This window comes from Oceanobacillus caeni (genome assembly GCF_019037185.1).
Lineage (GTDB): Bacteria > Bacillota > Bacilli > Bacillales > Amphibacillaceae > Oceanobacillus > Oceanobacillus caeni.
Genome location: NZ_JAHHXM010000004.1, coordinates 115,343 through 173,013 on the forward strand (window position 1 = coordinate 115,343; position 57,671 = coordinate 173,013).

Consider the following 57,671-nt stretch of genomic DNA (forward strand, 5'->3'; position numbering starts at 1 on the left):
CATCGTGATAGAACCAACCGCAATCGGGATAGAAACTTTTAAAATTTTTTTCCCAACATGTGAGAAGGTTGCAAAGGAATAAGACGAATTCGATACCGGCTTCAAAGGTGATCGTGCGAATTTTACTCTTAAAAAGAGGAAAGATGCCAATGCCCCAGCGACCGAACCAATCATAATATACCCGGCAATTTTTTCATTGGAAAGTCCTCGCGAAACAAGAACATAGGCAAGAACAAGAATGAGTCCAACACGTATAAATTGTTCAATCACTTGCGAAATGGCGGTAGGCCCCATATCCCCAAAGCCTTGGAAAAATCCGCGGTAAACCGCCATGTATGGTGCGATTAGTAAGGTTGTAGCTACAAGAATGAGTGAAAGTCGTGATGTAGGTCCTCCCAATGCATAAGCGATAGGGGAGGAGAAAACGTAGATGAAGGTAAAGCTGACAACGCCAAAAGAAAGGGCTAAAATACTTGCCGTCACATAAATCGGACGAATATTAGCGTTTGGATCGAGTGCTCTTTCTTCGGCAATCAACTTCGAGATGGCGGTCGGGATTCCCGCAACGGATAAAATCAGTGCTACCATATAAACGGGATAAACTAAGCTGAAAATACCAAGCACTTCATCTCCAGCAATATTTTGTAAAGGGATGCGAAAGATGCTTCCTAATATTTTGGAAAGGAGGGAAGCAACGGTTAACATAATCGTCCCTTTGATGAGTGTGGAGCGGCTCATAGTGATTTTCCTTTATTTTTCCAAATTTGAAAGGCAAATCGTGGCAGTGCGAGCATACGTCTCCAGCGGCTTGGTTGTTTGATTAAACGGTACAGCCATTCGATATTCAGTTTTTGCCAAATCATCGGAGCACGTTTCACCGTTCCTGCAATTACATCAAAGGATCCACCAACACCAATGAATACGCCTCGGTCAAACTGTGCGATATTCTCGGATATCCATTTTTCCTGACGAGGGACTCCTAATGCGACAAATGTAATATCTGGTTTCGCAGTGGAGATTCGCTCCGCAATATCATTACGATCCCAATCAAAATAGCCATCATTCGATCCAACAATATGGATATTGGGATAATCTTTTTCTATCGTTTTGATCGTTTTATGTAATGTATCTGGATGCGCACCTAGTAAGAAAATTTTATAACCCTTTTCATTTGCAACATCAAGTAACTGCATCATCGTGTCATAGCCGGTAACTCGTTCCGGTAAGGGATTCCCTAACATTTTCGCAGCTTTCACAATGCCGATTCCATCTGCCGTAACATAAGTCGCTTGCTGAATGTAGTTCATAAAGTCCGGCTCTTCATTCGCCTTCATCACAATTTCCGGATTTGCTGTAATCACAAATGTTTTTTCATGTTGAATTATTCGTTCTTCCAAAAGGGAAACAAAATCCCTCTGATTTATATCTATAAACGGAACTCCCATAATAGTTATGTGTTTCATCATTTGTAACGCTTCTCCTTTATAAGCTTAAGGATAAGTATGGAGAGGGAGGGGGAACATGTTTCTGTTGTTAAATACACAGTATCTCCAGTTCCCTCGCCAATTAATCTCCCTTTATTATATCGGATTCAGCTGGGTCTTGCTCTTTTGTATGGTAACTTTTTTAGCGTTTGCTTGTTGGCACTGAATCACTCCTTGTTCAACCAAGTGACAAAAGCGTCACATCCTACTGCTTTTTGTTAGGTGATTCGATTTCGCAAACTTATTTCACTTGCTACGATTAAAATAAATAATAATCAGAAAGGAATGGACTCATGGAAGAAATGTTATTCATTGTAGCAATGGGAGCATTAGGCTTATGTTTTTGCGTTTTTATCTTGGGCATTTTCAATAATGGATTAAATAATCTGTTTAAATCTAAATACGCAAAAGTATCCATCCTATTGTTTATTGTTTATATCCTTACCTTCGTGCCGTATATCATTGTTTCCAATTAAGTCCCGGGGGGGGGAACTACCCACAGGGTCCCCCCTCAACAACTATCCTCTGCTCGTACCTGTGAATTCGTTAATTAAAGTGAATAATTCGATACTCATGTTCACGAATCCGTTAATCTTTGGGATTAATCCGATACTCGTGTCCGTGAATTCGTTAATCAAAGCGATAAAAAATTCAACACTTTTCCCAACCCATTAAAAATTCTTCCTGGGCAGTCTGTTCATCTAATGATTCCTCTTTTATAACAAAGCCATTTCTCAAATAAAAATCAACGGCTTTGTTATTTTTCTTGTACACTTTTAATTGTATATTTTCCCTTTGTCTTTTTATAAAATTTAACAATTCCTTTCCGTATCCCTCACCTTGGTGCTTCACATCAATAAATAATGCAGCCAAATAATTGTCCACCATTGATACGAAGCCGACAACATCTTTATCATTGCTTACAACATAGGTTTCAGACATTGGGATATACTTTTTTTCCATCTCCGTTCGCTGTGATTTCCAATACTCCTTATCAATAAAGCTATGCGCTATTAAGGAACCTTCGTACCATATATCTACTAATTTATTCACTTCTGTTTTTTTGTTTGGTCTAATATTCACGTTATCACCCCTCAAAATATAGTACATATAAATCATCATTCAAAAAGGATTAGTTCAAATCGTTATATTCTGTTAATTGCCGATCGTTGAATAGCAAGCAACATCTTTATTGTTATTTAACAACTAGATGTAAATAATTTGCTACTCGAGTTTGCGAATCCGTTAATCGTAGTGATTAATCTAACAACCCTGACATTCCCCAAAGCCGTTGCAAATGCCAAATCATCTAATCTACAAAACTAATTGTAATATAATTTTGTAAGGTTTTGATGAAGATCGTAATAAAATTACAAATGATTAATGATATTTACATTTCATTTATAAATCTTTCATTCACATCCATCAGAATATGAAAGAGGAGTTTGTGGGAAAAATAAAATGTACTTGATGTGACACGAATAGGTGTTATAATAAACATAACACTAAAGGGTGTTATTTAATGAAAGAGAGGAATAGAAAATAATGCAATCACAAGAAAAATTACCGGAAATACGCAAAACGGTTGAACTTAATGCTCCAATAGATAAAGTATGGCAAGCTGTTTCTACATCAGAAGGCATTGCTGCATGGTGGATGCCGAATACATTTGAACCTGTTTTGGGACATGAATTTGTACTTCATGCGGGTCAGTACGGTGACTCTCCTTGCAAAGTAACGGAACTTGCTCCACCTAACCGTGTTGGTTTCGACTGGGGTAAAGATTGGCACCTTTCCGTTGAATTGAAAAAGTTGAGCGATGGAAAAACAGAGCTTACTCTCGTACATTCTGGCTGGGATGCAGAAAAGGTAACCGAATTTGGACAACCACACACTGCCATTCGCGGACATATGGACGGCGGATGGGAAAAAATTGTAAAAGAGAAACTTCCAGCATATATCGAGGCCTAAGTATGGTCGATCAACCCAAGCACGATGTTTTTCAAGCAGTTTCCGATCCTACCCGTCGAAATATGCTAAAATTACTGGCTGAAAAAGAAATGTCGATAGCTGAGATTACGGAACACTTCCCGATAAGTCGTACAGCTGTAAATAAGCATCTTCATATTCTTTCTAATGCTGGTCTTGTCAGAAGTCAGAGGGTGGGACGTGAAACACGTTATACGCTTAGATCGGAACCACTGATTGAAATACAAAATTGGCTTACGTTTTTTGAACATTATTGGGATGAGAAGCTGGCAGTTCTTAAAAAATTTGTAGAAGAGGATAACCAATAAAGATAAGAGAACGGAGACTGTCTTATTAACATTCTCGGTTCTCTTATCATAATTATTGGTAAATATGGATGTCACCATTTTCGTATTCATAGTTAATAGAAAATGCATCTAACAACGCTTCAAGGGCGATTCCATGAATATCTCGTTTTTCGAAAAAGGCTGCTTTATCGATGGTTAGATCTGCTTTTGGAATGGAAGCTGTTTGGTTGTTAAAGGTTACTTTATACGTATTTTTCCCGTCCTTTTGAATTTCCATCTTTAAATAATTCTGGACAAATTGTCTATCTACAAAAAGCTCTCCTTTATAGAAAAAGAGGAAGTCACGATACGAAAAGATCTCTTCGTTTGACGGATTCTCCTGAACACTAGATAAATACACATCTTTCTTCACATTTGTACGATAAGCATTTGTAATTCTTTCGTTTTCCGTGATCGCATAGTTATTAATTTTCCTTCCTTCAGGTGCGTTTACCAGATTATTCACATCAAAATAATAAATCATTTTCACACGAGGATAGAGCTCTGGCAAATATTTGTACATGCGCTGGATTTTCTCTACAGCAAAATCTACATGATACAAGCCATCCGTTACCGTATAATTGGTTGCACCAAACTCACCAATAACAATCGGTTTCGTGTCACTAAAGGTGTTGTAAACATAGTCCAGTAATCGTAATGGATCCTCGAAATCGGATAAATCCTCCAAACGATCGTTATGATACACGACGTTGTAAATATTCACCCCAACATAATCTACATACTCATCGCCAGGATAATATTTCGCAATCGATTGTTCTGGCATCGTAAACACATTCCACAGCATCATGACATTCGGAGCTTCTTCTTCCATGACATCATGTACAAGCTTCCATTTTTCTAAATAAAGTTCCGGATCCCCTGAATAAGCGGTCCAATTTCCATTCATCTCACTCGCATAACGAAGTAAAATCGGAACGCCGGCATCACTTGCATCTTTGGCAAATTGACGGAGATATTCATCGTCTTTCACTTTTTCCAGGCCATCATTCGGCTCCCAAGCTATATGAGGAAAACCACCAACCAACTTCACTTCCTCCACCCATTCTTTCGGAAAAGGCTTGCCATACCCAACATAGCGGAAATAAGAAGCGTGATTTTTTCCAGCTATCTCATTAAAAACATTCATACTCGTATCAATGTACTCATCCTGGATAACATAGCCACCTAAATAAAGACCATCCCTTGGCTCATATTTAGCAGGTAATACATCCTTTTTATGTAAAAAAATTGTCGTGCCAATTTGTTGATCAAACGTTTGTTTTTGTTGTTCAGTGGGACTGGAAAGAGCGATGGTAGCCGTTTTTTTATTATAAAAGTATCCCACATTCACACCGAGGAATTTTTCGATATGCTGGTCAGGTAAATAGATGATATCATTCTTAGTCTGATACTTTTGTATATCACTTTCTTTTGCATTACTGTTTTGAATGGTTTCATCTTCATATTTTAATTGATTATCTTCGTAGGTGATTGTAAATTTATTCTCTGTGCGCTCCACTTTAGGTGAAAGTATGGTTTCCAAATCCGAAAGAGCAATATAAACGTGGCCATCTTCTACAAAAGGGGCATGTTCCACCTTATAATGATCCCCATCAAATACAATGTCATCGGAATAATTTTTTGTCGTTTCATTGGTAGAAGCGGAAAACGATGTATCCATTTTATTTATACCAAAAACAATCAATGCCAACACGCAAATAATCGCAGCTATGGAAATGATATATTTCTTTTTCATTTTTTTCTCCTTTCCCTATACATAATCCTAATCTATTTTAATGTCTTTTATACTTGGCGTCTGTAAAGGCGGGAGAAAATTACAGTAAGTTAATATTTTTTACGTGGGGTTAAGGTTGGGGGGGAGGGGATGCGAGCGGAAATCGGTAATTGTGGTGGTTATATCAGTACAGGCGAGTGGGATATCGGTAAGCAAGGAGCTTATATCAGTACTTACGTGAGGGTTATCGGTAAACAATGAGCATATATCAGTACAGGCGAGTGGGATATCGGTAAACAATGAGCATATATCAGTACTTGCGTGAGGGTTATCGGCAAACAATGAGCATATATCAGTACAGGCGAGTGGGATATCAGTAATCACATTGATAAATCAGTATTCGCTCGGAGGTGATATTTAGAATGGTAAAATAAAAAAGAAGTCGTTATCATATCCGACTTCTTAGCTACAAGTAGAACCTGTTATTTCTCCATATAAAACCTTATTTAATAAAACATATTTCTGAGGCTCTGGTAAACTACTCGCTTTTACATATTGAGGATGCTCATAAAAGAATACATATAATTCATCCAGTATGTTACTCTTCAATTTAGGTAGAACCTCTATTTTACCGATATTAAGTTGTTCACCATCAAAATCTGTCTTTAAAAATCTATTACTTGAGAAACCATTCGATAATACAAGGTCGAATATAACATCACCTTGATAACCAATAGATTTTAATTCAAGTGCAATAGCGTATACTTGAGAAAGAGGACTGACGTACGAAGTAGCTACCACTACTTTACATGAGTCACTCTTCAAATCTAAAATATGATATCTCTTCATACGTCAATCACCCCTTTAATTTATTTGTCTTATATCATATGTTAATGATTTCTCTATTTTTTCGCAAGCCGTTATGATTAATTGTAGTGCTATATCTCTAGATTCAACTAACTTTATACCAGACAAAATTTGTGTAGCATGGAACATTTCATGGCGATTTTTGCGTAAAAAATCGTAACATTCTACAATTATGTCCTTAGCCTCTTGCGGCATATTTTTAATATTTGGATTGACCCCTTTAACATAATCGTTGGAGAAGTCAATTATAAAAATCCAAGCTGTAGCTCTGGGGTTTGCGATATTTGTGTAATATTTGAAACCTTTAGCATCATCAATCATTATATTATAGTCTAAACAAATTTTCTTGATTCTATACTCCAAAACCCTCATGATAGGCATAACCCATGCAGCATAATCACTAAGCTTTGTATTAACCTCAGCTAAAGTGAAACAGTCTTTAACAAATCCCTGCATAGTAGGTTCTAAAGAATCCCAACCTTTTGGAAAGTGCATTTTTAAATGTTGCTGAACTTTATCTTCAAGCGCTTGCTCACCAATATCTGTTTCCGTTATTGTACTATGTACTGTTAATAAATATGACTTAATGATAGAATATAACTTCATCAAAAGACCTTGATACAACATTCTACTTGTTGTTTTGAAATATGTCAAAGTAACAGAATCGCCATAATCCGTTATAATTCTGTATATAATACCATTATTCCCTTTGTCTTCTGGTTCTGAAACCGAAACGCCAGGCAGTTGCTTTAACCATTCAACTAAAGACCTGAAAAGGTTCTCGGACACTTTTACGGAAAAATATCCATTTTTAACCTCTTTATATTCTATACTATTAATAATAGCTTGTTCGAGTTCCTGGCCATTTTCGCAAGTAGCCAAAACCGTAGTTCCCTTTTTTTCGTATAGTATACATCTATAGAAAATTCTTTATCTTCTTTTTCTACATGGTATCTATAAAATCCTTGTTCTTTTTTCTTTAATTCTATTAATTTCAAAGTACAATTAGCATTAATTACTCTCTCCAATTGATCTCTATTTATAAATAACCCTTTAGCCATTTTCCTTAAACCCCTTTATATCGAACTTAAGAACCTCTTCATTATTACCTGTTTTGACCTTAAAAAGAATTTGTCTTCCTTCAATATCCAGAAGAGTTTTGAATTCAATAATATCTTTCAATTTCCTGCCTTTTGATCTCCATTTTTCCTTGAAAATACGATAGATTCTATCACTATCATATATTTCATTTTCGATTATAAAATTCAAATTAACTGATTTCTTAGTTGACGTTAAACCACCAAATATATCATCATACTCTTCATTTAATAATATTTTAGTTTCACTTGTTATTTCATAATTGTCTATAGCTTTTTTTGCTAAAAAATCAACTTCATCATTATATTTATTTCCAGAGTGTGATTTTACCTTTTTAAAATGGATATCAATTTTTGGTTTAACAGTTTGAATGTATTCTACATATTTTTGGGTAAAGGGATTTTTTGCCTTCCAACTTTTATTTGCCCAGTTTTCAATTCCTACATAATCATAATAGATATCAATAGATTTAGCTTTATTTTTTAAAGCCAAATCTATAACGTGCATTGCTGCCTTAATCTCTCCCGCAACATTTCTTAAATGTATAAGAGCACTATCAGAATCAGCATATGAAAACTCTATTCTTTCATTATTCTTCAAAAATACAATCCCTGCATAACTAAAAAGTTTTTTTGTATTATCATAGCTACCGTCTATATAAGCAGTTATATCTGTTATTTTATCTTCTTTATCTTCTTCTTTTTTTTCAAAAGAACCATTTGTTCCCTTACCACCGATAAAATTTTCAGCTTCTTTGTATGTAGGAAATGATTTATATATCGCATTAGGGAAACCATTTACTTGTTCTTTGCATTCATTCCAAGAAGTATAAACACCTTCTTTTCTTCCTCTTTTTACTGCATAAAACTTAGTCATTAACTCACCTACTCCTATTTGTACTAACAATATTTACATTCTTCTATCAAAGAGATGTGAGGGCTTTCAATTTAATACAAAAGAATAATTGTTTAATAGACATATCTTTTATTAATAATAAATTGTTCTAGGATATCCACTTTTTAAACCTCCTTACATATAAATTTCCTATTACGCTTTCATTCTAAGCAATATTACCTAAAACTATTTTACCACATTTCCGCTGTTTAAAAGTATTAAATTGACTTCTATACTGGCAGTAATCTTCTTCTGAGTAAAAGATAGATAGGATCGATAAACTAGTACTTACGTGCCTGATATCAGCAATCATGATAGATATATCAGCACTCCCAAACAATAAACCAGCACTCAACCCAAATCCCCACACCACCAACTCACAAACCAAAAAGCCCGACTACTAAAAGTTAGTAATCGGGCTGCTCTCATTACATATCATTAAATTAAACCGAAACTTCTTCTCTTTCTTTTTCCTCTTCTTCCACACCTGCAATAAATTTAGCCAAATTCATGCTTGCGTTGCCGGTAGAATATTCATTCCACTCATCGGAAAACGCTCGAACTTGTCCGAGATCAAAGTCATCTTCTTTAATCGTGCGGATGATTTCAAAGGTCGTGAATACGACTGGCCCAGGCATTTGTTCTTCATAATCATGGATGAGTCCGTTCGTAATCTTGTATTCATCCATATCATATGCGAAGAAAATCATTGGTTTTTCGAGTAACGCATATTCAAATGGGATAGAGGAATAATCGGATATTAAAATGTCTGTGACTAACAGTAAGGCGTTCGTTTCTGTAAAATATGAAACATCGTAGACGAAGCCTTCATATTGTTCATAGTTTACTAGATTGGAAACAGCTGGATGTAATTTTATGAAAAGAACATAGTCATCGGATAAATCGCGATAGAGCTGCTTTAAATCTAGTTCCAATTGATAGTTTACTAATTGTTCATGACGAAAAGTTGGTGCATAGAGAATAATTTTTTTTCCCTTTATCATTGGGTGTTTTTCAATAAGTTCCGCATAAACATCATGTTTGACTTGTTCATTAAATAAAATATCAGAGCGGGGGATGCCTGTCCGAATAAATCGCTCATCACTTAAGCCAAAACTTTTTTGAAACGTTTCTACCATTTTCTCTGAACCTACGATTGTATAGTGAAAACGCGAATAAACTTGTTTAAAGCGTTCCATTGCCTTAGACGTACGCGCTTCATTTGTCGGATCTTCTAGTCCAAACCGTTTCAAAGATCCGGCTGCATGCCAAAGTTGGATGCAGCGAACGCCAGGTCTAAATTCAGTCACAGCTAAAAAGCCTTGATAATTATCTATTAAAACAGTAGAAGCGGTCGCTAGGTGATAAATAGATTTAATAAAATCAAAAGGCTTTTTCACTTTAAAATCAAACGTTTGATCTATGGTTGAATCAAATTCATATTTACATTTTTCATCTTTTAAAACGATGATCTTTTGGTCGTCTAGTTGTTTTAATGCCCGAGCTGTGTACATGATATTGTCCCCAAAGGATGCGACGGCAACGATTTTCTTCTCTTTGGGGAATAGTTTACATAGATTAAAAATAACGCGGAAAACAAGAAGATAGAGATATACTGCTAGTTCTCTAAGCATTGTTAGCCTCATTTAGATCTGTCTTAATCTTCGTTGTAGAAATTCCGACAGTACGTGGAAGGTAAACCACTTCGCAATAATCTTTTAGGTAATCAAATTTTCCTTTCCAATCATCACCCATCACAAACACATCAACTTCATGCATTAGAACATCTTCAACCTTTTGTTCCCATCTATGCTCCGGAATCACTTCATCAACATAACGGATTGCTTCTAGAATGGCTTTACGTTGTTCAAATGTATAGTATGCTTCTTTCCCCTTTAAAGCATTAAACTCATCGGAAGAAATAGCAACAATTAAATAATCTCCAAGTTCTTTGGCACGGCGTAAAATATTAATATGACCTATATGAAGCAGATCAAAAGTACCGTATGTGATTACCTTTTTCATTTATTTAACCTCCGCATATTTGTCTTAATCTATTATAACATATTAATTTACGTAAAATTTATAACGGTTTTACAATGTATTAACAAAATTAATACATGTATTATACTATAGAAATGAGGATGATAGAAACTGTAATAATTTGTCATAACACTTAAAGAGAACATTTTATGTAGGAAAGAAATAAGTGGATTAAATCAAAAGAAGAGAATCTATTTTCAATAAATAGATTCTCTTCTCGTTTAATAGATTAGGTTTATAAATTCTGCACTAGCCCATCCAGTGTTTTTACCGTATTTAATATTATACCAACCATTTGGATTAGAACCTACAATTTGTATCTTAGCCCCTTTTGGAATAGATCCTATTGAACCATAATTAGTGCTCGGGCCTTTTCTGAAATTAAGAGAAGAAGAGCTTGTAGCTACTTTACCATAAACGCCTTTTTTATAGTTTGGTTGTTTTGTGAATTCAGGAACATCAAATAACACGGTGTAATTGTCTAAAGTCTGATAAATAGAATATAATCTATCCGTTTGTCCGGTAGCCCACTGTACATGTGTTGCATATTGTGGGTAACCAGGATTATCAGGATTCCAGCGCATTTTATAAAGTGTATCTTGACCGCGTGTGATATAGTTGTAAATTAAACTAGCTCCTCCAATTATGGAATCCTCTGGGGAGAACCAACCATTATCAAAGGCATATTTTGCACCGCAATCAATTGGGCATTTATCATATGCACCATAACCATACATATTGTAGACGGTATGTTTTGTCTTAGAAGTCTTAGCTACATTTCCTTTCGAATTTCTTGTAACATTTCCTTTTCCATCTACTGGTATTCCAAGTGCTAAATTGGACTTACCATTACCAGTTTCATGTAAGGCATGGGCAATTAAATATGCCTCGTTCATGTTATATTTCTTACCAGCATTAATAAATGCTTGTGCTTGTCCTTTTAAACTTCCTGCATTATGATTTAGAATTCGTTTATTTACTTCATTAGCATCTAATCCAGCAGACCCAGTTAGAACTAAGAATTGGAAAAATTCATGGCTATCAACTGAGAAATTCATTGGGTTAGCATAAAACTCAACCAGACCACGAGATGCATCAACCCTACCTGCACCATCAGCCTTTGGAGTACCCTGCATTTGCTTGTCTACCATATGTTTAAATGAATAATTATATTTAGTTTTAAGTTCTTTCTCCCCAATAGAAACATCATTAGCATGGATATACCCAGTAGTGGCTTTTCCGTTAATGTACACTGTTGCTTCATACCAATTATTCACAAATGTTTTGAATTTCAAGGTAGTACCAAAATTATATTTCTTAAGAACACGTGAATTTCTATTAGCAGTTGAATAAACTTTGGTAGGATGTTTTAAAGCACTCCCTTTTTGGGATTTCTGACTCTTAGTATTTTCCACATGGGATTTATGAATATATCCTATTCTAGCTTTGCCTTTAACATAAACGGTAGCCTGATACCAATTTGATGTGAAGGTCTTATATTTTAAAACACTCCCTTTAGAGTATGATTTTAATGCACTAGAACTAGTGGATGCTTTTGCATAAACCTTTGTTGGTGCTTTTAAACCTATACCTTTAAGGTTTTGTTGGTTTGATATTTTATTTTCCACATGAGATTTATGAATGTAACCAGTTTTGCGTTTCCCGTTAACATAAACGGTAGCCTCATACCAGTTGGGTGAAAAAGATTTATATTCTAAAATAGAACCTTTTGCATAAGACTTTAGCACCTTGGAAGAGGTGGAGGCGTTTTGATATACTTTGGTTGGCGTCATTTTCCCAACCCCATAGTAAATCTTTTGATTTTTGGTTGCATTTCTTACATGGGATTTGTGGATATAGCCCGTTTTACGCTTCCCATTAACATAAACAGTAGCTTCATACCAGTCGGCTGAAAAAGATCTATATTCTAAAATAGAACCTTGTTTGTAAGACTTTAGAACTTTAGAACTAGTTGATGCTAAGGTGTAAACCTTGGTTGGACTCTTTAACCCGATACCGTTATATGTAGTCTGTTTTTTAGGAACATTTGCTACATCACTTTTATGAATATATCCAGTTTTACGTTTCCCGTTAACATAAACGGTAGCTTCATACCAATTAGAAGAAAAAGATCTATATTCTAAGATAGAACCTTTAGTATAGTTTTTTAGAACACTAGATTTTCTTGATTCTTTTTGGTACACATTTGTTTTATTTTTTAAAGCAACTCCTTTATATGTGGTTTGTTGCTTTTTACTCATAGTTGTTAACATTGTTTTTGCTTGGGGTGTATTGTCCTCTACAGTTGTTTCTTCTTCTGAACTAGGTTCATCGATTGTAGCCTCTTGTTGTTTATCCTCCTCGGAAGGCTCAAGGTCTACATTTTCAACAACCTCATTATTTTCTTTTATATCTTCTTTTACCTCATCATCAATTTTTGCATTATCTTTTGATTCCTCAGGATCTTCCGTTTCATCATTTGCATTATCTTTTGATTCCTCAGGATCTTCCGTTTCATCATTTGCATTATCTTTTGATTCCTCAGGATCTTCTGTTTCATCATTTGCATTATCTTGTGGTTCCTCAGGATCTTTCATTTCATCATTTGCATTATCTTGTGGTTCCTCAGGATCTTTCATTTCATCATTTGCATTATCTTGTGGTTCTTCAGGATCTTCCGTTTCATCATTTGTGTTATCTTTTGATTCCTCAAGATCTTCCATTTCATTTTCCTCTTGTTCTATTCCTTCTATTTCTTCTGGGGTGTTATTATCAGATTCCTCTTGCTCTGAGTTTTTATTTTTATCCTGAATAGTTTCTTCTTCTAAATCCAATGTATCAGTTTTGTCTACTGAATCAGTTGTAGCATCCTCTGTTTCTGATGATGTTTTAGTAGAGTCTTCTACTTTGAGAAAATCATTTAATACATAGCCTAGAAGTGGCTCCTCTAAATCCTCATTTATATACTCTACATAAGTGTATTCATCCAACTCTTTTAAAACTAAGACTTCCTCATCTTTTTCTAGCGCCGCTAGAATTTCACTAGAATTAGACGCTTCTTCAAATAAGAATATTTCTTCTGTTTCATTATATGATAAAATAATTGCCTTTTTTGTTGGATCCACTTGTTCTGTAGAAGCCATTGCGAAAACAGGTGTACTAATCGTATAAAATACTAATAAAAAAGCCAACAACGATAGATTTATCTTTTTAAAAATTTTCTGTCACTCCCTATTCAATTTTTTATGCTGATGAGTTAAAAATAGTTTTCATGTTTACACCCCTAAACTATGAATAGAACATTCCATATTATCCCAGATTTGGGGTAAAAAGTTAAGTAGATTTTTGTAGAATTTAAAAGTTTGATAGAATAATAGTAAAATCTTTGATGAAATACAGTATAAGAGATATAATATAAAGCTGTAATATTATGGTCTCGTACAAAAAATGAATATTTTGTTAAATAGTAGAGAAAATAAAAGAAATATTACGGGGCTTTTTTAGTGGATAGGGAAGTAAAGTAAGGAACTTTCACGTCTACATAAGTGCAACTATTGCATTTGCTTAGAAAGCTTAGAGCAAATGCCAAGTTTTCTAAGAATTGAAATACAATACTACAGGAGTACAATTATGCGATTTAAAAACAATAAGATTTTAAAGAAAATTAGAAAACGATTGGTGAAGAAAGTCACGATGGAAGAGGTCTACACATATGATGACCATCTTCATTATAAATTGGTTCTTAAAAATTTCTGGAATTTAAAAAATATAAGAGTCAATTTGATGAGTCGTTCTTCGTTAGAGGAGTTACCATATAAACTTGAACGGAATCTTCTATCGATAAAGGTTCCTATAGATTATATAAAAGAAGACGATTCTAAATTTAATATTAAACTGATTATTAATGATAAGGTTATGTGGATCAAACCATCTGACTCTTTCCTTGAAAACAACAGAAATATAATGGTAGATGATAAATGTTTTTATACCATTGTTCATAAGAAAAATATTATTATAAGAAGAAAATTTGAAGGATTTAGCTTTACTTCACAAAAGGTTTTCATTGAAAGTATTAAAACAAAATATAGTTCAATTTATTTAAAAATGAATGCTTCTTACAATTCTAATGACTTTGAGGTTTATGCTTTTAATAACAATAATAACAAATATAGAGTACTTGAAGCGGAATACATAGAAAATGATACGTTTATTTTGAATGACTTCAGATTATTTTCAATCGGAACTTGGCAGTTATTCATTAAAATTGAAGATCAAATGCATCCGCTCGCTTTAAATGATAACACGCACCAAATCTTTGATACGTTTGGTAATAAAGTAAGGGTTTTAAATGAGAAAGCAGGTCTTTATTTAATTTTCTCTCCACACAAATTAACAACAGAAGTCCATTCTATTTCTTTAAATTCAAATGGTTTTGTTAAGATGGAGTTTGGGATAGAAGACTTAAACAGTGATACTTATAATTACCTAGTAGTAAAAAATATAACAACAGATGAACATAGTAATTTTCAAATCATTTATGATAATGAAAAATGGAAAGCTGAACTTCCAGTTGAAGAATTGATCAAGGATAGCTCCAAAAAGAGCTTTTTCATTGTGGAGGAAAAAGATAATCCGATTCAATATCAATTTGATATATTGAAAGAGGATAGGGGAAACACGATTTCCGCATTTAATGAAATATTTGATTCTCAAAAAGTATCTTTTGCTTTTTATAGAAGAAAAGATAAATCTTTAGGATTTAAAATTGCTTATCCGAAATTGAGAAAGCTAATAACTGAAATAAGTAACTTTACAATGAACGGTTATGTACGCTCTCTAGATAAGTTTGTTGACTGTAAAGCTTACTTATATATAGAAGATAGAAACACCTTCGAATTCATAAGAATCCCAGTTGAAGAAAGGTTTAACATAAATTTGTTAGACCACGATTTGGTTTCTTTAAAAGGAAAAGAAAAGACCGTGATGGACTTTTATATCGTAATAGTAAATAATGAGGATGAAATAATAAGAAAAGAGAAGATCAAATATAAACACTCGGATTATAAAAAGGATAATTACTATGACTATACAGAAATGAAAGATGAGATGCTAAACCAACACCATTTCTTAATTACGACAACGCCTTTTAATAATCTGAAGATAGAGTCCTTTTCCATACCAAACTATATTCATGTCCCAGATGATACTTCACAAAAGGATCGAAATGTTTGGTTAGTGGGAGAAAGATATAATACAGCACAAGATAATGGCTTTGCATTATTCAAATGGTTACGAGAAAATACAACTATTGATGCGTATTATGTAATAGAAAAAGACGCAGAAGATTATGTGAAGATCCAAGACATACCTAACGTTTTAACATTCGGGTCTGAGAAACACTATGAAATTGCATTTAAAGCAAAAGTTTTATTAGGTACTCATGATTTAGAAAATATATTACCTTACAAACCGGCTAGAGGCTTTTTCCATTATGAGAATACATTTAGAGTGTTTTTACAGCATGGTGTTCTAGGTAGGAAAAATGTAGAGTATCACAAAAAATATTATGATTTACCTTTCCAGCTTTTTATTGTAAGTAGTGATGCGGAAAAATATGATATTGTGGTTGACCAACTTGGTTATGATGAAGATGAAGTAGCAATAACCGGTTTAGCGAGGTTCGATAATCTTATTCAGGAAAACGAGCCAAAAGATATTTTATTAATGCCTACTTGGAGAGATTGGATAAACACAGATCAGCAATTTTTAGAAAGTGAGTATTATCTTGCGTATGCAAATCTTATCAAAAACGAAAAGTTATTAAGTTTGTTAGAGCAGCATAATGTTAATCTGAACTTTTATCCGCATTATCGTTCACAAGTTTATTTTAACAAAGATATAGCTGATTTAAGTGACAGGGTTCATTTTATACCTTTAGGATCTATAAGTGTTCAACAACTATTAAAAGATCATGCCCTATTAATCACGGACTTTAGTAGTGTGAGCTTTGACTTTACATTAATGAATAAGCCTGTAATTTATTATCACTTTGATGTTCAACGTTTCTTTAGAAAAGGTATATTAAGACCGGTTGAGGAAACATTTTTAGGAAGAATTGCTAATACAGAGGATGAACTTGTAGAATTAATTGAAGAACGTTTAAACCACAACTTTGAGAATTATGACATGGATATAACCAATATTATTAAATACCAAGATAAACATAACAGTGAACGAATTTATCAGTCGGTAATTGATAAAATGGAATAGTCTAAGAATGTAAAGGAGCACCTTGACGTGAGTATAATAAAAAGATTCCTAACAAGGGTTAGGAGGAGCGGTATCGTTCTATTCTTTTATAAAATAGCCTTTCATTTAATTGGATTACTCCCAAGAAACAAGAAAACGATTATTTTCGAAAGCTTCCATGGTAAACAATACAGTGATAATCCAAGGGCTATTTATGAATATATCATTGAGCATAGACCGGAATACGATGTATATTGGAGTGCAGATAGACGGTTTACAAACCTATTTGAAGAGAACCATGTACCATATATAAAAAGGTTCTCTTTGAAATGGCTTTTAAAAATGGGAACCGCTAAATACTGGGTAATAAATGCTAGGTTACCATTATGGATACCTAAGCCTTTAAATACAGTATATTTACAAACTTGGCATGGTACGCCTTTAAAAAAATTAGGTATTGATATTGATGATGTCAAAATGCCAGGTACTGACACAGAAAAGTATAGAAAGAATTTTCTTTACGAGGCGGGAAAATGGGATTATCTTATTTCGCCTAACCCATACTCGACGGAAATATTTAAGAGAGCGTTTGGTTTTAATAAACAGGTAATAGAATCTGGATATCCCAGAAATGACTTCTTAATTCATTCTAACAATACAGAAACAATTTCTAAGATAAAAGAAAGAAATCAATTACCATTGGATAAAAAAGTAATTCTTTATGCTCCAACATGGAGGGATAATGAATATTTTTCTAAGGGTAAGTATAAATTTAATTTAAAAATGGATTTAGAAAAAATGAGAAAAGAATTAGGAAATGAGTATATTATTATCTTAAGGCTCCATTATCTTGTTGCTGAAAATCTTGATTTAACAGATTATGATAATTTTGTATACGATTTTTCCTCTTATGAGGACATTCGTGAACTTTATGTTATCTCAGATATCTTAATTACTGATTACTCCTCTGTGTTTTTTGATTATGCTAATTTAAAAAGGCCGATGATTTTCTTTGTGTATGATATTGAAAATTATAGGGATAGTCTAAGAGGATTTTATTTTGATTTTGAGGAGAAGGCACCTGGAGCTTTAGTTAAAACAACAGAAGAAATCTTAGGAGAAATAAAAGGAATAAAAGAACACGGCTATCAAATATCAAAGGTTACGGAGGAATTCTATCATAGGTTCTGTAACTTGGAAGATGGAAAAGCTTGTGAACGAGTTGTAAATGAGGTTTTTCGCTAATAAAGGACAGGCTCATCTGTATAGATAGCCTGTATTTATTTGTCTAATCCTAACAAAACTTGTATAATATGATAATTAGTAGACTTGTTTGAAAGGACTAACATATGAAATCGGCGATTCAAGTATTAAAAGAACAATTTAATCATTTTTACTTAGTTCGACGACTTTCTCTTTATGAGATAAAGAGTAAAAATAAGAATAATTATTTAGGTATGTTATGGGAAGTATTGAACCCATCCATACAAATCCTTATTTATTGGTTTGTGTTTGGAGCATTGTTAGGCCGTGCACCAGTCGAAATAGATGGCAAGGAGATTTCGTTTATATACTGGCTCATGGCCGGATTCATTCTATGGACTTTCTTTTTTCAATCTATTATTCACGGATCTAAATCGATTTACACAAGGCTTAGAATGCTATCAAAAATGAACTTCCCAATGAGCATAATCCCTAGTTATGTTATATTCTCACAATTCTATGTTCATTTAGTAATGCTTGGGATATCTATCATTGTTTTTCAATTTGCTGGTTATTATATAAATGTATATTTTGTCCAGTTGTTCTATTATATCTTTGCAGCAGTCTGTTTAACCTTTGCTATTTCGCTTATAACATCAACATTATCGACAATGATTCGAGATGTTCATCTGTTACTTGCTTCGGTATTAAGAATGATGTTATATGTATCTGGGGTTCTTTGGCCATTATCGATATTGAAAGAATACCCACCAATTATTTTAACGATTATAAAATTGAATCCTTTATATTATCTAATGGAAGGATATCGTATCTCTTTCTTTGGATCGGAATGGTATCTAATTACACACTGGCAATACACCCTCTATTTCTGGGTTGTTATCCTTGTTCTATTCCTAATTGGAGCGACATTACACGTTAAATTTAGAAGACATTTTATCGATTACTTGTAAAGGCTTGTGAATGTTATGGAAAAAGCAATCATTGTAAGTAATGTAACAAAAAAATATAAATTATATAAAGGAACAAAAGACCGCTTATTGGATTTAATTACTCCAAAGAGCTACGGAGAAGATTTCTTTGCACTCGCGGGTGTTAACTTTGAAGCGGAAAAAGGGGATATTATTGGGTTCATTGGTATAAACGGTTCTGGTAAGTCCACTTTATCTAATATTATTGCTGGGATTGTCCCTGAAACATCAGGTAAAGTTACGGTGAATGGTCAGTCTTCACTAATAGCTGTTTCTGCTGGTTTAAAAAATGAGTTGTCAGGTAGAGAAAATATTGAATTAAAGCTTCTTATGCTTGGCTTTAATAAAAAGCAAATTAAAGAATTAGAACCGGAAATCATTGAGTTTGCGGAATTAGAAAAATTCATTGATCAACCTGTTAAATCTTATTCCAGTGGGATGAAGTCTCGTTTAGGTTTTGCGATATCTGTTAATGTGGATCCCGATATTTTAATCATCGATGAAGCACTATCAGTAGGGGATAAAGCCTTTGCGGAGAAGAGTTTAAATAAGATGAAGGAATTTAAGCAAAAAGGAAAGACGATGATTTTCGTAAGTCATTCACTCGGACAAATGAAAGAGTTTTGTGAAAAAATATTATGGCTTGAATTCGGGATGGTAAAAGATTTTGGGACAGTAGAAGAAGTTATCCCGAAATATGAGGACTTTTTAAATCAATGGAAGAAAATGGATAATAAAGAGCGGAATGAATATAGGGAAAAGGGATTTGAACGTCAAAAAGAAATATTGTTTCAAAAAAGCTAAGGATATACTAAAAAAGGAAACTTGCCGCATAAGACAAGTTTCCTTTTTTCATTAGTAAGTTGTTTCACCACTTGTAGTTTGTGTTGGCGGTGATATCGTTGGATCGTCAATTATATCTAGATGTGCTTGTAATGTATGTTTTGTCTCACCGAGAGCTAGCTCGTCTAATTTATAGTAATACGTACTACCAGGTTGATAATCAGTACCATCTAGAGTTAATGTTTCGATATCTAGTGACTTGCCTGAAGTACCATAGGTGATGAAACTCTTCATTTCACCAAACTTCATGTTCGTTGTTAGGTTTCCTCCTACGGCTTCGATGACATCATCGATATTCATGATACCGTGTACAGAGGCACCTTTAGCGATAATTGCTTTCATAATTTCTTGTTGACGTTCACCGCGCATGATATCATTATCTTTTTTACGAGTACGAGCTAATGCAAGAGCTTCCTCACCATCTAAGTGTTGCTTTCCTGGTAATAGGTGAATCGCACCTGCTTTGTCTTTAGAGTTTTGTTCTTTTAACTCATAAGGAACATCTACTGTAATTCCGCCAACTGCATCTACAACATCAATAAACGCATCGAAGTTTACTTTTACGTAGTAGTCAATCGGAATATCTAAAAGGTTCTCAACGGTATTAATGGTTCCTCTTGTACCACCAAAAGCATGCGCATGGTTAATTTTTGTTTCATATCCCACTTCTGGAATGTAAACTAGAGAATCACGTGGTATACTTAAAAGTTTAATGCTATTTTCTTTTTTGTTTAAGGTAGCGACCATTAGCGTGTCTGTTCTAGAATTCTTAGATTCCCCACGTTTTTCACTGGAATCGATACCCATGATAAGGACCGAAACATTGTCCTTCGTTGGATCGACCGGAATTTCTCTTAAATCCGATTTTTCTCTTCCATCATCTTCGTATGCACTGGAGAATATGGAATCAGCTTTTAAATATAAATAAGATGCATATGTTAAAATACCTACAAATACAATGACAATTGGTAATAATATATATATACGTTTACGAATTCTGCGTTTTTTCTTACGCCTTACGATCCGTGTTGGTTCGTTTAATTGTCGTTTAGACATTAATTTTAATCCCCTTTAAAAAATTTAATAGGATAAAAGATAAAAAACCTAAACTTTATTTTACTATGAATCTATTTTTTCGTAAATGATTAATTGTGTAAACTTTGTCGAATCATGGAAGATTTGATAAAAAGTTGGAACAATTTCGGATATATTTTTGCTATTCATTATTCAGTATGTAACAATATAATGAAGTATATAAAGTTTATTTAAATTTATATTTAATCATATTGCTTAGATTTCATAATATACATACACTTGGCAAGTAAGAATGGAAAACTTTCAAGGCTCTCGCCATCACTTGTAGCGAGAGCCAGGTTTTCTAATCCTAAATAATAAAAAATTTGGAGTGAATTCATTGAAGCAATTAATTAAAGTCATGACTGTGTTTGGAACGAGGCCGGAAGCAATCAAAATGGCGCCACTTGTTCTAGAATTACAAAAACGGTCATCTGAATTTGAATCTATTGTAACAGTAACTGCACAACATCGTGAAATGTTAGATCAAGTATTAGAGATATTTGACATTACCCCTGACTATGATTTAAATATTATGAAAAAACAACAAACCTTGGCACAAATTACCACACGTGCTTTAGAGGGATTGGACGAGGTAATGAAAGAGACGCAACCAGACATTGTGCTTGTCCACGGAGATACAAGCACAACGTTCGTTGCATCCCTTGCAGCCTTTTATAACCAAATTGCAGTTGGTCATGTAGAAGCGGGACTTCGTACATGGAATAAGTATTCACCTTATCCGGAGGAAATGAATCGTCAGTTAACGGGTGTAATGGCGGATTTGCATTTTGCGCCTACGGAAAAGTCGAAGCAAAATCTTTTAAATGAAAATAAAAGGGAAGAAACAATTTTTGTGACTGGAAATACGGCTATTGATGCATTGAAGACTACGGTAGATGAAAGTTATACAAGTGAAGTTTTGGATAGTCTTGGTGATGACCGCTTAGTATTGGTTACGGCTCATCGAAGAGAAAATCTTGGGAAAAATATGAACCAAATGTTTCGTGCGATTAAACGATTGGTAGAGGCGCATGATGATGTGCAGGTTATTTATCCAGTACATTTGAATCCCGTTGTTCAAAATACTGCAAAAGAGATTTTAGGGAATGATGATCGTATTAAATTAATTGAACCTCTTGGTGTTGTTGACTTTCATAACTTTGCTGCACGTGCTCATTTAATTTTAACGGATTCTGGTGGAGTGCAAGAAGAGGCACCATCCTTAGGGGTTCCCGTGCTTGTTTTACGTGATACGACAGAACGCCCAGAAGGAATTGAAGCTGGGACGTTGAAACTGGCTGGAACCGATGAGGATACGATCTTTGATTTGGCTAATGAGTTGTTAAGTGACGAGTCCGCTTATAATAAGATGGCAAGAGCGTCGAATCCTTATGGGGATGGGGAAGCTTCTAAGAGGATTGCAGATGCAATTATAGCGTACATGAAAAGGAAATAGGTGAATATAATGCGAGTGAGGAGGAGCCTTCACTCGTATTTTAATAAAGGCTTGGAAGAGGAATAAACTAAACCCATGGGATGATGTATTAGCCAGATGGTTATTAATGCTTGTTATGGTCGATCGACGTAATGAAAAAGTTTATGGTGATATTTATCAAGAATTGGAGGGAATAGCCATGAAAGATGCTTTTCAAGGTTGGGAGGAGTTAAGTATGACACAAGAAGAATATCTTGCTTATGAGTCGCGTCTGAAGCGTATTATGGATGACGAATCTTCCAGGATGGAAGCGGAGATTAGGGAGAAGAAAGCTGTAAAAGATAATAAAAAGTCCATTGCACGTAAACTTCTAGCGAAAGGCATGGAACCAAAAGAGGTTGGAGAAGTAACTGAATTGCCGATGGAAAAAGTTCTGGAGCTAAAGGAAGAAATGAGACTGTAAGGGAATTAAAACGAGATAGCTTCTCACCTAGGTTGAGGAGCTTATTTGTTAAGGCTAAGTAGGGTAAGATTAAAGATGATATTTACCAACAATTGGAGGGAATATTCTTCATTGACTTCATCATCTAGTCCTTGTGGTAAAAAAAGAAATAAATAAAAAATAATCCACCCGTCTCCATTATCTAAAAGGGGTGGATTATTGACTTTGGCCTCACAGAGACCATACCACTACGGATATCACTTTTTTATTTGTATACTTTTATTATACAAAAGTATACAAATTTAATCAAACATAGAGAGGTTGTTGTTTAAATAGATAAATTGAGTAATAGACTGTCGAACTATGACTATATTTGACGCATTTACTTCATCGGAATAGTTTAGAATTTGCCTGCTCATAGGGGATAGAGGCAAATAAGGTAGGTTAAACAAACGTTTGATATATTGGAATTCGCATTGGTGACTCATAATTGTGAGGGAAGAATTAGCAATCCAGTACCGAAAGTCGGCACTTGTCTACGTTAATTCGTTAATCACTATCCAAAATCCGTTACACTTCTATGTTCTTTCATTAATCATGCTCATGAGTGCGCTGGACCTATCCCTGTTGTTTACAATAGAAAAAGCCGCATGAAATCAGAATTTAAAATATGATTTCATGCGGCTTTTCATTTTAAATGTGTTCCATCATGGCTTCTTTCCGTGTTTATTCTTCTGAACTTTCCTCAGGGTTTTCTTCGAGTTCGTCATCTTTTGGTGTTTCTGTTTCACCTTTTTCTGTTTCTTCATTATCGTTTCCTGGCGAAAGCTCGGTTTCTTCTTTATTCTGTTCATTTTCATCTGGTTTTTGTTCCGGTTTACCCTCTGGTTTCGGTTTTGGATCTGAATCTTCCGCTGGTTTGGATTCCTCCTTTTTTTGTTTCTCTTTTTCTACTGGTTTACTTTCTTCTTTTTTCGCAGGCTTTGAACCGTTATTTGTATTCGGTTCATTTGCAGGTGATTTATAATTACTATTTGAATTAGAACTAGAATTTGAACCAGGGCTTTGTGAATTCTTATGCTCATTTGTTCCGGTACTTTGATCAGCCCCTTCCTCATTCGTAGTGCCGCTATCACTACTATCTGGGCTAGTCGAATCGTCCACTCTTACAAACACGGCCTGTATATTCTTGTCTCCATTCATCGCTACTTGGATTCTTGCGTTACTTCCGCTAACCGATCCTTCCCAATGGCTAAATAGCCATCCTGATTTAGGCTGGGCGAATAAGGAAATAGATTCTCCTTGGATAAATTGGCTTTCTAAGGTGTCACGAATGATGTTTCCCTCACCAGAAATAGAAAGGTTTAATGTAGCCTGTTTCACTGGTTCAAACACTGCAACGACAGAAATACTGGAATCCAATGTTAACTCCAATGGATTAGTAGTGTCTGTAACATCACCTTCCCATCTGACAAACTCGTAGCCGGCTTTTGGTTCTGCTTCTAACGTTATTTCCGTTCCGGCTAGGTAACTTGTTTTATTTGGTAAGATGGATACCGTTCCTTCTCCTTGGACTTCTGTTTTAATAAACTTATTTTCCCCTTCTACGATGAAGTCAAGTTCTTTTTCCAAATCTTGATACGTTACAGTAAGGCTTGTAACACCTTCATCAATTGCTTTAGCTGTCATTTCTACCCCTTCCGTGTCGGATAACTCCATGATCTTATCGTCATTAGAAATCCACTCGGGGTTTATTTCCATTTCTTCTCCGTCCGCATCCACGCCAGTCACAGATAATTCCATTTCTTGATCGATGGATAGTGGGCCAAATTCTTCTGGTGTGAAGGTCATTTCTTCTACCACTTGTTCCTCAATATGTAATTCATCGTTCTTGGTAATCGAGCCAACCTTTGCGGAAATATCAGTTGTGCCAAGTTCTTCTGCGTGGAACGTCATGACCGTCTCCGATACTTCTTCTAGAGAACCAGAATCCTCATTTTCTAATGTCCATTCTGCTTCAACTGGAAGGGTGGATCCGTCGCTCTTTTTCCATTCCAGTATGATATTGCGGTTATGACCTTTTTGGACGTAGTGTCTGTCGGGAACAATATTTATATTGGATTCTAATTGATCAGCCAATTCGGTTAGTGCTTTATTATCGGTTGCTTTAATTCCATCTTCCAATGTTTGCATCACTTGAGGTAAATCATTCTTTCCTTCGTAGGCAAGGGATATAAAATAGTAAAACCGCGGTTCTTTCGGTTTTATTTGGAGCCCTTCTTCTAATGTTCCGATTGCTTTGTCAAATTGCTCCAATCCCATATAAGCACTCGCAAGACCGACCCTTGCTTCAGTATGGGATGCATCTTCCTCTAGAACTTTTTTAAAAAACTGCCTACTTTTTTCATATTCTTCATTGTCCAAAGCTTCTTTAGCAATCTCTAGATATTCTATTGTAGCATCCGATTGCGTAATTTTTATTGTAAAAAAAGCAGCAATACCAACGATAAGTGCAAGGATTACAATTAAAAAAATTAATCTTTTCCTCTTTCTCCTCTTGTTCCTCATATATCTCATGAAAAATGACCCCTCTAATATATATAGTGGAGTTTAATATTATTATGCATAATTGAAATAATAGAAAACTTTCCACAACCATCTTAAGGTTGATTGAGAAGTTTTATTCTTTTATAAATATTAATTTAGTACTGAATTAAATCAATCCATCTTTTTTTAATAAATCGAATCAATCGGTACTCGTGCATCATTAAATTCCACACTATGCAAGGAGAAAGGTGACCTGTCTTCAAGGTTTATGATTTTAGCTGGTTCTGGAGAAGTGCAAGAAAAGCGTCATCTTTAAGATTTATCATTTTTTTTACGCTATACGACAGTGCGACCACAAGAAATTGAGGCTGAGAGGTTGAAACTGGGTGGAACGGGTGAGGACACTATTTTTAATTTAATATTAAAGTTTTTTTAAATGATGGGCCCATTCGTGAATGATTGATAATGTGATTTTGGGATGCTTTAAAAAAATAAATCGAAAAAGCGTAAGTTAATCTAACCCCCTATGTTGTACAACAAAAAGTCTAACTTAGGAAATTCATAAATTTTACTAGTAAAAGGCACTAAAGACACCTTGAACTGAGAGTCTTAATACCTAAATTAATTGAATTAACACAATATGATATAATAAAGGTATAATAAATTTAAAATTTTAATGGAGTTGGTTCAATGTCGTATGATTTGTTAATAGAAGGATTAGAGATGGTAAAGACTGTTAAATCATGGTCACTAGACGTGATAAATTATAATCATAAGTCAAGGCCGTATGAATATACATGCTATTCACTCAATTTCCAGTCTGACGAAGTATTAAAAAATACAATAAACGATATGTGCTCGAAATTTAATTCAATTATAGATAGATATGGAAGGAAAGTTCAAGAATATACCGGGGCGAACTCTAAAAATGTTGTGGATAAGATTAGTGTTTCTAATAAGTTGATTTCAAAACCTTGGGATTCTTTAATTCAAAGCCTTAGTGTTTCTGATGATTACACAAAATTGAAAGAAATAAAATCAAAAGCTTTTATTTTTGTTGGAACATATAATGATGATAGTAATGATCAAAATATTTATTTGCTATCGAGAAAAAATCCAATCTACACATACAAAAAAGATAGAGCTAAGATTTTCGAATCAAGGCATAACAAGATTAAAGAGATTAGCGAACCACTTATTCAATTTGGTAAAACTTTTGACGCATTAATATATAAAGACACCTTATATACTATTAATAATAATTTTGAGAGTATTTTTCATATGGAGTATTCTCATAAAGTAGTTTGTAAAAACTCCTTACAAACTATTAGGGAAGCTAATGTTATAAAAGACTTTAAATCTTATAATTCCTTTGCACTATCTGGTCAACATCCAAAAAAATTTATTACTTTTGATCCTAGAATCATAGATAATATTCAGCAGGAAAGCAACCTAAAAATTTTAGTGGACGAGCTTAAAATCCCATACGATTATACAAGTAAAAAATTCGATTTAATTGACGAAAAGCAAGCTGATGTCTTTACAAAGGCTATTTGCGGGAAAACTAAATATAATATGTTTACAGACGGTGTTTGTGAGGTACCTAATTCTATCCCTTTAAATCTTTCATAAGATGAAATGGTTTATTAAGTGAAGCTACCTCAATAGTGTTACCTCTTTGAGAGGATATGTTATTTCTACTAATAACTATTACTTGGGTAGTCTTGACATTTTGTTCAGGTTTCCACTTTAATTCGCAATCAAAAAATTTATATCCATTAATTTCAAATATTAAGTTTGCGTATATGTTATTATTTCTGACACATAAGAAAGCCAAAATTATGAAATAAATCAAAAATTGAACAACCTCACTCCACAGAGTAAAATCAAAGGCAAAAAGGGGTAACACATAGGATAGTAAAAATTCCGATGTTATTCCTTTTTCCTGTCTAACTTCTATGACCTTGTATGGCTTATATTCAGAAGCCTTTATACTTGACATGGATTTTAGAATGATAAGTATTGAAAGAATATTAAGTGTTATTATTGTTAGTATACTAATATATTCTGTTAAAAGGTTCACATCATGTTTTATTATATTCAGTGTGTCAATAAATATTACCGTAGCCCATAAAGGGATAAACGATGTAATAAACATTGCTAATTTGAATAGTTGCCCCAAGAAAGCCACACCTCCTAGCACCTATATTGTATCATATTTTTAAAGTATAATATTCTTCGGTTATCATCAATACACTCTTTATTATTGACTAAAATTGGGCAAATCGAATTGGGATTGTATAATGAAACCCAAGAAATAGATCGGAGTGTTTTAAATGATAAAGCGTAAAAGTTATGACAAAGAATTTAAATTATATGCTGTAAAATTTGTAGAAAAAAAGGTCAAAAAATTTCAGAAACGGCTAGAGAGTTAGACTTAGCTGAGCGGACTTTACACAACTGGGGGAAAAAGTATCGTTATGAATCTGACACAGGCCTTGTTGGTAGTGGTAATCTCAAGCCAGAAGGCAAAGAAAGTGAACTTCAAAAAAGATTACGTGACTTGAAAAGGAAAATGCTATTTTCCAAAGGTTTATAAACAATTACAATAATTACCACGACTCATTTTGGTGAACACTACCACATGAAGTTATAGTACACAAATAAAGTGTTTTTATTTTAACATATGAGTTCCATGTTCAGGGATTTAGTGTCACTCTTAATATGTTTATGCAACCATATGAACGGGACTGTAAATAAATGTCTAAGGCACTATACATGACTAGCAAACCACTACACTTTTATTTTGCCAATCTAAATACCCCTCCATACATTCCAACGTCCGCTCCATCTGCTTTTTCAATACATAAGGAGATACATCTAAATGAAGTCTTTCACCACTTTTAAAAAGAATGGTTGAAGAAGGATGATTGGTGAGGCTTTTTTCAATCCGAAGAACATGATAATAGGAGATCCAGCAGCAGTCAAAATGGTTGGTTGCATGCGTGGGGAAGAAGTAAAGGTTTAGGTGTGGATTAATCGGTATGGGGACTTTTCGTTTGAGTCCAGTGTTGTGTTGGACAGCTTCCCTTACACCTTCATATGTAGCAAATCTTTCTAAACAAGCTTGTTTAATCAGTTCGAGCGGCTTTTGCTTTACGTAAATATCTCTATCTGGTTCTTTCACGATGGTATCGTAATCTTTATGATTTGAGGGTAATAGGGCCATGGTGTTTGAATGAATGGAATAATGATTTAAGATATCTTTCATAGAGGATGGCTCCTTTTGATTAATAGTTGTGGAATGGAGAAGGAAGATGCCTTCTCCATTTAACTTTTAGAGGAATAATGCGAATATTTTTCAGTACTGTTTCGATTTTTATATTTTATTTGTTACTCACACCCAATTCCGTCTCCATCTCTGTCTAAATGCGGCCCGTACCCGGGATCTCCTCGATGAACAGGTGCTGCTCCTGCTTCTCTTGCGGCTGTGCAATTTTTATAGTAAACATTCGAACTGGTATTGCCAGAGCTGGAAGCGGAACTTTTAGTAGAGTTGTTACTAGTAGATTGACTTGTAGTCTGGGTACTTGCCTCTACACTTGCTACTTTACTATTAGCCGATTTAAGTTCTGTTTCGAGATTTGCTACTTTGTTATTTAAGTCTGTATTTGTTTGAGTTAGTTTATCTACTTTTTCATCTAAATTTGTATTTGTTTCTGTTAGTTTTGCTACTTTGTTATCCAAATCTGCGTTTTTATTATTTAGTTCGTCTACTTTTTCTTCTAATGTATTCTTTTCATCCTCCAGGGATTTCTTTTTCTCTTCCAAGGATTCTATCTTTTTCTCGAATTCAATCCCTTTAGTTTCCAACTCTTCTTTCTCATTTTCATAATCTGTTACTTTACTTTTTAGTTCCTTATTTTCCAGTTTAAGAGTGTCATTTTCGTCGGATAGGGATTGATTCTGTTTTTCTAATTCGTTTATTTGGGCTAGTTCGTCTGTATCAGCGAAGGCTGCCCCAACTATAAATAGACTAAATCCACCAAGAAGTGCGGTATAAAATACTTTTTTAGATAATACCCTTTGTTTATCTTTTATTTTTTTAATAAAGTGAACAATTATGTAAAGAATAGAAAAAATAATAGCTAGAAATCCTAATAGTGCAATGAAGATCATTTAAATTCTCCTTTTTATAAAATAGTTAACGGCGTCTTTAAAAGACAATTGTAGGGAAATGTATTTTGGTTTGGATTAATTTAGGGAACACGATTGTGAGAGGATCAACAGCTTTCCTTGCTTCGTAGGGAGGGGGATAAAATACTTAATAGTGGGTTCAATTTGGGTTGTAAAGGGAGAAGGGGGCACCAAAATTAGGAGCAGTTTATTTATCCGGGAAATCTTCAATTATTTCATCGATTAACTCGTCAATGCTAATATCTAACTTTTCTCGTAATCTAATAGCTGTTATAAAATTGGGAAAAGCATTACCACGTTCTAATTCACCTAACTGTTTCGGATCTATTCCAATTATTTCAGCAAATTCTTCTTGAGTTTTCAGCATCGACTTTCTTTTTTTATAAATGGCATCACCAACAATGTAAGCCCTGTATTTATACCTTCTATTATCTTTCAATGATATTCCCCTTAGTTTTTAAAGTTATTATCCGTTGAATGAAAGCGCGTGGACACCGTGTATACACCCTATTTCTTGCATTAGGGAAACAGATTTTATAAAGGGAAACTGTGGATGGATATAATTTTAATAAAGTGTCATTTTGGCCTTACAAATAAAAAGCAGATCTTACTTTAACTAGGGAAAGCAAGATCTGCTAGATTTTAAAACAAATGTTTGATCTATAAATTATGTCATTTTTCTTCGGTAAAGCATGTATGGACTCAATCATTTGGCTGAGTTTCCCTTCGACACAGTGTAATAGGTACAAAATAAATAACAATTAGAAAGTAAAAGAGCATTATACTACTTAAGATAATAATCAAATTGTTTGGAATTTATAGAGAAAGCGGTTTCAATTATTTATTAATCGATTATACTTATTATTAAGAATTTAAGATTGGTCATTATCTTTTGGAGGAATTAAAATGAGTGATAAAAAAATCAGGATTGTGTTAATTGATAATCAGAACTTGTTTCGTCAAGCTCTTAAAAGGATTTTAGATCATGAATTGAATTTTGAAGTTGTTGCAGAAGGTAATAATGTTGACGAAGCTAAAAAGTTAATACAAGAGAAAAATCCAGATATTGTATTAACGGAAATTAATATCGCAGAGATAGAATCAATTTTTGAAGAGTGTTCTTCAAATACGAGGGTTATCATTTTGTCTGATCATGATGACGAGTGCTTTGTTACACAAGCATTAAAATTGGGTGCGCAAGGTTACCTCCTCAAAGAGATGGATATAGAATCATTAATTGAAGCTATAAAAATAGTGAGTGATGGTAGTTCATATTTACATCCAAAGGTAACACATAATATTGTCAAAGAGTACCGGAGATTAGCAAGAGATAATGCTTCAAGTCACTTAAATAAAGTAGATTACCATAAACAACCACTACATCTGTTAACAAAGCGGGAATGCCATGTACTACAGTTACTAGCTAATGGAAAAAGTAATAGAGAGCTATCAGAAGAATTAGGCATAAGTCAAGCAACAGTGAAAAACCATGTTGGTAGTATTTTACAAAAAATGAATTGTAACGATCGTACGCAAGCTGTTGTTACTGCTATTCGGAGTGGTTGGGTGGAGATAAATTAATTGGTTAGTAGTTAAGAAGCTGTAAGAATTGATGTTGGACATGTATTCATTTTATAATGTAAAAACAAATGAGGTTGTATTATCTTGAGATATAGAAAAAAGTCGTTATGATTTTACTGAAGGGGAATTAGATACGATTGAAGAGCAATAAATCCAAGATCAAATTGATTTAATTTTAAAGAGTAATGGCAATTATGAAATTGAATCATGTATAAGTAGGCTCTATTTTTATAATCATAACTATCCAAGGCACGACAAAATAAAAAGGTATGAGTTCTATTAAACAAGGAAACTCATACCATACTTTATATCTTTTATTAACTTTCTATTTTTTCAATAAGTACACTTGGAATTGTAATATTTCCTCCCATTGTGGATTCGTAGGTCAGTAATCCGGCTGACAATCCCATTATCGTTATTTGATCATCTTCTAAAACCCTAGATTTCACAAGACTTGAGTCGTATTCACCATATAATATAGTATCGTAATTATCACCAACAGCCAGACGTATTTGAGTGGTAGTATCGCCTTCCATGACTTGAATTACTTTACCACTGAATTTGACTTTTTCTCCTTTAAAGTCATCAGGAGTTCTAGCTAATTGATTATATGTAATACCTGTCTCATATCCTTTTTTGGCTTCTTCCTCGGCTTTTTTCTTAGCTTCTGCTTCTTTTTTAGCTTCTTCTTCGGCCTTTTTCTTAGCTTCTGCTTCTTCTTTAGATTTTTCTTCTGCAATTTTTCTTTGCTGATCTTTCTCTGACATTTCAAACCATGGTTTAGCCTTATCTACCTTTTCTTCCAATTCAGTAATTTGGGAATCCTTTTCTTTAATAACCTTTTTACTCGCATTAATCGTAGATTTTAAATCTTTGATTTCTTCATTTTTAGTAGCGAGCTCTTCCTCTCTTTGCTTGGCTGTGATCGTACTACTGAAAGTGAAGATTAATATAAATATAATGATAATAATAGCTACCCATAATTTTTTATTCTTAATATTCATTGTTTACTCTCCTCATTTAGTTTTAAGCCCATACTATTATACTATACTTTTTCATTTTTATAGGTATTTTTTCACTATTGTTGTGTTTTCGTCGTCTTTCGAACGGAGACTTTTCGAGGATTATTGTATTTCAACTAGATAATAATCTATTCGAGTTAGACCTATAGATTTGAACTGGCAAAAGAATTAGTCATTAGTCAAGCAACAGTGAAAAACCACGTTGGTAGTATTTTACAAAAAATGAATTGTAACGATCATACGCGAGCTGTTGTTACTGCTATTCGCAATGGTTGGGTGGAGATAAATTAAGTGGCTAATGGATTAGTCCATTACTTAAGTGTAGCGTTTAGAAGATGTAAGAATTGATGAGTTAATGCATTGATTCTTGCAGCTCTGTTTTCAAGCATTTATAAACTATTCCTATGTTATGACTAATTTTATAAAACAAAGAAATCTACCAATCATCATAAATTAATGGTAGATTTTTTCTCTATGCTATGCTTATTTTCTAGATTTAGCCCTATGGACCACCCATTCAAAGTGATTATCGATTTCCTTCATATCATCGAAATCCAACACATGCCAATTTTCTACTTGTAAAAAGGACGGATTTTTTAATCCCTTTTCCGTAAGTGAATCTATCAAATCTTGTACTTTTGTATGTTCCGATTTGCTGCTTTTAATTTTGTCAAACTCTTTACCACGGATTAGGTAATCTAAAGAGACATCATAGATATCCGCTAGTTTTATGATTGTTTCCAGTGATGGTCTTCTATCTCCTCTTTCATAAGAACCATAAACATTGGCTGTGAATCAAAGTTTTAAACTCACATCTACTTTTGTATAGCCATATTTCTCGCGCAAATTTTCTAGGCGTAGCCCAAAATTATTCATCGTCAACACCTCGCAATTCAGTAAAAATTTAACACAAAATGAAGTGTATGTGTCAAGAGTTTTTCGCGGTGTGACATAAACAGGTGATTTATCTATTATTTTTAGTTACACACAAACGACCGTACAGGTAGATTTCAAACAAACGTTTGATCAATTTCTTGATATCAATTTTTACAAAATTGGACAGAAATGTGGACCGGTTATTGCCTGGGGTGTGGTCCAAAGAAAGAACCACAGTACGAACCGAAGTGCGGACACATTATATAAACAAAAAGAAACAAAACGAAATAGAATCTAATACTAATGGGGATGGCTTGGCTGGAAATTTAATCAAGCTGTCCTTTTTTACGTTTTCGACAAAAATAGACAAAAACAATATAAAAAATATGAAAAAACTAGCTAACTTACAAAACCTCTTGCAGAAACGTCATTTCTGCAGAAAAACAGGGGAGAATCTTGTAGAAACATGTCGGAGTTTGTCAGAAATGCGAAGTTAGCAACCTTTACAGTTTTCATCGGTCTGATTATGCTAGATGCGGATATCACATTTTGCCACACTGAAAAAAAGGAGGTTTTGTACTTGAAGAAAAACGACGACTTGTTTGAAGATATTTTCAAACAAAATGAGAAACGTATTTATTATCACATGCACAAGCTTGGCATTCGAGATCCGTATGGGGATTTTTATTCGGAAGGGATGTATGCCATGTGGACAGCCTACCAGAAATATGAGCCCAATAAAGGCCCCCTCGCCACTTACTTCAACTACACCATTCGCAATCGCCTCATCGATCTTATCCGGAAGAAAACCAATGATGAAGATAACGAACAAAACTATGTGGAAAAGGAAATTTTAACTGCCTATGACGGAAATAAATATGGCGATTCGAAAATGCCAATCCTGGACACAAGTGGAATGGATATGGAAGATGGCGATTCCTGGGAGCGCGTATTTTCTCTGCTTACCGAAAAACAGCGGAAATGGGTGTATTTTTATATCATTCGGGATATGTCACTGAAGGAAATTGCAGAACAGGAACATGTATCTGTGGAAGCTGTGAAAGACTGGGGGAAGCAAGCGAGGAAGAAATTGCGAGCTTATTTTAAAGACAGGGATGGGATTTAAATTAGGTAGACGTGCTATTCGTTTAGCATAAAAAACCTTCCCTGGGACTTGGATTCACTGAAAAGCCTGGGGGAAGGTGAATTTTACGTGAAAGTAAAATCTTGGAGATGAAAGGAAAGGGAGAGAAGGATGAATTACATAAGGGAAATGAATGCTTTTTATGATTCGCTGGAATATAACCCACTATCTAGTTCAGCAGTTGCTTTATGGCATGCGTTGATGCATATGAATAACAAGACGAGGTGGAAGAGCGAATTTCGTGTAGCTGGAATGGTTTTAAGGATCAAATCTGGTTTGAATGAATCTAGTTTTAAGAGAGCGAGAACGGAGCTAAAGGAAAAAGGATACATTGCTTATGAACCTAAAAGGGGCAATCAAGCACCAGTTTATCGAATGATTAGTTTGATAGAGAATCGTGAAGACGCGCAACAGATGGATTCGGTTGGGTATGAAGTAGATGAGAATTCAACTGAGACGGAACTACCTGGGGAAAGGGAAGCACGGAAAGGGATGGCAGAAGAAACGGTAACGAAACAGGAGGCTGGGGAAGGAGAAGTATTTCGTTTCTATCAAGAAAACTTTGGAGTCATGGGCCCATTCGTCATCGAGTCTATGAGTGATTGGGTGGACGATGTAGGAGAAGCATTAGTGATGGAAGCGATGAAACGGGCATTGGAGCAAAATAGGACAAGTTGGGGTTATGTGAAAAGTATCTTGCAGGCATGGAAAAAGAAAGGGATTCGAAGTGTGGATGCAGTGCGAGCAGAAGATGTGGAATTTCGAAATAGGAAACAGTGGAGGCAGTATCATTATTTTACCAGTGGGAATCGTGAAGAGGTGATTCCGGATTGGTTTAAGGAACAGAGGGAAAAGCGTGAGAATAAAAGGATGGAAGTTGATCCGGAAGAAGCGGAAGTGACAAGGTTGAAGATTAGGAGGTTGAAGGAGGAGTTGGGGTATGGGTAGAGTGTAAGGGGGCGCGTCCAATGTGTTAAATCTTATCGAGAGCGGGAATTCGTTAATCGAAGGCGGGAATCCGTTACTCGTGCGTATTTCCAAAGTCGCCTTCATAGGGGAGACACAACTGGACGATTACCCCACCCTCAAATATGCTTCAAAAAATCTCAAGTTTGCCGATGCTAGCAATTTTTCCGCAATCTTTATAAAAGGACGATGAATGAGCCTCGGCTAACAGGGAGAGGACCAGTAAGGAAAACTACATCTTGGCCCCCTGCTAAGATGAGCTAAATGGATCGGTGAATCTCCGCCGCCGGTTCATATTTATTTTGCTTTGCTAAAATGAATTAATTCAGGAATCGTCACGAACTCTATTCCTTCTTGCTGTATACGTGGAATAATGTCATGTAAAGAATGGACAGTGCCTGATAAATCCATTGTCCAATCACCACCGTCATGCATCAGTACAATGGATCCGGGTTCCGTATTTGCTAAGACAATATCAGAAATAACAGTCGTACCCAATTGTCTCCAATCCAAAGAATCGACGTTCCAGAGAATGACAGAATACCCCATCTGCCTCATTAATTCGACAATCTCTCGGTTTAAAGCACCATAAGGGGCACGAAATAATCGTGGACGGTATTCTATAATCTGTGCAAGTACTTCCTCTGTTGAAGTCACTTCCCAATGAACTCTTTCTAAACTTCCTTCTGTCAGATTAGGATGCCAATACGTATGATTACCAATGACGTGCCCTTCTGCATGCATTCTTCTCACGATATCGGAATGTTCAACTGCTCTAGCCCCCATCAGGAAAAAGGTAGCTTTGATTTTGTATTTATTAAGGACATTCAGCACTTGGGGGGTAAAGCGTATATGTGGACCATCATCAAAAGTTAAAGCTACTTTATTTTCGTTAAGGGATCCTCTTAAAACAACGGTGTTGGGATATTCCCTCTGTAAAATCGAATTCGCCACTAAATGAGGCTTTCTGCTTGTCATTTCCGCTCCTCCTACTGGTTGACTTTGCCCCATTTGCCTATCCCATTTACTCCGATACCATGAATTAAAATGATTCGTGTGCATATGAACCTCCATGTTTAAAAACTTGCCCATTTATCTTTACTATATGGTAAGTGTGTTTAAGGGGTTACGAAGGGGTAGAGGTGCAAATGTGTTGGATACCATGATGGAGTCCTTAATCAATATGTCAGTCCGCAATGCTTTAAGGCACTAGAGTATGTTGTATATGACAATGTGATAAGGTGCACGAAGAGGAATTATGCGTGAGACTAGTGCGTATTTCTTCGGAAAAAAATACTAGAAAACAAGGAAATCGCCCGACGCCGTAGGAAGCAAAAAGGTAGTCTCAGAGAAATAAACAACTTAGAAAAAATGTTTTATATTTATAAATTATAGAATAGATTGTCGATATTCCCCGGGAAATGAAATATTTCCTTGTAATCTTTCAGGGAATAATGGTGAATATGGGAGATTTTGTTCTTTTTCGCATTTTTTGATATAAATTTGTTTACGGGATCAAGTCTCCTATGTTTGATTCTTCTACCTCGACTACCGCTAATAAAACCTTATAAAAAAAGGCCAACCAGTAATTTCTGGCTAACCTTTTAAAACAAACGTTTGATCATTCTTGAATAAGAGATTTTAACAACTTACACGAGAATTTTAACGTTAATCATCAAATATTCCATTTAAAATTAATTATCCTTTGAACCTAACTTCTCATTAATCTCTTGTATTGTTTCATGCATTTTAAAGAATAAAATTAATAATTCACAATAAACCCTTGTAAAGATTGGTCCTAATATGATAGTTAATATACCCATAAATATTTGGTAACCGCCACCGAAGTAAGAATCAAAACCAGCTATAATTTGAAGAAGTCCTAGAATGATAGAGAAGCCTACTCCAACCCAAAAAAGCACTTTAATGATTGTTGGTGTAATCATCTTATTAAAACTAATAAATTTGTTCAATTCTTTCACCTCCTCTTTTCGTAGTTCATACATAATGAAATAAAATTCCTTCCATTAAAAACACTACATACTATTCCTATTTAATTATAAGAAGTATTAGAACTAACGATTCTTTAATTTCTTATATTTGCAAGACGTAATTTTAGCATAAATGTTTAAACTTAACAATGAAGTGTCTTCACGGACACGCTGTTAGGGGGTCAGCATATTGGGGCGAGGGTGAGGTGCCTAAGGAGGAATAATTATCAAACTTCCTAAAGAGGAAGTGAGCTTATCTCTTCGCTTTCCTTTTAGTAAAACTATGGATTATACCTGAGAATATTGTTGAAATTATAGCAACTACATAAAGCAAGGTGGCGGCTTCACTCCCTCACGGTGAAAGGGAGTGAAGCCGACGACGGCATATGTGGCATTTAGTTTGATAGCACAATTTATCTTGGTGCAAATAGCGTTACTTACAATAATCGTGACTATTGTTGTCTATCTAAACAAAAAGAACTAGCCACCCTGCCAGCCAAGAAAGGTGAGCTATTTCTGCAAAAAACTTTACTAGGTCAGCCGCTCTGTACGCGGCATGTATGTTGCTTAGGATGAGTGTTGATGCGTTCATCCTTTATTTTATTTTAATTCTATTTATATATTTCAATTATTAATGCAATGATTTTCAATAATTTGGCTTAATCCTTAATGCGTATCTTACTTTTAACGTTACTTATCAGATATTCCATTTAAAATTAATTATCCTACGAACTAAACCTAAATGCCTCTTTTCGTGTCTAAGAAATTATAAAATTTAGAGAATCACAAGGATCACAGGGAAAGGTTCCTTTGGTCTTACAATCTAAACAAATCTTTGTAATATATTTGTCATATTTATTCTATTAATCTATGTTAAAATGAATAACATCTGGAAGAATATGGAGGGAGATTTAAGATGAAAAAGTTAGTAACTGCGATAACCGCAGGAATGCTTATCGCTAGTGTAACAGTAACTAACGTTTCAGCAGCAGAAGTTAAAGTACAAAAAGGTGATACGCTATGGGACATTTCAAGAGAACATAACACTACAGTAAAGAAATTAATGGATATAAATAAGTTGACGTCAACTATTATCTATCCGAATCAACTATTATTCATAAACGAACAATATACAGTACAAAAAGGGGACACATTATCTAGGATCGCTTATCAATTTGATGTAACGGTCAAAGATATAAAATCCCTGAACAATCTCACATCAGATCTTATATTTATTGGTCAAGTGCTTGAAATTCCAACTACATCTACCACGGATGATGCTGTCTCGAAGGAAACAGTTACAGCGCCAGCAAAAGAAGTTGCGACTGAAAGCATATCAACAGAACCAGTTCAGGAAGTTGAGGCTCAAGAACCAGAAGAAGTTGAGGCACCGGCACCAGTAACAGAACCAGAAGAAGAAGTTGAGGCACCGGAACCAGCAACAGAACCAGAAGAAGAAGTTGAGGCACCGGAACCAGCAACAGAGCCAGAAGAAGAAGTTGAGGCACCGGAACCAGCACCAGAACCGGAAGAAGAAGTTGAGGCACCGGAACCAGCAACAGAACCGGAAGAAGAAGTTGAGGCACCGGAACCAGCACCAGAACCAGAAGAAGAAGTTGAGGCACCGGAACCAGCACCAGAACCAGAAGAAGAAGTTGAGGCTCAAGAACCAGCACCAGAACCAGAAGAAGTTGAGGCTTCAGAACCAGTTAGCCAAGAGGCATCTCAAGCAGATAAAAAAGTAGTTGTAGAAGCGGATGAAAAAGCAGAATCTGCTAAATCAGAAGGTAATTCCGAAGACGATGCAGAACTTAATGTAATTCAAGCAACTGCTACTGCATATACGGCTAATTGTGATGGTTGCTCAGGTATCACGTCTACTGGTGTAGATTTGAATGCAAATCCAAATGCGAAAGTAATAGCTGTGGATCCATCTGTTATTCCATTAGGATCTAAAGTATATGTCGATGGCTATGGTTATGCAGTTGCTGCCGATACTGGTGGAAGCATTAAAGGGAATAAAATTGATGTTCATGTTCCAACAAAGGCCGAAGCATATAAATGGGGAAATAGAACAGTTAATGTTACCATTTTAAAATAATGAATACTAATTTGTAGTCAAAAAAGGGAACCATGGGGGACAGGCCCCTCATCTCACTAGACAAATTTCAACAACCAAAAATAAAAGGAAGTACTCCGTAAGTAATAAGCGAGTACTTCCTTTTAATGTTAAACGAACCTTTGGTATAAAATGGCTTTTCTGATTTTCACTAGGTAATTTAGTGCATCCTAGTGTATTAGTAAAGATGCGTGGTATTCTCCTTAATAAAGTGGGGGAGAAATTCGATGGTGTCACTTACTTTAATTGGGATTAGAACCTTTTTAAATCCTTATGATAAGGGATGAGGTTAATAGCGACTTACGAAGCACTGAGTTACGCAATTTAGCTTAGCGACGTGGATCGTAACTATTTTCGTCCATTTAAACAAAAAGAAATAGCCACCTCTGCCCTACCAAGGAAAGGTGACTATTTCATAGTCCTTTAAATTGGTTAGCCGCTATTTTGCGGCATGTATGTTGCACCGACTGGGCGTTAGTGCGTCCAGTCTCTTTTATTTTACGCTGTTTCTATATTCATTATAAATCAAAACTAAATGTTGTTGCAAACGAAACTTTAGGTTCTTCAAACTCAATTAAGTCATTTGTATCCTTTAATAATTCGCTAATTTTTGATATAATTGTATTCATGAAAAGGCCTCTTTCTAATGTATTTGCCGGGAAGCATACATTTATGATAGAGCGCCTTTTCTTTTTTTCTAGAATTTTGCTTCAAATCCCCGAGAACTATTTTACACATAGTTTAGGCCAAAGAGTCAGACTTCTTCCTTTTTATTTTGCTGTCAGATTCCCACTACGTTAATCTGGTAAAAAGCCCCAATCTTTGCAGCACATTTAACTTTTAGTAATCTAATGCAACCGTGGATCTTCCCTCCATGGGATGAGAAAGTAACCAACTAAAGAAAATTCATGTTTCCAATCCGAAGAATGAATAAATAAACCAAATCCTTCTGCAGTTTGTTCCGCTATATATGCAACTAAACTGCAAATGAATAGGAAAAGGTAACTGAGTAATTTATGTAACCTATTTAATACAAAAATAGTAATAAGGGAAACTAACGGTAGGATACCAAGCGTGAATAAAATATTAATGGTAAATATTTCTGAAAATGGACGGCTTGGAAAGGAATACAGACCTGCTCCTACCAGCAAAAGATCTAAATACGTTCCGATAAGTGAGGCGAAAATAATGGTAGATATATAGGCTTTAATTCTTTGATTTCTTTGGTAACAAGGCTTCTTTTGCGAGAATCGATAATTCGATTTTCTCCAGTGTTTTACAATATTCATGATAAATAGCTCCATTTCCTTTAGACATATCCTTCTTAAAATAATGAATGACTTTCCAATCCGAATACCAGTCCTCTTTCTCTGCTTCTTTCTGTTCCGTATTATTCCACGCATATTTTAATATGGGACTATATAACTTTGGGGCATTAGGCTTGATGCGACAGTCTTTTATTCTTCGCTGGTAAGAACCCCAGGGTACGTATTCATCGATATCGTTAAATACATGGGGCCAAAAATCTTTTCTCGAGCCTGTGTGGGGGTGCTGGATTGCCCACTTATAAATAGATAAATAGTTTTCTGTATCATAAAGTAATTGATACAAACGTTTTCCCAATAAAATCCGGTCATGTAATGAGGCGAATTGGTGAATGGTTTGACCAATTATTTTGATCTCCTTTCCATCGAGAGCAGGAAAGATAATTTGGTTTAAATCCAATAACTCCTGTAGTTTAAATTCTAGTGTTTGCAATACGGTAGATTGATAATAAGGATTCTGAATGACTCTTTTTTCTAAATAGCTTTGTTCATTGATGATAAGTGCGATGGTCAAAAGGTATCGATCTTTGTTTTGGTAGAAGTAATTCCAAATGACTCTCATGAAATAGGAGACATGAAACAATGGCAAAAGGTAAAAAAGACTAGTGTTCCTTTTGATACTTTCTCCATAAAGTAGTAATTGCGGATAAATGTCCTGAAAGATTAACCAATTACCTCGCTCTAAAAAACGGAAAAACTCTTCTTGCTCTTCCTGAGATAGAACCCTAGATAATAGACTTCCCTTTAAATCGGTCATGTTCCATCCACCGTTTCTAGAAACCATATGACCTAGAAATGCCCAGTGTATTTCAGGGTGCTTTTTATAAAAATCCAAGTAGGCATTCGTTCTTGTCACATTATTTACATTTCCTTTTTTCGTTTCGCTGTGAATGTATTCGATTAAATCATATTCCGTAGCATTTAATTGATTTTCATGAATGGTGGGCCTTGACTTCTTCGTTAATTCCTTTTTAATGGCTGTTAGTTCTGGTGAGATTTTTTGACTGGCCCATTTCTTTTTTAAACATTGCATGAGGGAGTATCACTCCTTTCCCAATTATTTTATGGATGTGTATGGGAATAAATGATGAAAAGATAAAAGTGTGTGTTCAAGGTTATTTGGAATTTTTACCGTGGAGATGGAATAAAATGATATAGCTGTTTTGGGGGTGTAATTGTGAAAAGCCAAATAACGGATGAAATCAATCGAATCGTCGAGGTATTGAGAAATGATCAATCCTCTGATGGGTCCTGGGATTATCCTTTTGAAACAGGGATTTCTACAGATGCCTATATGATTATTTTGCTGCGCACGTTAGAAATAAATGATGAAGGGCTTATTCAAGCTTTGGTCGAAAGAATCCTTAGCAGGCAGGAGAAAAATGGGTCCTGGAAACTTTTTTATGATGAGAAAAACGGAAATCTATCTGCTACCGTTGAAGCCTATTATGCACTTTTATATTCTGGTTACCGAGATAAGGAGGATAAAGAATTAGTAGCTGCAAGGAGGTGCATTTTAGCATGGGGCGGGATTGGGAAAAGTCATATGCTTACTAAAATCATGCTTGCTCTAACTGGTCAATATAAATGGCCAACGTTTTTTCCCATTCCAGTCGAATTTATCCTTTTGCCAGTATCTTTCCCGATTAACTTCTTTGATTTTTCCGTTTATGGAAGAACAAACATAGCTCCGATGTTAATCCTAGCCGATCAAAAATTCACGATGAAAACAAAAAGAAGCCCCGATCTTTCTCATTTGTTCCTTTCAAGGGGAGATGCAGAAAATGACGAATTCTTCCTCAATCGTTACGGGGAGTGGCGTTCTTTTTATTCCTTTATTCAACAAGGAATCAAACATATCATCGGGCTTCCTGCACACATTCATTCACTAGCCATCCAACAAACGAAAAAATATATCTTAGATCGGATTGAACCGGATGGGACCGTATATAATTATTTCAGTTCCACCTTTTTAATGATCTTTTCGTTATTAGCCCTCAGGCATCCTAAAAATGATCCCATTATCACAAAAGCAGTGGAGGGTTTAAAAGGCATGGCCTGTCAGATTGATGGTCATACGCATATGCAATACACCACGGCTAACGTCTGGAATACTTCCTTAATCAATGATGCCCTGCAACGTGCTGGTATTCCTTGGGATGATCCAATGATTCAACAAGCCAATAACTACTTACTTTCTCGACAACATTCCCGTTATGGAGACTGGGTAATTCATAATCCATCCGGTTTACCAGGTGGATGGGGATTTTCTGATCGGAACACCATGAACCCGGATATAGACGATACAACTGCTTCCTTACGATCTATTACTCATTTGTTGCGGAATGAGCCTATTTATCGCCAGGCTTGGGACAGAGGAATTAACTGGGTTTTTTCTATGCAGAATCAAGACGGTGGCTGGGCTGCTTTTGAAAAAAATGTGGATAAAGAGATTGTGAAGTTTATCCCGATTGAAGGGGCTAAATATTTATTAACGGATCCTTCTAGCGCAGATTTGACAGGAAGGACCCTGGAGTTTTACGGGAACTTCACCAACTTGTCCAAAAATCATATCGCCATAAAAAATGGAGTGAATTGGCTAATTCGCCATCAAGAAATGGATGGTTCCTGGTATGGAAGATGGGGAATTTGCTATATATATGGAACATGGGCTGCCATAACCGGAATGATTTCAACCGGTGTGAATCCAGGGCATGCTTCCGTTCGGCAATCACTAAAATGGTTAAAAAGCATTCAGAACCCGGATGGAGGGTGGGGGGAATCTTGTTATAGTGATATCAATCAAACTTATACCCCACTTGAAAGTAGCACATTAACACATACTGCCTGGGCATTGGATGCGCTCATTGCGGCATCCGACAATGTCACACCGGAGATAAAGAAGGGGGTAAAGTTTTTACTAGACAATTCTCATAAAAAGGATTGGACCTTATCCTATCCAAAAGGGCAAGGAATGGCAGGTGGGTTTTATATTCATTATCATAGTTACCGATATATTTTTCCTTTGTTGGCCTTGAGTCATTATCGGAGTAAGTTTTTAGGATGAAGGGGAGGGGGGCGTGATGCTACAGGGAGCATATCAAAACAAATGTTAGAAGAGGGTTATTATTTGCTTGCAGTAAGTAATAAAAAAGGTGCAATCTTATGTTTTTATAATCTTGCACCTTTTTTATTGGAAATAGATTAATTGTGACGACATTTTATTCATCATCCTCTTCATCCAAAAGACTGTCTATTTCTTCTTCGGATGGAAGTCCGTTTAGATCAATGTCAAAGTCTTATTAACACCATTAATCGCGCCAATTGGTTTTATTTACATATATTTTGCGAATGGCTTCCATAAGAAAGATATTTAAGTTTCTTGAAATGAGAGTTATGAGGATAGTGTATTAATGATATGCCCTCCACTAGGAATATTGTTTTTATGGAGGGCATATTTCTAAAACCTAATAAGAATTTCATCTACCCATAACTAGGATTTTAAGCATACAACTATTAGGCTCACCACTGGGGTACCAACATCCCCATCACCCTTCGAACATAATACCTTGGAAAGCAAGAACCAGTCATTATTCAAACAAATGTTTTATTTTTATCCGGCGACAGGATTAACAGCGGTTGTTATGAAGGAAAGACTTTCAGTATCGTATAAGGAATCTACTACCGTATAGATGCTATCGATGTAGTGATGAATAATAGGGAAAAAAGTAAGCGCTAGGATAAAGTTTCCAAGCGCTATTGATCCTTTTATAATTTTTCCAATCGTACCGTATTATAAACTTTGTTAACATCTTCTTGATTCACTTCTGGGTACCAATTTAAGCAATTCGCAGTAGAGTAAGCTATGGCAAGCTTTAAGGTTTCTTCATGGTTAAGATTGCTTTCAATACAATGCGTTAAAACTCCTAAAAAAAAGTCTCCGGAAGCTATTGGGTTTTTAGCTTTAATTTCATTTGCCTTTGCAAAAAGTAATTGATCCTCCATTTTGGCAATAACGCCTTTTGCCCCCAACGTCACAATAAAATACGGGATGTGGTCAATTTTTCTTAATAATTGAATATAATCCTCTTTCGTACTCAATGTTTCATTTGGAAATAAATCCATAATTTCCTCGTCATTAATCTTTATGACGTAAGGATTGGATTTGTATGTTTCTACAAGAGACCTACCACTTGTATCAACGAAAACTTTAACATTCTCTTTATCTATTTTCTGGGTAATTTGAACAATATAATCATCTGGCATTCCCTTCATTAAGGAACCAGAAAATACTAACGTATCATTGTCCTGGACTGTAGAGACGATTTGAGAACTGAAATCCTTTAAAATCTCATCGCTTAGTTGAAGACCCTTTTCGTAAATTGGATAGATAGTACTTTTTTCTGTATCAACAAGAATATTGCATAATCTCGTATTTTGTTTCACGGCCGTATCGATAATTTGATATTGCTTTTCCTTAGCTAATTGCTTTAAATATTCCCCATTATGCCCGCCGATTATGGTGTGAATAGCAACTTTAGCATTTGGGTTTTCTCGTTTAAGAGCATAGGCTACATTGAAACTCTTCCCACCAGGAAATTCTTTTACCTCATAGGGGCGATTAGGTATAGCGGAACTAAAATTCTTTATTAAGAGCGTTCGATCGATAGCTGGATTTGGACAAATTAAATGTATCATTAAAATCACTCCTTTTCCTCATAATACAAAATGCAAAAGAAAAAAACAATATAACTCATGAAATATGCAAACAAAAACAAAGTGAAGACGTTAATAAAACCAAGTTAGGAGAGATAATGCCAAATTTTTGACAAGGAATGCAAAAATATTTGCCAAAAAGTATTGCGTTTTCATGTTTTTTGAGTTAATATTAATTTAACGCTTACAAGAAAGGTTGTGGTAAGACGTTGAACTCAGAACAAAGGAAATCTCAAATCCTTGAGATCCTGAATAAAAATAAATCGGTAAAAATACTAGCGTTAAGCAAGAAACTTAAAGTTACAAGGGAAACTATACGTAAGGATTTATATGAATTAGAAGAAGAAGGCTTAATAAAAAAGGTACATGGTGGTGCTGTATTAGATACCCCGAACCAGGAATCAAATTATGAACGGCGGAAAACAAAAAATGAGTTTGCAAAACGTAAAATTGCAAAAGAGGCTGCGAAGTATGTAGAGAATGGTGACATTATTTATCTTGATTATGGTACAACAACCTACATGTTGGCCGAAGAACTATTGCATTTAAAAGATATTACCGTTGTAACCAATACGATACCAATAATTAATCTTCTTATTCATCGTGAATCTATTAATCTTGTGATTTTAGGCGGAGTGGTAAGGAAAAATGAAGGTTCTCTTTATGGGCCTTTTGCAACTAATAATATTGAAGATATTTTTGTAGATATTGGTTTTTTCGGTTGTGGTGGAATCGATACAATAAGCGGAGTTACCAATCATCATATTGGAGAAACAGAAATTTCAAAGCGTATGTTGAAACATTGTCAAAATAAAATAGTGGTTGCAGATAATAGTAAATTTGGAGCCACAGCATTTAATTCAGTCGCCAAGTTTTCTGATTTAGACATAATTATTACAGATAAAGTAATTGATGAAGGAATTCAATCAAATGTATTAAAAAATAATGTGAAACTTGTGATAGCGGATTCATAGAGGGGGACAGACAGTGATTGATTTAAAGTATATTAAAAAAGATATACAAGTGAACAGTAAAGAGGAATTGTTGGAAACCTTAGGTAATGAATTAATTCAAAATAATATTGTTAAAGAAGGTTTTGTGGAAGCGCTAAAAACAAGGGAAGGTGAATTCCCAACAGGGCTACCAGTAAATCCTGGCGTGGCAATTCCACATACAGATGGAAAGTTAGTAAATGAAGATCGACTCGTCTTTGCTACATTAAAAGAACCTGTTTCATTTAATGAAATGGGAGGGAGTGAGGAAGACTTAGTTGATGTTCGAGTCGTCATTATGTTAGCGATTGGCGATGGACAACAGCATTTAACAACATTACAGAAATTAATAGAATCCATTCAAAAAGAAGGATTCATTCAAGGTCTTATTGACAGTGAAAATATAGAACAAATGAAAGAAATTATTGAGCAAAATCTATAATTTTTGGGAGGAATTCAAAATGAAAAAGAATGTAATTGTAGCATGTGGTGGAGCAGTAGCAACTTCAACGGTAGCAGCGGAAAAAATTAGAGAATTACTTAAAAGAGAAGGAATCGATGCAGATGTTTCTCAATATAGAGTGAATGAATTGGAATCGAAAAAAGATAATGCTGATTTAATCGTAACAACAGCTAGAGTAACAAAAGACCTTGGAGTACCAGTTATTCATGGTGTTGCATTTATTTCAGGTATTGGTGTAGAGAAAACGGAACAACAAATTTTAGATGTTTTAAGGAAATAAGGTAAAAAATTTATCCCACCTAAATGGGCAGTAAGGCTTCCACCCCCAAGCTTTTTTGGGAAACAAAGAAGGTAGGAGATCAACTGCCTGTATAGGAAGATAAATAGGGGATGAAGGAATCCATCCCCACTGTTATCCAAATAAAGAAAAAAGCTGGCTATTTTAGTACTAAAATAGCCTAGCCACAATAAAAAAATATACTTACTACCATTATATACAAAAAGAAAAATTTCATCAAGAAATGAGGAGAACTACATGGCAGTCATACAATATATTGTTGATTTAGGTGCAAGTGTAATGTTGCCGATTGTCATATTCATTATTGGATTGTTATTAAGACAAGGGGTAGGTAAATCTCTACGTTCGGGTATAACGATAGGTATTGGTTTTATTGGTATTGGTTTAGTTGTAGATTTGTTAAATCAAAATTTAGGACCTGCAGCACAATCCATGGCGGATAATTTTAATTTAGGTCTATCTGTAGTTGACTTAGGTTGGCCTGGTACAGCCCCAATGGCTTGGGCATCTTCCATGGGACTAATTGCAATCCCGATTGCGATTGCGGTTAATATCATCATGATATTATTACGTATGACAAAAGTTGTAAACGTCGATATTTGGAACATTTGGCATATGGCATTTACTGGAGCGATTGTGTATGTTGCAACAGGAAATTTTGCTCTTGGTATTGTTGGTGTAATTGTACATGCGATTATCGCTTATAAACTTGGGGACATGTTTGGACAAGTTACAGATAAATACTTTGGATTAGAAGGAATTGCTATACCACATGGTACCTCATCATACATGGGTGTATTTGCAACTCCTATAAATGATTTATTAGATCGTATTCCTGGAATTAACAAAATTAATATTGACGGTGAAAAAATCGAACAAAAAATGGGACCATTTGGAGAACCAACAATTATTGGAGCCATCCTTGGTTTTATTATTGGTTTACTTGCCGGATATGAAGTTGGACAAGCATTACAATTAGCTATTCAAATGGCCGCAGTAATGGTATTAATGCCAATGGTTGTTAAACTAATCATGCAAGGTTTATTGCCAATATCAGATGCAGCCAAGAAAATGCTTGATAAACGCTTTAGTGGCAGTAACTTTAGAATTGGTTTAGACCCAGCGCTATTATTAGGTGACTCTCAAGTAATTTCAGCGAGTTTATTATTTGTTCCATTAACCATTGTAATTGCAGCACTTGTACCAGGTAACCAAGTATTACCTTTTGGTGACTTAGCTACAATTGGTTTCTTCGTGGCAATGGCTGTAGCTATCCATAAAGGTAACTTGTTTAGAACTTTAATTTCTGGGTCTGTTATCATGTTTGTTACCATTTGGATTTCTAACCAAATGATTAATGTACAAACGAAATTGGGTCAAAATGTCGGATTAGTAGATGCGGGAGATCGTGTATCTTCCCTAGACCAAGCTGGTAGTCCAATTACTTATTTATTAACAAAAGGACTATCTGTAGAAATGGGAATAGGCTTCTCCATAATCCTAGTAGTCTATGTATTTTGCTTCTGGTATACATTTAGAAAATATAAAAAGCAAACCCTTTATGTAGAAGACGATCAAGAATAAACAGTAGGAAGTGAAACAATTGAAGGCACTTAATGTAGTTGACGTAGAAAAATTTAACTTAGTCGAAGTCGATAAACCAGTGGCTGAAAAAGGAAAAGTAGTTATAAAAGTTGGCTACTGCGGAATTTGTGGATCAGATATTCCAAGGTACTTTAACGGAGGAGTTCATTCTTTCCCACAAATATTAGGACATGAGTTTTCTGGTATAGTAGACGAAGTTGGTGAAAATGTTACAAAACTAAAGGTTGGAGATAGGGTGGCTGTAGCACCTCTTGTACCATGTGGTGAATGTGAATTTTGCCAACAAGGTGAACCTGCTTTGTGTAAAAAATATAGCTTTATTGGTTCTAGAGAAGACGGTGCGATGGCAGAATATGTTGCTGCACCAGAAATCAACTGCTTTAAAATCCCTAATCAACTTTCTTTAAAAGAAGCAGCATTAGTAGAACCATTAACGGTTGCGATACATGGTGTTGATCGTGTAAATGTTCATGCGGGAGCAACTGTTTTAGTGCTTGGAGCAGGAACAATTGGTCTTCTAACATTACTGACATTACGTGCTAAGGGAGCAGGTAAAATTATCGTTGTTGATCTAAACGAGGAAAAACTTCAATTAGCAAAAGAGATTGGTGCAGATGTAATCATTAATCCACTTAAAGATTCAATGGATCAATATTTTGAAACTAATGAACAACCAGAAATCGTTTATGAAACAGCGGGTAGCAATATTACACAAGTCCAAGCTATTGAATATGTAGCGAAACGTGGAAAAGTTGTTTATATTGGTACGTGTAAAAAAGACATTACGTTTAAACCCGAAGTCTTTGAAAAAATTCTTCGTGGTGAATTAGAAATAAGAGGTTCTTGGATGTCTTACAGTAGTCCGTTCCCAGGATATGAATGGCAAGCAGCACTTCGATATATGGCAACAAAAGAAATCGATGTTACCCCACTAATTACTGGAGAATTCGAACTAGAAGATAAGGAAATTCCTTTCAATAAAATGATTGAAAAAGACTCACACCATGTTAAGTTACTTTATAAAATATCACCTGAAAATTAAGTTGGAGGTACCTTTATGATTACAATTAGTCAAAAAAAATATGAAGCATTAAAACGTTTATCAAATGAAGATGGAATTATTGGAGCTTTGGCAATTGACCAACGCGGTTCCTTGAAAAAAATGATTGCTTCTGAGGATGAAAATGCAATTGTTAATTTTAAAGAAGTTGTTTCTGAAGAATTAACTCCTTATTCTACATCTATTTTACTTGACCCTGAATATGGACTTCCTGCTTCAAGAAAACGAGATAAAGATGCTGGCTTACTTGTTGCCTATGAAAAAACTGGATATGATGCAACAGAACCAGGAAGATTGCCTGATTTATTGGAAGAATGGTCTGTGCAACGTTTGAAAGAACAAGGTGCTGATGCTGTTAAATTCTTATTATATTATGATGTTGATGAAGATGATAAAATTAATGAATTTAAGCATGTATATATGGAAAGAGTAGGTTCAGAATGCCTTGCTGAGGATATTCCATTCTTTTTGGAAATTGTAACTTATGATGCTAAAAATGACGATGTAAAAGGAAAAGACTATGCAAAGGTAAAACCGTCTAAAGTAATTAAAGCGATGAAGGAATTTTCGAAACCCCAATATCATGTCGACGTATTAAAGGTAGAAGTCCCTGTTAATATGAACTTTGTAGAAGGCTTTTCTAACGATGAAGTTGTTTATACACGTGAAGAAGCACTTCAATATTTTAAAGAACAAAGTGAGGCAACTGATGTTCCATTTATTTTCTTAAGTGCTGGAGTCTCTGCTAAATTGTTCCAAGAAACAATTGTATTTGCAAAAGAAGCGGGATCTACATTTAATGGTGTACTATGTGGACGTGCAACTTGGAAAAACGGTGTGAGTGTCTTTGCTGAAGAAGGCGAAGCGGTATGTAGAGATTGGATGAAATCAGAAGGTAGAAATAATATTGAAGAGCTTAATAAAGTATTATATGAATCAGCTAGCTCATGGAAAGATAAAGTAGCTGTTAAATAATGAGGTATTTATTTCTTTCAAGAACCACCCTTATGCTTCCTACGGCGGGGTGGTTTTCTTGTTATCTAATACGTTTTTTAAAAAGACGTGTGCAGCAACCTCCCACACAATACCGCTCCCGAATTTCACGAATGAATTCAAGAAGTTTTCAAATAAGTATCGCCCCAAATTTCTATTCATTTATAAATTACGTTAAAATAGTATTGTTAGGACAATTTATCAAAGAAACAACTCCTAGTAGCGGATGAATCATTCCTGCTGTGGGTAGTTTCGTTAGAGGAGAATGTGCTACATGTTTAAAAAGATTGCTAGTGATGCACTAGGATTGAGTGATATTGGTAAAATTATTCGGCCAGACGATTTTGATAAAACGGAATCAGATGATTATGTATTACATGAAGAAGGAGAACGAATTCATTTTCTGATTAAATCGAAATCGGATGAATATTGTTTCACGAATCGTGCCTTAATCCACTTAGATGGGGAAAAGGCAACGAGCAGTAAGCGAAATATTTCACGCTATGATTATTACTGCAACCCCATTCAAAATGTCACCGTTGAAACCGCTGGTACGATTGATTTGGACCTTGAAATAAAATTCACGATAGGTGGACAAGCCATTTCTGTAGATATTGAGAAAAAAGAAGGCGAGGCTATTGCTGATCTGTATAAATCATTAGTTACTGTTTCGCACATTCAAGAAAGTGATGCACGTGTTCTAGGTTATGCGAAAGAAAGTCTTGATTTATCTAAAACTTTATTTACCGACAATCGCTTTCGAGAAGGAACTATTGCTAATGAATTTGAAAAAGCTACAAAATTTGCTTTTGATTGGCTAAATACGACATACAATGATAATACTCGAAAAGATTTTGGCGATATCTTTAATAAGTATATTCAAAATTAACAAGGGAACTTGCTAATGTATAATGACTTAGAGCAATGCCACTGATAAACTTAAGTTATTCCGTGCGCCTTCGTGTTGTTTAAATGGGTGTAAATAAAGTAGAATAAAAACAAGTGTGATGTGGAAGATAGTGTAATAGACGATAAAAAGTAATTAGAAGTTAGGAGAGTGCCAAACGATGAATGGAGTGGAATTTGATTTTGTTGTCAAAGATAGTAAAGCTGCACTAGAGCAGTACAAAGCTATTTTTGATGTAGAGGTTGTGGAAGAGACAGATTTTAAAGTAGGCAATAACGAAGCGGTATTCACTATTTACGGTACGCGTTTCCATATGCTTGATGAAAATCCTGAATACCAACTATTTGCGCCGAAAGAAGGGGACAGGCAATCATTTTGGTTTAATATCGTGGTTCCAAACATCCAAGAAGTATATGACAAAGCGATGGCTGCTAATGCAACAGAAATTCAACCTGTCACAAGAATGGAGGAAATGGGCATTTCAAATGCTATGTTTTCTGATAGCTTTGGGTATGTATGGATGTTACATGAAATTCATCGCGAAGTATCTTTTGAAGAGCGCATTGATATTTTGAGTAAAGACTTTGAATAAATGCATTTTCTGAAAGGAATTGTGCGTGAATTAAGTGCATATTTCATTCGGGAAAAACATACTAGAAAACAAGAAAGCCACCCCGCGCCGTCCATAGCAAAGGGGTGGTTCTCATAAATAATCAAACATTTAAGACAACCACCACCCTGACGGTAGAGGTTGCGGGAGAAGTACTATTAGTTCTTCTCCCTTTATCTATACCCATTATACATAAATATATTCCAGATTTCTACTTTTAGAATTTTTTCTTCCCACTTGGGCTGATTAAATTAAGGGTGGTAAGATTGACGACATTTGAGGCATTAAATCTGATACTACAATCAAATTTAGTGTTGATAGGATCGATAACATTGGTTCTTGTTTTCGTTAAAGAAAGAAAAAAGTAACCGCCCAGCCCTAACTAAGGTAAGGGAGACAACCCCCGTTAATGTGCACATTATTTAGATATTTGCATGAGTCTCCCGTCGTCCAAATTTATATCGTTCACTTAAATGGAACATAGGGCTTGTCACCTTTATCATCGTTCAAATCCATGGAATCAAGCACCTTTAGCTAAATAATCCTAATAACCATGGTGCTGCGTACAGTATCATGAACATTACTCCATAATTTACTCCATAGCGGTGGAGTAGCCCTGATACTAAGGCAACAAGAATAACACCGAAAATGTTGATCCAACCTGCATCCATAAACGCCAACATCACTACTAGTCCCGCGAAAAGTCCAATTAGTGCCTCGTGAGGGATGTATTTAAATACAAAGGAACAGATTTGTGTAGCATATTTAATGGTTACATAGAAAGTGATAAGTAGTGCAATTGTGGCTCCAATGATAGATACGAGCATGATTTCACCCATAGAAAGAATGTGATGTATATTATGTTCAGGAGTGAAGATAGGTGGTGCGTTAAATAGTCCAGCAGCTGGGCCAATTGCCATTGGTGATAATGGTAGTCCTATAGCTATCAGTGGAATTAATGTACCAGATATATAGGAGGCATTGGTTAAAGCATCCATTGTTGAAATAGCCCTTGAGGCTCTTTGAACAGGATCTTTAATATGCCTTGTTAAAAACTCACCTAAAAATACAGTCATCCCAACTGGTGTAAGAAAGAAAGTAATAGAACCTAGTGCACTACCTAAGGCCGCGGTGCCGGATTCTTTTTTCGTTAGAACTTTAAACGGATTTGGTAATTCTTTAACCTTTTTTGAATAGTTAACATGTATTTCCTTATTTCCAAGTCGAGGTAATTTTCTACGATGGTCTTTATTTAAAAGTTCAAATAAAGAAAAGGCGATTGGTCCGATCGTAATACCTAGAAAGAAGGATACGAAAACAGTTGAATCTGATGGAATAATTTCTAATCCCCAATACAAATGACGGAGTCCTTGGATAAGTAATGCGAAAGGAACAATGATGACTAAAGATAAAATTTTATTTTTTGACAAAAGTGCTAGAAAAACAGTTCCTAAGAAAAAGATTAAACCTGAATAGCTGCTGATTTTATCGGCAAATGGGAGAATCGCATTTGCAATCAAGAAACTTAAAGGAATAGAGACTAATGTACCAATAACAGAGCCTGAGGACATTTTTCTTATACTAACATCTGGCATACCGTAACTTTTTAAAACCATAGCATGTTCGACCATTGGTGCAGCCATTACCCCACCCGGTATCCCGGCAATGGCAACCGGAATAGAATCGGTTAGTTTCTTTGCCACTATCGCAGACATGAAAAATGCCAATATAACGTATGGAGAAATGCCTAATAACGCAAGTGCAATGGTAACGGGTGCTAGTACCGCGGTTTCATCTGTACCGGGAGCGATTCCAATGATTGTATATAGTCCAGCACCAAGGATTGCGGCAACGACGATTTGGAAAATAATCATTACATCCATGCTTACTCATCCTCCCATGTCTCAATAATGGTCCGTTTAGGCTTAATCATGATACTACTAATAATAAAACCTAGGACACCACCTAAGATACCAAAGATTAATGACTGTGGGCCATTTCCTGGAGCAATTAGGTAACCACCAAGTGCAAAAAGAATACAAAGTCCCATGGCTATGCTAAGGTCTTTGATATCCACATGATCTTCCCAAATATCAACCAGGTTCTTCTTTTCCTCTTCCATGGTACCGCCCTCCTCTATTTATTTTTTATCCCACCTCAAGCTTTTTGGTAACCATCAGTGAGGGATGAAGGAAAACCTCCACTGATGGAAGACTTCTTTATAATAATTTATTAGCAAAATATATCAAATATGAACAAGCTTAAGTCTTTGACTAATAAGAAAGGGCTTTTACAATCTTTTTAATATCATCAAACTTAAACTTCCCTTGTTTTGCAGCTAATTCTATAACTTTATCAATTTGATTGTCTTTTGCACCTGCCATTAAAGCGAGGTTTCTTGCATGTAGTCTCATATGTCCCTGTTGTATGCCCTCACTAGCTAATACTCTTAGCGCAGCGAAATTCTGTGCTAGACCAACAGAAGCAATATTGCTAGCAAGTTCTTCAGCTGTTTCTACTTGCATTATTTTTGTGGCTAGTTTTGCTACTGGATGAGAAGTTGTTGCGCCACCAATTAAACCGACAGCAAGGGGAAGTTCGATAGTACCTATAATACTATGATTTTCACCTTTTTCCCAGTGAGTCAATGAGCGGTAAGTCCCCAATCTAGAAGCATACGCATGCGCACCTGCTTCCACAGCTCTGGTGTCATTTCCTGATGCAAGCACTACGGATGAAATTCCATTCATGATTCCTTTATTATGTGTGGCTGCACGATATGGATCAATCATTGCTAATTCATAAGCATCCATAAACTTATTCATTGCTTCTTTATTATCATTAAATGGGTCCTGAAAAGTGGCACGGGCACGTACGATACGTTGGTCAGCAAGGTTAGATAATATGCGTAAAACCACTTTGCCGTTAGTTATCTTTTCTAATAATGGAGCAACTGCTTCCGCCATGGTATTTACTGCGTTTGCCCCCATAGCGTCTTTTGTATCCACAAATAAGTGAACTACCACCATTTTTTTGGTAGGTCCATCTATGACATGTACTTCTAGGTTCTTTGCTCCACCACCAAGTGATACGAGTGTGGGATCTTGTTTGTTACAGAGTTGCAATATTTCTCTTTTGTTTTCATAGACTTTTGCCAATGCTCCATACGGATCTTTTACTTCGGTAATTTGTATTTGTCCTCTCATGATTGCCCCACTATAAGAGGTTGTAAACCCACCAGAGTCATAGGCATACTTTGCTGCATTACTAGCCGCTGCTACTACAGATGGTTCTTCCGTTGCCATGGGAATAAAGGCATCTTTATTATTAATTTTAAAATTGACGGCAATCCCAAGTGGAATTGGCATATATCCAATGACATTTTCAATCATTCTATCTGCTTCTTTTACCGAGAATCCTTTATTCCCCTTAATGATCTCAAGCTCTTTATCCGTTAAATTGGTAGCTTTGGCTATTTGTGATAGCCTTTCTTCAGGTAATAAGTTATAGAATCCAGGAATACGAGTTGACATGAAAATAACCTCCTAAAAGTTGTCTGTAGTAATATTTATTCAATTGGATTTATTTGTATTCAACTTAGTTGAATACGATGTGGAGGATAAAGATACCATAGGAAGGAGAGTTAGAAATTAAAGTAATAGAAGGTGGTGGGCACATCAATTATCGGATGGCGTAATTGATTCCTTTTTATATTAAAAAGCAGTGGGGATATTGAGGCATGGAAGCAAGGGGACGGTTTGTTTGCTTACGAAAGGGAGGGTAATCGGGTTCCGTCCCCTTAGTCAAGGTGTTTCTCTAGTACGCCTGGATCACACCACAGCCTATACGCTTACCTGAATTCCCGGAAGGCTGTGAACGATAGTCGTCTGGATTTTCGTGAATCATGATGGACTTGCCAACGATGTCTTTACTTTTGAAACGATTGGTAAAAAACGTCATTCTTGCATAACCATCATTGGAGAACAAAACTGGAAAATCACCTGGATGATGACCATGCGGCTGGTTATTTGGATTCCAATGTTCACCAGCGTGCTTAAAAGGATCTGTTTTTTCCCCTACAGAACAATCCCCATGCTCATGTATATGGAAACCGTGAGGACCAATTGGAGCTTGATTGCCATGGGCCGGCTGATACTTCGGTAATCCCGACACTTCTATCGATACTTCCACTCCATTTGGCACATCTTGAAAATAGACACGCCCACGTAAGTTCGGTGTCAACTCATTTCCACGGATGTCTGCATAAGCTCTGCTAACTTGACCTCTTGTGGGATTCAACAAATTTGTCGGAATATAAACGAACGGATAATAGCCATATGGGTACATCGTATTCTCCTCCTTTTTCCTTTCACCATATGCCCAAAGGAAAATTTTGTGCAAGGTGGAGGAGGGGAGTACTTTTTTTTCATATAATTGCGGAGCTTACAGGGAAGTCTAGAGAAGGGATTCATCATATATTTATGGAATTATAGACGGAAAAATTTGTTTGATAAATATATTGAAATATGGGGGTATTTAGGTATATAGTCCTGAATGATTAGAGTAGAAAATAGAAGTGCTGTAATTATACAGGATTATAGGAAAATATAAACAAAAACTGACTGTTTTCTGTATTGGGGGAAATAAAGTGGATATTGAAAAAATTGAAAAGATATATAGACAGAAAATTAGACATAATAAAATTAAAAGACTATCAGCAATAGGTGAATATTTATCTAACAACTTTGGAATAGACGAGGACTCCTTTATTCAAGGCAATGAACAGCAATGCTTGCAATTTGTTATGCAGGTAGTAAGGGATAATATCGATGAGTCTGATCAGGTACTAGATGATATAGCTAATTTACTAAATGACCGTTATTCAGTTGGAGAACCATATTTTTTATCTATACTTGAAACTGATTTGAGTCCAGTTGAAATAAGTTCATTGCTACAGGAAATTTATGAATCGGATGATTTTATTGAATATGATTCCTTCGAATTTACAGAACCGCGAATTGATCTGGATACAACCGGAAAAACTGTTGAATTGACGCTCAGATATAGTGAGTTTTACCAAGATCCAACTACAGGTGAAAAAGGACAAGAAATATATAGTGGGAAAATAGGAATTATCTTTGATTTAAATCAAAAAATAGCATTAAGTACTTTTGCAGGATACAATAAGGTTATTAATAAACTTATTCAATTTACAAAGGAATCGCATGGTCCGACTGTTAATTTAAAGCAAGTATATGTTAACCAACAAACTAGAAATATGCCCAATGCAAGACTAACAGATTTTGATTCATTGACTCTGTTGGTAATACGCATGATCTTTGATGAGCTAAAAAGAATGGATTATCAATTAAATAGTGTTGATTCCATTTCCTTTGATAATGATAAAGCACCTCGTGTCAAGAATGCAACTTTAGGTGGGAAAAACTTGTTTGCGGACCCTGATGTTATCGAGCGTATATTTAATGGTGATAAGATTTCTAAGTTTACAATAACAGTTAGTAAATATCAGAATAAGGTTGAAGTACTTACCACGGGATTAACAATCGACTTTAAAGGGATGTTAA

The 57,671-nt window shown here is 35.2% G+C and carries 49 protein-coding genes and 4 pseudogenes (2 of these 53 running past the window's edge); 25 read left to right on the plus strand and 28 right to left on the minus strand.

Annotation, left to right across the window (positions count from 1 at the left end):
* The 3 genes from KM885_RS04110 to KM885_RS04120 all read right to left on the minus strand — a co-directional run.
* On the minus strand, nt 1–738 hold the 5' portion of the coding sequence (locus KM885_RS04110; RefSeq protein WP_216883560.1) for a putative polysaccharide biosynthesis protein. It extends 816 nt beyond the left edge of the window; 738 of the gene's 1,554 nt are visible here — the first part of the coding sequence; its start codon is at nt 736–738; its stop codon lies off the left edge, out of view.
* Complete coding sequence (locus tag KM885_RS04115; RefSeq protein WP_216883601.1) at nt 735–1,463, minus strand: WecB/TagA/CpsF family glycosyltransferase; 729 nt, start codon at nt 1,461–1,463, stop codon at nt 735–737. Before KM885_RS04115 ends, KM885_RS04110 begins: the two co-directional genes overlap by 4 nt.
* A 672-nt stretch (nt 1,464–2,135) precedes the next feature.
* Entirely contained in the window at nt 2,136–2,567 is a 432-nt protein-coding gene (locus KM885_RS04120; protein ID WP_216883561.1) for a GNAT family N-acetyltransferase, read from the minus strand.
* A gap of 462 nt (nt 2,568–3,029) precedes the next feature.
* Here KM885_RS04120 and KM885_RS04125 point away from each other — a divergent pair, with 462 nt between their 5' ends.
* Both KM885_RS04125 and KM885_RS04130 read left to right on the plus strand, forming a co-directional pair.
* Nucleotides 3,030–3,455, plus strand: a complete 426-nt coding sequence (locus KM885_RS04125; RefSeq protein WP_216883562.1) for an SRPBCC family protein — start codon at nt 3,030–3,032, stop codon at nt 3,453–3,455.
* 2 nt (nt 3,456–3,457) lie between these two features.
* Complete coding sequence (locus KM885_RS04130) at nt 3,458–3,781, plus strand: ArsR/SmtB family transcription factor (protein WP_047185815.1); 324 nt, start codon at nt 3,458–3,460, stop codon at nt 3,779–3,781.
* Nucleotides 3,782–3,833: 52 nt separating this feature from the next.
* On the opposite strand, the gene KM885_RS04135 is transcribed toward KM885_RS04130, so the two are convergent.
* From KM885_RS04135 to KM885_RS04170, 8 genes are all read right to left on the minus strand, one after another.
* The gene (locus tag KM885_RS04135) at nt 3,834–5,555 is read right to left on the minus strand and encodes a glycoside hydrolase family 26 protein (RefSeq protein WP_216883563.1); all 1,722 of its coding nucleotides are present in this window, start codon (nt 5,553–5,555) and stop codon (nt 3,834–3,836) included.
* Nucleotides 5,556–5,996: 441 nt separating this feature from the next.
* Complete coding sequence (locus KM885_RS04140) at nt 5,997–6,383, minus strand: type II toxin-antitoxin system RnlB family antitoxin (protein ID WP_052771755.1); 387 nt, start codon at nt 6,381–6,383, stop codon at nt 5,997–5,999.
* A 15-nt stretch (nt 6,384–6,398) separates the two neighbouring features.
* On the minus strand, nt 6,399–7,283 hold the full coding sequence (locus KM885_RS04145; protein ID WP_216883564.1) for an RNase LS family HEPN domain-containing protein: 885 nt from the start codon (nt 7,281–7,283) through the stop codon (nt 6,399–6,401).
* Complete coding sequence (locus KM885_RS04150; protein ID WP_216883565.1) at nt 7,229–7,462, minus strand: hypothetical protein; 234 nt, start codon at nt 7,460–7,462, stop codon at nt 7,229–7,231. The genes KM885_RS04145 and KM885_RS04150 overlap by 55 nt, the downstream gene beginning before the upstream one ends.
* Nucleotides 7,455–8,375 (minus strand): ribonuclease H1 domain-containing protein, encoded by a 921-nt coding sequence (locus tag KM885_RS04155; protein WP_052771754.1) that lies wholly within the window; start codon nt 8,373–8,375, stop codon nt 7,455–7,457. Before KM885_RS04155 ends, KM885_RS04150 begins: the two co-directional genes overlap by 8 nt.
* 461 nt (nt 8,376–8,836) lie before the next feature.
* Nucleotides 8,837–10,027, minus strand: coding sequence for a CDP-glycerol glycerophosphotransferase family protein (locus KM885_RS04160; protein WP_216883566.1), 1,191 nt, complete (start codon nt 10,025–10,027; stop codon nt 8,837–8,839).
* On the minus strand, nt 10,020–10,418 hold the full coding sequence (tagD, locus tag KM885_RS04165) for a glycerol-3-phosphate cytidylyltransferase (protein ID WP_216883567.1): 399 nt from the start codon (nt 10,416–10,418) through the stop codon (nt 10,020–10,022). The genes KM885_RS04160 and tagD overlap by 8 nt, the downstream gene beginning before the upstream one ends.
* Before the next feature lie 239 nt (nt 10,419–10,657).
* A complete protein-coding gene (locus tag KM885_RS04170) occupies nt 10,658–13,630 on the minus strand; it encodes an SH3 domain-containing protein (protein ID WP_216883568.1) in 2,973 nt (990 codons plus the stop codon).
* 436 nt (nt 13,631–14,066) lie between these two features.
* On the opposite strand from KM885_RS04170, the gene KM885_RS04175 reads away from it, so the two are divergent.
* From KM885_RS04175 to tagH, 4 genes and pseudogenes are all read left to right on the plus strand, one after another.
* Nucleotides 14,067–16,706 carry a CDP-glycerol glycerophosphotransferase family protein gene (locus tag KM885_RS04175; RefSeq protein WP_216883569.1) on the plus strand — a complete coding sequence of 880 codons (2,640 nt, stop codon included), beginning with the start codon at nt 14,067–14,069 and terminating at the stop codon, nt 16,704–16,706.
* Between the two features lie 3 nt (nt 16,707–16,709).
* Nucleotides 16,710–17,930: pseudogene (locus KM885_RS04180) on the plus strand (CDP-glycerol glycerophosphotransferase family protein); the annotation flags it as partial.
* A gap of 104 nt (nt 17,931–18,034) precedes the next feature.
* The gene (locus KM885_RS04185) at nt 18,035–18,859 is read left to right on the plus strand and encodes an ABC transporter permease (protein ID WP_216883571.1); all 825 of its coding nucleotides are present in this window, start codon (nt 18,035–18,037) and stop codon (nt 18,857–18,859) included.
* Between the two features lie 15 nt (nt 18,860–18,874).
* Nucleotides 18,875–19,681, plus strand: a complete 807-nt coding sequence (gene tagH, locus KM885_RS04190) for a teichoic acids export ABC transporter ATP-binding subunit TagH (protein ID WP_216883572.1) — start codon at nt 18,875–18,877, stop codon at nt 19,679–19,681.
* A gap of 51 nt (nt 19,682–19,732) precedes the next feature.
* Here tagH and KM885_RS04195 read toward each other — a convergent pair whose 3' ends face one another.
* Nucleotides 19,733–20,776, minus strand: a complete 1,044-nt coding sequence (locus KM885_RS04195) for an LCP family protein (RefSeq protein ID WP_216883573.1) — start codon at nt 20,774–20,776, stop codon at nt 19,733–19,735.
* A 358-nt stretch (nt 20,777–21,134) separates the two neighbouring features.
* Between KM885_RS04195 and wecB the strand changes: the two genes are divergently transcribed.
* The gene (gene wecB, locus KM885_RS04200; RefSeq protein WP_276516041.1) at nt 21,135–22,253 is read left to right on the plus strand and encodes a non-hydrolyzing UDP-N-acetylglucosamine 2-epimerase; all 1,119 of its coding nucleotides are present in this window, start codon (nt 21,135–21,137) and stop codon (nt 22,251–22,253) included.
* A gap of 106 nt (nt 22,254–22,359) precedes the next feature.
* Entirely contained in the window at nt 22,360–22,695 is a 336-nt protein-coding gene (locus tag KM885_RS04205) for a hypothetical protein (RefSeq protein WP_204798762.1), read from the plus strand.
* A gap of 705 nt (nt 22,696–23,400) precedes the next feature.
* Here the strand turns inward: KM885_RS04205 and KM885_RS04210 are convergent.
* Nucleotides 23,401–25,251 (minus strand): InlB B-repeat-containing protein, encoded by a 1,851-nt coding sequence (locus tag KM885_RS04210; protein WP_216883574.1) that lies wholly within the window; start codon nt 25,249–25,251, stop codon nt 23,401–23,403.
* Nucleotides 25,252–25,911: 660 nt separating this feature from the next.
* On the opposite strand from KM885_RS04210, the gene KM885_RS04215 reads away from it, so the two are divergent.
* Nucleotides 25,912–26,853, plus strand: coding sequence for a Kiwa anti-phage protein KwaB-like domain-containing protein (locus KM885_RS04215; protein WP_204797786.1), 942 nt, complete (start codon nt 25,912–25,914; stop codon nt 26,851–26,853).
* Here the strand turns inward: KM885_RS04215 and KM885_RS04220 are convergent.
* Entirely contained in the window at nt 26,831–27,403 is a 573-nt protein-coding gene (locus tag KM885_RS04220) for a hypothetical protein (RefSeq protein WP_204797785.1), read from the minus strand. The genes KM885_RS04215 and KM885_RS04220 overlap by 23 nt on opposite strands.
* 154 nt (nt 27,404–27,557) lie before the next feature.
* On the opposite strand from KM885_RS04220, the pseudogene KM885_RS18225 reads away from it, so the two are divergent.
* A pseudogene (locus KM885_RS18225) lies at nt 27,558–27,796 on the plus strand (transposase); the annotation flags it as partial.
* 207 nt (nt 27,797–28,003) lie between these two features.
* Here KM885_RS18225 and KM885_RS04230 read toward each other — a convergent pair.
* From KM885_RS04230 to KM885_RS04240, 3 genes are all read right to left on the minus strand, one after another.
* On the minus strand, nt 28,004–28,492 hold the full coding sequence (locus KM885_RS04230) for a competence protein ComK (RefSeq protein WP_216883575.1): 489 nt from the start codon (nt 28,490–28,492) through the stop codon (nt 28,004–28,006).
* Nucleotides 28,493–28,614: 122 nt separating this feature from the next.
* Entirely contained in the window at nt 28,615–29,400 is a 786-nt protein-coding gene (locus tag KM885_RS04235) for an excalibur calcium-binding domain-containing protein (RefSeq protein ID WP_216883576.1), read from the minus strand.
* 205 nt (nt 29,401–29,605) lie between these two features.
* Nucleotides 29,606–29,857 (minus strand): helix-turn-helix domain-containing protein, encoded by a 252-nt coding sequence (locus KM885_RS04240; RefSeq protein ID WP_047184567.1) that lies wholly within the window; start codon nt 29,855–29,857, stop codon nt 29,606–29,608.
* A 467-nt stretch (nt 29,858–30,324) separates the two neighbouring features.
* Here KM885_RS04240 and KM885_RS04245 point away from each other — a divergent pair, with 467 nt between their 5' ends.
* Complete coding sequence (locus KM885_RS04245; RefSeq protein WP_216883577.1) at nt 30,325–30,999, plus strand: LuxR C-terminal-related transcriptional regulator; 675 nt, start codon at nt 30,325–30,327, stop codon at nt 30,997–30,999.
* A 317-nt stretch (nt 31,000–31,316) separates the two neighbouring features.
* Here KM885_RS04245 and KM885_RS04250 read toward each other — a convergent pair whose 3' ends face one another.
* Nucleotides 31,317–32,003 carry a toxin regulator gene (locus KM885_RS04250; protein ID WP_216883578.1) on the minus strand — a complete coding sequence of 229 codons (687 nt, stop codon included), beginning with the start codon at nt 32,001–32,003 and terminating at the stop codon, nt 31,317–31,319.
* Nucleotides 32,004–32,177: 174 nt separating this feature from the next.
* Between KM885_RS04250 and KM885_RS04255 the strand changes: the two are divergent.
* Nucleotides 32,178–32,312, plus strand: a pseudogene (locus tag KM885_RS04255) (LuxR C-terminal-related transcriptional regulator); the annotation flags it as partial.
* 192 nt (nt 32,313–32,504) lie between these two features.
* Here KM885_RS04255 and KM885_RS18230 read toward each other — a convergent pair.
* Nucleotides 32,505–32,795 (minus strand): annotated as a pseudogene (locus KM885_RS18230) (helix-turn-helix domain-containing protein); the annotation flags it as partial.
* A gap of 682 nt (nt 32,796–33,477) precedes the next feature.
* Between KM885_RS18230 and KM885_RS04265 the strand changes: the two are divergent.
* Together KM885_RS04265 and KM885_RS04270 are read left to right on the plus strand one after the other, a co-directional pair.
* Nucleotides 33,478–34,023: a sigma-70 family RNA polymerase sigma factor gene (locus KM885_RS04265; protein ID WP_047184572.1), complete on the plus strand. Its 546-nt coding sequence runs from the start codon at nt 33,478–33,480 to the stop codon at nt 34,021–34,023.
* Between the two features lie 129 nt (nt 34,024–34,152).
* The gene (locus KM885_RS04270; protein ID WP_216883579.1) at nt 34,153–34,989 is read left to right on the plus strand and encodes a DnaD domain-containing protein; all 837 of its coding nucleotides are present in this window, start codon (nt 34,153–34,155) and stop codon (nt 34,987–34,989) included.
* Between the two features lie 315 nt (nt 34,990–35,304).
* On the opposite strand, the gene KM885_RS04275 is transcribed toward KM885_RS04270, so the two are convergent.
* Both KM885_RS04275 and KM885_RS04280 read right to left on the minus strand, forming a co-directional pair.
* Nucleotides 35,305–36,069, minus strand: a complete 765-nt coding sequence (locus KM885_RS04275) for a polysaccharide deacetylase family protein (protein ID WP_216883580.1) — start codon at nt 36,067–36,069, stop codon at nt 35,305–35,307.
* A 632-nt stretch (nt 36,070–36,701) separates the two neighbouring features.
* Complete coding sequence (locus tag KM885_RS04280; protein WP_052771672.1) at nt 36,702–36,980, minus strand: DUF4282 domain-containing protein; 279 nt, start codon at nt 36,978–36,980, stop codon at nt 36,702–36,704.
* Between the two features lie 934 nt (nt 36,981–37,914).
* Here KM885_RS04280 and KM885_RS18060 point away from each other — a divergent pair.
* Entirely contained in the window at nt 37,915–39,099 is a 1,185-nt protein-coding gene (locus KM885_RS18060; protein WP_216883581.1) for a LysM peptidoglycan-binding domain-containing protein, read from the plus strand.
* 866 nt (nt 39,100–39,965) lie between these two features.
* On the opposite strand, the gene KM885_RS04290 is transcribed toward KM885_RS18060, so the two are convergent.
* Complete coding sequence (locus KM885_RS04290) at nt 39,966–40,406, minus strand: CBO0543 family protein (protein ID WP_216883582.1); 441 nt, start codon at nt 40,404–40,406, stop codon at nt 39,966–39,968.
* The gene (locus KM885_RS04295; RefSeq protein WP_216883583.1) at nt 40,324–41,475 is read right to left on the minus strand and encodes a DUF2515 domain-containing protein; all 1,152 of its coding nucleotides are present in this window, start codon (nt 41,473–41,475) and stop codon (nt 40,324–40,326) included. The genes KM885_RS04290 and KM885_RS04295 overlap by 83 nt, the downstream gene beginning before the upstream one ends.
* A gap of 144 nt (nt 41,476–41,619) precedes the next feature.
* Between KM885_RS04295 and shc the strand changes: the two genes are divergently transcribed.
* Nucleotides 41,620–43,509 (plus strand): squalene--hopene cyclase, encoded by a 1,890-nt coding sequence (shc, locus tag KM885_RS04300; protein WP_216883584.1) that lies wholly within the window; start codon nt 41,620–41,622, stop codon nt 43,507–43,509.
* Between the two features lie 701 nt (nt 43,510–44,210).
* On the opposite strand, the gene KM885_RS04305 is transcribed toward shc, so the two are convergent.
* On the minus strand, nt 44,211–45,140 hold the full coding sequence (locus KM885_RS04305; RefSeq protein ID WP_216883585.1) for a 1-phosphofructokinase family hexose kinase: 930 nt from the start codon (nt 45,138–45,140) through the stop codon (nt 44,211–44,213).
* Nucleotides 45,141–45,367: 227 nt separating this feature from the next.
* Here KM885_RS04305 and KM885_RS04310 point away from each other — a divergent pair, with 227 nt between their 5' ends.
* From KM885_RS04310 to KM885_RS04345, 8 genes are all read left to right on the plus strand, one after another.
* Entirely contained in the window at nt 45,368–46,132 is a 765-nt protein-coding gene (locus tag KM885_RS04310) for a DeoR/GlpR family DNA-binding transcription regulator (protein WP_204797767.1), read from the plus strand.
* A 13-nt stretch (nt 46,133–46,145) separates the two neighbouring features.
* Nucleotides 46,146–46,592, plus strand: coding sequence for a PTS sugar transporter subunit IIA (locus KM885_RS04315; protein WP_216883586.1), 447 nt, complete (start codon nt 46,146–46,148; stop codon nt 46,590–46,592).
* Between the two features lie 19 nt (nt 46,593–46,611).
* Complete coding sequence (gene gatB, locus KM885_RS04320; RefSeq protein ID WP_204797765.1) at nt 46,612–46,893, plus strand: PTS galactitol transporter subunit IIB; 282 nt, start codon at nt 46,612–46,614, stop codon at nt 46,891–46,893.
* 255 nt (nt 46,894–47,148) lie between these two features.
* Nucleotides 47,149–48,495, plus strand: a complete 1,347-nt coding sequence (locus tag KM885_RS04325) for a PTS galactitol transporter subunit IIC (protein WP_216883587.1) — start codon at nt 47,149–47,151, stop codon at nt 48,493–48,495.
* 19 nt (nt 48,496–48,514) lie between these two features.
* Nucleotides 48,515–49,558, plus strand: coding sequence for a galactitol-1-phosphate 5-dehydrogenase (locus tag KM885_RS04330; RefSeq protein WP_216883588.1), 1,044 nt, complete (start codon nt 48,515–48,517; stop codon nt 49,556–49,558).
* Nucleotides 49,559–49,573: 15 nt separating this feature from the next.
* Entirely contained in the window at nt 49,574–50,551 is a 978-nt protein-coding gene (lacD, locus tag KM885_RS04335) for a tagatose-bisphosphate aldolase (RefSeq protein ID WP_216883589.1), read from the plus strand.
* Between the two features lie 292 nt (nt 50,552–50,843).
* A complete protein-coding gene (locus tag KM885_RS04340) occupies nt 50,844–51,458 on the plus strand; it encodes a PH domain-containing protein (protein WP_216883590.1) in 615 nt (204 codons plus the stop codon).
* A gap of 178 nt (nt 51,459–51,636) precedes the next feature.
* Nucleotides 51,637–52,068 (plus strand): VOC family protein, encoded by a 432-nt coding sequence (locus KM885_RS04345; protein WP_204797760.1) that lies wholly within the window; start codon nt 51,637–51,639, stop codon nt 52,066–52,068.
* Nucleotides 52,069–52,616: 548 nt separating this feature from the next.
* Here the strand turns inward: KM885_RS04345 and KM885_RS04350 are convergent.
* The 4 genes from KM885_RS04350 to KM885_RS04365 all read right to left on the minus strand — a co-directional run bounded on the left by KM885_RS04350 (nt 52,617) and on the right by KM885_RS04365 (nt 56,433).
* Complete coding sequence (locus tag KM885_RS04350) at nt 52,617–53,969, minus strand: tripartite tricarboxylate transporter permease (protein WP_216883591.1); 1,353 nt, start codon at nt 53,967–53,969, stop codon at nt 52,617–52,619.
* Nucleotides 53,970–53,971: 2 nt separating this feature from the next.
* Complete coding sequence (locus KM885_RS04355) at nt 53,972–54,208, minus strand: hypothetical protein (protein WP_204797758.1); 237 nt, start codon at nt 54,206–54,208, stop codon at nt 53,972–53,974.
* A 151-nt stretch (nt 54,209–54,359) separates the two neighbouring features.
* Nucleotides 54,360–55,619, minus strand: a complete 1,260-nt coding sequence (locus KM885_RS04360) for a hydroxymethylglutaryl-CoA reductase, degradative (RefSeq protein WP_216883592.1) — start codon at nt 55,617–55,619, stop codon at nt 54,360–54,362.
* Between the two features lie 283 nt (nt 55,620–55,902).
* On the minus strand, nt 55,903–56,433 hold the full coding sequence (locus KM885_RS04365; protein WP_216883593.1) for a superoxide dismutase family protein: 531 nt from the start codon (nt 56,431–56,433) through the stop codon (nt 55,903–55,905).
* A 301-nt stretch (nt 56,434–56,734) separates the two neighbouring features.
* On the opposite strand from KM885_RS04365, the gene KM885_RS04370 reads away from it, so the two are divergent.
* A protein-coding gene (locus KM885_RS04370; RefSeq protein WP_216883594.1) for a hypothetical protein crosses the window boundary here: on the plus strand, nt 56,735–57,671 show its 5' portion. The gene runs 275 nt beyond the window's last position; 937 of the gene's 1,212 nt are visible here — the first part of the coding sequence; it begins with the start codon at nt 56,735–56,737; its stop codon lies off the right edge, out of view.

Bases quoted from the DNA above. Each gene is read 5' to 3' on its own strand.
- KM885_RS04115 (WP_216883601.1), bottom strand. From the start codon at position 1,463: ATGAAACACATAACTATTATGGGAGTTCCGTTTATAGATATAAATCAG.
- KM885_RS04350 (WP_216883591.1), bottom strand. From the start codon at position 53,969: ATGGATGTAATGATTATTTTCCAAATCGTCGTTGCCGCAATCCTTGGT.
- KM885_RS04160 (WP_216883566.1), bottom strand. From the start codon at position 10,027: ATGCTTAGAGAACTAGCAGTATATCTCTATCTTCTTGTTTTCCGCGTT.
- KM885_RS04270 (WP_216883579.1), top strand. From the start codon at position 34,153: ATGAATTACATAAGGGAAATGAATGCTTTTTATGATTCGCTGGAATAT.
- KM885_RS04235 (WP_216883576.1), bottom strand. From the start codon at position 29,400: ATGATCTTCATTGCACTATTAGGATTTCTAGCTATTATTTTTTCTATT.
- KM885_RS04125 (WP_216883562.1), top strand. From the start codon at position 3,030: ATGCAATCACAAGAAAAATTACCGGAAATACGCAAAACGGTTGAACTT.
- KM885_RS04230 (WP_216883575.1), bottom strand. From the start codon at position 28,492: ATGAAAGATATCTTAAATCATTATTCCATTCATTCAAACACCATGGCC.
- KM885_RS04195 (WP_216883573.1), bottom strand. From the start codon at position 20,776: ATGTCTAAACGACAATTAAACGAACCAACACGGATCGTAAGGCGTAAG.
- KM885_RS04275 (WP_216883580.1), bottom strand. From the start codon at position 36,069: ATGCACACGAATCATTTTAATTCATGGTATCGGAGTAAATGGGATAGG.
- KM885_RS04305 (WP_216883585.1), bottom strand. From the start codon at position 45,140: ATGATACATTTAATTTGTCCAAATCCAGCTATCGATCGAACGCTCTTA.
- KM885_RS04185 (WP_216883571.1), top strand. From the start codon at position 18,035: ATGAAATCGGCGATTCAAGTATTAAAAGAACAATTTAATCATTTTTAC.
- KM885_RS04325 (WP_216883587.1), top strand. From the start codon at position 47,149: ATGGCAGTCATACAATATATTGTTGATTTAGGTGCAAGTGTAATGTTG.
- KM885_RS04245 (WP_216883577.1), top strand. From the start codon at position 30,325: ATGAGTGATAAAAAAATCAGGATTGTGTTAATTGATAATCAGAACTTG.
- KM885_RS04250 (WP_216883578.1), bottom strand. From the start codon at position 32,003: ATGAATATTAAGAATAAAAAATTATGGGTAGCTATTATTATCATTATA.
- lacD (WP_216883589.1), top strand. From the start codon at position 49,574: ATGATTACAATTAGTCAAAAAAAATATGAAGCATTAAAACGTTTATCA.
- KM885_RS04340 (WP_216883590.1), top strand. From the start codon at position 50,844: ATGTTTAAAAAGATTGCTAGTGATGCACTAGGATTGAGTGATATTGGT.
- KM885_RS04215 (WP_204797786.1), top strand. From the start codon at position 25,912: ATGTCGTATGATTTGTTAATAGAAGGATTAGAGATGGTAAAGACTGTT.
- KM885_RS04135 (WP_216883563.1), bottom strand. From the start codon at position 5,555: ATGAAAAAGAAATATATCATTTCCATAGCTGCGATTATTTGCGTGTTG.
- KM885_RS04205 (WP_204798762.1), top strand. From the start codon at position 22,360: ATGCTTGTTATGGTCGATCGACGTAATGAAAAAGTTTATGGTGATATT.
- KM885_RS04175 (WP_216883569.1), top strand. From the start codon at position 14,067: ATGCGATTTAAAAACAATAAGATTTTAAAGAAAATTAGAAAACGATTG.
- KM885_RS04140 (WP_052771755.1), bottom strand. From the start codon at position 6,383: ATGAAGAGATATCATATTTTAGATTTGAAGAGTGACTCATGTAAAGTA.
- KM885_RS04355 (WP_204797758.1), bottom strand. From the start codon at position 54,208: ATGGAAGAGGAAAAGAAGAACCTGGTTGATATTTGGGAAGATCATGTG.
- gatB (WP_204797765.1), top strand. From the start codon at position 46,612: ATGAAAAAGAATGTAATTGTAGCATGTGGTGGAGCAGTAGCAACTTCA.
- KM885_RS04210 (WP_216883574.1), bottom strand. From the start codon at position 25,251: ATGAGATATATGAGGAACAAGAGGAGAAAGAGGAAAAGATTAATTTTT.
- KM885_RS04295 (WP_216883583.1), bottom strand. From the start codon at position 41,475: ATGCAATGTTTAAAAAAGAAATGGGCCAGTCAAAAAATCTCACCAGAA.
- KM885_RS04155 (WP_052771754.1), bottom strand. From the start codon at position 8,375: ATGACTAAGTTTTATGCAGTAAAAAGAGGAAGAAAAGAAGGTGTTTAT.
- KM885_RS04360 (WP_216883592.1), bottom strand. From the start codon at position 55,619: ATGTCAACTCGTATTCCTGGATTCTATAACTTATTACCTGAAGAAAGG.
- KM885_RS04345 (WP_204797760.1), top strand. From the start codon at position 51,637: ATGAATGGAGTGGAATTTGATTTTGTTGTCAAAGATAGTAAAGCTGCA.
- KM885_RS04365 (WP_216883593.1), bottom strand. From the start codon at position 56,433: ATGTACCCATATGGCTATTATCCGTTCGTTTATATTCCGACAAATTTG.
- KM885_RS04150 (WP_216883565.1), bottom strand. From the start codon at position 7,462: ATGGCTAAAGGGTTATTTATAAATAGAGATCAATTGGAGAGAGTAATT.
- KM885_RS04130 (WP_047185815.1), top strand. From the start codon at position 3,458: ATGGTCGATCAACCCAAGCACGATGTTTTTCAAGCAGTTTCCGATCCT.
- tagH (WP_216883572.1), top strand. From the start codon at position 18,875: ATGGAAAAAGCAATCATTGTAAGTAATGTAACAAAAAAATATAAATTA.
- KM885_RS04290 (WP_216883582.1), bottom strand. From the start codon at position 40,406: ATGAATATTGTAAAACACTGGAGAAAATCGAATTATCGATTCTCGCAA.
- KM885_RS18060 (WP_216883581.1), top strand. From the start codon at position 37,915: ATGAAAAAGTTAGTAACTGCGATAACCGCAGGAATGCTTATCGCTAGT.
- tagD (WP_216883567.1), bottom strand. From the start codon at position 10,418: ATGAAAAAGGTAATCACATACGGTACTTTTGATCTGCTTCATATAGGT.